The organism is Pseudomonas sp. NBRC 111140 (assembly GCF_001320885.1).
In the GTDB taxonomy this organism is placed as follows: domain Bacteria; phylum Pseudomonadota; class Gammaproteobacteria; order Pseudomonadales; family Pseudomonadaceae; genus Aquipseudomonas; species Aquipseudomonas putida_P.
The window spans coordinates 1-57,671 of sequence record NZ_BCBQ01000024.1; the positions used below are offsets into that span (position 1 = coordinate 1).

The window sequence follows — 57,671 nt, forward strand, 5'->3', positions numbered from 1 at the left end:
TTGTGTCGCGATGGGCCGCAAAGCGGCCCCGACAATCTCAGCCCCGAGCGAGCTGCCGTCGCAGCTCCGCCAACACCGGCGCGGTATCAGGCCGAACCCCACGCCAGATAAAGAAGGCTTCAGCCGCCTGCTCAGCCAGCATCCCTAACCCATCCAGCACCTTTGCAGCGCCCAAGTCAGCGGCCCATTGGCAAAACGGCGTAGGCTCCTTGCCATACATCATGTCGTAGCAAACCGTACGCCCCGCCTCGACCAGGCTGTCGGCAATCGGCGGCATTTCCCCGGCCAGGCTCGCCGAGGTGGCGTTGATGATCACATCCACCGGCTCCTGCAACCAGGCGAACCCGCTCGCCACCACCGGGCCCAGCTCATCGAACTCACGCGCCAGCTGCTCGGCCTTTTCCACCGTCCGGTTTGCAATTACCAACGATTGCGGCTTGTGCGCCAATATGGGCTCCAGCACGCCACGCACGGCGCCACCGGCCCCCAGGATGAGAATGCGCTTACCGGCAAGCTCGACCCCGGCATTCACCGTCAAGTCGCGCACCAGGCCAGCGCCATCGGTGTTGTCGCCCTGCAGGGTGCCATCAGCCAGCTTGCTCAGCGTGTTCACTGCGCCAGCGCGCTGGGCACGCGGGGTCAGGCTGTCGCACAAGCGGTAGGCTTCTTCCTTGAACGGCACGGTGACGTTACCGCCGCTGCCTTGCTTGAAGAAGCCGCGCGCGCAATCACTGAACTCGTCCAGCGGCGCCAGCAGGGTGGCGTATTCCAGGTCCTGCCCGGTCTGCTCGGCAAACAGGCGGTGGATCAGCGGCGACTTGCTGTGGCCGATGGGGTTACCAAAAACGACGTACTGGTCCATGACGGCTCCTTGTTTATCCACAGGCTTACTGGCCGAGCCAGTCGCGGTCCTGCAGGAAGTACTCGGTCAGGCGCGCTTCTTCGCTGCCGGGCGCAGCCTTCCAGTCGTAGCCCCAACGCACCTGAGGCGGCAGCGACATGAGGATGGACTCGGTGCGGCCACCGGACTGCAGGCCGAACAGGGTGCCACGGTCGTACACCAGGTTGAACTCCACGTAACGGCCGCGACGGTATTCCTGGAACTCGCGCTGCTGCGGGGTGTAAGGCGTGTCCTTGCGGCGCTGGACGATCGGCAGGTAGGCGTTGACGTAGGCATCGCCAATGGCGCGGATGAAGGCGAAGCAGGTGTCGAAGTCCCACTCGTTCAGGTCATCGAAGAACAGGCCGCCGATACCGCGTGGCTCGCCACGGTGCTTGAGGTGGAAGTAGCGGTCGCACCAGGCTTTGTAGCGTGGGTACACGTCGGCGCCGAAGGGCGCGCAGGCCTGCTCGGCCACACGGTGCCAGTGGATGCAATCTTCTTCATTGCCGTAGTACGGCGTCAGGTCGAAGCCGCCGCCAAACCACCACACGGCTTCTTCACCTTCCTTCTCGGCGATGAAGAAACGCACGTTGGCGTGGGAAGTGGGCACATGCGGGTTGTGCGGGTGAATCACCAGCGACACACCCAGGGCCTCGAAGCCACGGCCAGCCAGTTCAGGGCGGTGGGCACTGGCCGAGGGCGGCAGGCCGGCACCAAACACATGGGAGAAGTTGACCCCGCCTTTCTCGATCACCTTGCCGTCGCCGATCACCCGCGTGCGGCCCCCGCCACCGGCTTCCCGCACCCAGGCATCCTCGACGAAGCGGGCGCCGCCGTCTTCTGTTTCGAGGGCAGAGCAGATGCGGTCTTGCAGGTCGAGCAGGTAGGCTTTCACGGCCTCGGTGCGGCTAGTCATCGGGTCACCAGAAACGGGCAGGGAAGAATTCGCCGCGTAGCATACCACCGCCAGCCCGCGCGCCGCAGTTGACGGCGATCAAGCAAAGGCGTCCGATAGAAGGCCTTTCCCGATCCCGACGACAGGAGTGCGAGATGGCCAAGCGTATCCAGTTCAGCCAGCATGGCGGCCCGGAAGTGCTGCAGTTTGTGGAATTCGAACCCGCCCCGCCCGGGCCGCAGCAGGTGCGTGTGCGCAACCATGCCATCGGCCTGAACTTCATCGACACGTATTTTCGCAGCGGGCTGTATGCGCCGCCGTCCCTGCCTTCTGGCCTGGGCACAGAAGCGGCCGGTGTGGTCGAGGCCGTAGGCGAGGGCGTGACCCGGCTGAAAGTGGGTGACCGCGTGGCCCATGCCGGCGGGCCGCTGGGTGCGTACAGCGAGGTGCATACGCTGCCGGAGGCCAACCTGGTCAAGCTGCCCGACAACATCAGCTTCGAGCAGGCGGCAGCGGTGATGCTCAAGGGTTTGACCGTGCAATACCTGCTGAAGCAGACCTATGAAGTCAAACCGGGCGACGTGATCCTGTTCCACGCGGCAGCGGGTGGCGTGGGTTCGTTGGCGTGCCAGTGGGCCAAGGCCCTGGGCGCCAAGCTTATCGGTACCGTGAGTTCTGCCGAGAAGGCCGAACGGGCCAAGGCGCTGGGGGCATGGGAAACCATCGACTACAGCCATGAAGATGTGGCCAAGCGAGTACTGGAGCTGACCGACGGCAAGAAATGCCCGGTGGTGTATGACGGCGTGGGCGCCGATACCTGGCTGACCTCGCTGGACTGCCTGCAACCACGTGGGCTGATGGTGAGCTTCGGCAATGCCTCGGGCGCGGTGAGCGGGGTGAACCTGGGGATTCTGGCGCAGAAGGGCTCGCTGTATGTGACCCGGCCGACCTTGGCCACCTATGCCAACAATGCCGAGAACACCCAGGCCATGGCCGATGACCTGTTTGCGATGATTGGCAGTGGCAAGCTGGTTGTGGATATCCAGCAGCGGTATCCGCTGAGCGAGGCGGCCAAGGCACAGGCAGAGCTGTCGGCGCGCAGGACTGTGGGGTCGACTGTACTGATCCCCTGAGCCGGACACGTCACCTGTAGGAGCGGGTTTACCCGCGAAGAAGAAGCCGCGGTGCGTGGCACCGGCATTGCCGGTGTTCGCGGGTGAAAACACTCCTACAGGGTCATCCGCCAGGCTTGCAGATCTGTCTCAACCTGGTCGCACGACTTCGCCGGTTGCCAGGTTGCGAATCACACTCGGGTTCTTCCGCCCGCCCAGCGCACCGCCCAGCACCATGTCCAGCTGGCCATGGAAGTACTGCTCCACCCGCAGCCGGGTCTTGGCTGCCGGGCGCCCGCCAGGGTTGCACGAAGTGGAAATCAGCGGCCCCACCAACGCGCACAGCTCACGCACCACCGGGTGATCGCTGACCCGCAGCGCCACGGTGTCATGCTGCCCGGTCACCCATTCTGGCAACAGGTCCTGGTGCGGCACCAGCCAGGTATTGGGCCCCGGCCAAGTGCTGCCCATGCGGTCGATCCAGTCTTCGGGGAAGTCCTCGAACAGGAAGTCGAACTGGCGGATGTTGTCGGCAATCAGGATCAGTCCTTTATCCACAGGCCGCGACTTGAGCGCCAGCAGGCGATACACCGCGTCCTCATTCCATGGATCGCAGCCAAGGCCCCAGACCGCTTCCGTCGGGTAGGCGATTACTGCGCCCGCCCGGATCTCACGTGCGGCTTGTTGCACACGAAAACTGCTCACCATTACTGTTTCTCCGCCTATATACCTAGCATGTGAGCAGTGTACTTAGCCCGCGCGGGCAAACCAACGCCCGGCTTCATTGCTGACCCGGCCTTCCAACTCCAGCTCGGTCAGCTGCGCCAATACTTCGGCCAACGGCAGCTCGCAGCAGTGCGCAAGGCTTTCGCTGGTTTGCGGCGCTGCATGCAGCAGGGCAAGCAAGGGGTGGTCGAACCTGTCCGCAACCGCAGGCGGCAAGTTCTGCCAACCCTTCAGGCTTTCCAGGATCTGCTCCACACTTTCCACCAGCAGCGCCCCATCACGGATCAGCTGGTGACAACCCTTGGCACCAGGGTGGTGAATGGACCCCGGAATGGCATACACCTCGCGGCCTTGCTCGGCCGCCAGACGCGCCGTAATGAGCGAGCCGCTGGCCAGGCTGGCCTCGACCACCAGCACGCCCAGCGACAAGCCGCTGATGATGCGATTGCGCCGTGGGAAATTGCCGGGCAGTGGCCCGGCATCCAGCGGATACTCGGAAACCAGCGCACTGCCATTGTCGATCATCGCCTGCGCAAGCTCATGATGGCGCTGTGGATAAAGTTTTTGCAGCCCCGTACCGAGCACGGCAATCGTGCACCCACCGGCCTGCAACGCGGCCCGATGAGCGGCACCGTCGACACCTACCGCCAGCCCGCTGGTAATGGTGAAACCGGCTTGTGCGAGATAGCGGGAAAATGCCCGGGCAGTGTCGAGCGCCGGGGGTGTAGCACGTCTGCTGCCCACGATGGCCAGCTGAGGGCGGTCGAGCAAGGCCGGTTCACCCGCAACGAAAAGCAGCGGTGGGGCATCGTCGGTTTCTGCCAGCAAGGCAGGGTAGCCAGGGTCGTCCCACATCAGCAAATGCTGGCCCGGGCGCTCTAACCAGGCCATTGCGGCCAGCGCCCCATCTCGTACCTCGGCACTGCGCCGGGCATCGATGGTGGCTTGCGGGATGCCCAACGCTCGCCAGGCCGCACCGGGCGCACTGAGCGCGCAAGAGGCACTGCCGAAGGCATCGAGCAAGGTGCGAAAACGTCGCAGTCCTGTCTCGGGCAGGCGATGCAGACGTAATCGCGCCTCAAGTTCGGCAGGCGGGCAGAGCGACGAATGGTAACGGGGCATGAGGATCGTCCTTGATCGAAACAGGGCCATTTACGTGGCACAACCTGTGGATAACTCTGTGAGTAACACTTTGAAAAGCTGTCCATTGATTGGGGGCTATCAAGCCCATAGACACCCTAGACGAGCTTGCCAGGTGCCGAAATGCCCGTTTCCCTTTATTATGTGTGCTCAGTTTTCAACCGAACGCACAGTGACTGCCTGACCTTATGGCCATCTTGAACATTCTCGAATTCCCGGACCCGCGCCTGCGCACTATCGCCAAACCGGTGACGGAGTTCGACGACGCCCTGCGTCAGCTGATCGACGACATGTTTGAAACCATGTACGAAGCCCCTGGTATCGGCCTGGCCGCCACCCAGGTCAACGTGCACCTGCAGGTCGTGGTCATGGACCTCAGCGAAGACCGCAGCGAGCCGCGCGTCTTCATCAACCCCACGGTCGAAGAACTCACCCACGACATGGGCCAGTACCAGGAAGGTTGCCTGTCGGTGCCCGGCTTCTACGAGAACGTCGACCGCCCGCTGCGTGTTCGGGTCAAGGCCCAGGACCGCGACGGCAAGCCGTTCGAGCTGGAATGCGAAGGCCTGTTGGCGGTGTGCGTGCAGCACGAATTCGATCACCTCAACGGCAAGCTGTTCGTTGACTACCTGTCGCAGCTCAAACGCGACCGGATCAAGAAGAAACTGGAAAAGCAGCACCGCCAGCAAGCCTGATCCCCACCTTCCAGAAGGCTTGCTCCGGCAAGCCTTTTTCTTTTTTGAAGCGAGAACTCCATGCGCATCGTCTTTGCAGGCACTCCAGAGTTTGCCGCCGAACACCTCAAGGCCCTGCTCGACAGCCCCTACGAGATCGTGGCCGTCTACACCCAGCCCGACCGCCCAGCCGGCCGTGGCCAGAAGCTCATGCCAAGTGCGGTCAAGGCACTGGCCGTGGCCCATGACATCCCGGTGTTCCAGCCGCAGACCCTGCGCAACGCCGATGCCCAGGCCGAACTGGCCGCATTGAAGCCAGACCTGATGGTGGTGGTCGCCTACGGCCTGATCCTGCCGCAGGCGGTGCTGGATATCCCGCGCCTGGGCTGCATCAACAGCCACGCCTCTCTGCTGCCACGCTGGCGCGGTGCGGCACCGATCCAGCGCGCCGTGGAAGCCGGCGACGCCGAGAGCGGCGTAACCGTGATGCGTATGGAAGCTGGCCTGGACACCGGCCCGATGCTGCTCAAGGTCGTCACCCCGATCAGTGCCGACGACACCGGCGGCACCTTGCACGACCGCCTGGCCGAGATGGGCCCGCCTGCCGTCGTACAGGCCATCGCCGGCCTGGCCGACGGCTCGCTGCAAGGTGAAGTACAGGATGATGCCCTGGCGACCTACGCACACAAACTGAACAAGGACGAGGCGCGCATCGACTGGAGCCGCCCGGCCGTCGAGCTGGAGCGCCTGATCCGCGCCTTCAACCCGTGGCCCGTGTGCCACAGCACCCTCGATGGCGAAAGCGTGAAGGTGCTGGCCGCCAACTTGTCCACAGGCAAGGGCGCCCCGGGCGAAATCCTTTCCGCCAGCAAGGACGGTCTCGTCGTTGCTTGCGGTGACCAGGCGCTGAGCCTGACCCGCCTGCAATTGCCTGGCGGCAAGGCGCTGAGCTTCAGCGACCTGTTCAACAGCCGCCGCGAGAAGTTCGCCGCCGGCAAGGTGCTGGGCCAATGAACCCACGCCTCGCTGCCGCCCGTGCCCTTGCCGCTGTGCTTAGCGGCAAGGCCTCGCTGAACAGCTCGCTGCCGGCCCAACTGGACAAGGTCGACGAACGCGACCGTGGCCTGACCCAGGACCTGGCGTTCGGCACCGCGCGCTGGCAACCACGCCTCGACCTGCTGGCCGCCCAACTGCTGCAGAAACCGTTCAAGGCCGCTGACGCCGATGTGCAGGCGTTGCTGCTGGTCGGCCTGTACCAGTTGTTCTACACCCGCATTCCGGCCCACGCCGCCATCGGCGAAACCGTGGGCTGTGCCGACAAGCTGAAGAAGCCATGGGCCAAGGGCCTGCTCAATGCCGTGCTGCGCCGCGCCCAGCGCGAAGGCGAGGAACTGCTCGCCAGCATGGAGCGCGACCCAGTGGTGCGTACCGCCCACCCGCGCTGGCTGCAGAAGGCGCTGAAAGCGTTCTGGCCCGAGCAATGGGAAGCCATCTGCGCCGCCAACAACGCCCACCCGCCGATGATTCTGCGGGTCAACCGCCGTCACCACAGCCGCGATGCCTACCTGGCACTGCTGGCCGAAGCGGGCATTGGCGCCAGCGCCTGCCAGTACAGCCGTGACGGCATCGTGCTGGCCGAGGCCTGTGACGTGCGCGGCTTGCCAGGCTTCGCCGAGGGCTGGGTGAGTGTGCAGGACGAAGCCGCGCAACTGTCCGCCGACCTGCTTGAACTGGCCCCCGGCCAGCGCGTGCTCGACGCTTGCTGCGCACCGGGCGGCAAAACCTGCCACTTGCTGGAGGCCGAAGCCGGCCTGGCCCACGTCGTGGCCATCGACCTCGAAGCCAAACGCCTGATCCGCGTGCGCGAAAACCTCGACCGCCTCAAGCTCGACGCCGAGCTGATCGCCTGCGATGCCCGCGACACCGCCAGCTGGTGGGATGGCAAACCGTTCCAGCGCATCCTGCTCGACGCGCCATGCTCGGCCACCGGCGTGATCCGCCGTCACCCAGACATCAAGCTGACCCGCCAGGCCGACGACATCCTGGCCCTGGCAGCGCTGCAAGGCGAGCTGCTCGACGCCCTGTGGCCAACCCTGGAAGTAGGCGGCATGCTGTTGTACGCCACCTGCTCCAGCCTGCCGACCGAGAACACCGAAGTAATCGACGCTTTCCTCGCCCGCACCCCAGGTGCCCGTGAGCTGGACCTGGCCACCGAGGCCGGCCTGCGCCAGCCCCACGGCCGCCAGTTGCTGGCCCAGGAAGGCGGCCACGACGGCTTCTACTATGCCAAGCTGATCAAGATCGCCGCCTCACGCGGATAAGCACACAGGGTAGGGAGTAGCGGATGAAGATCATCATCCTTGGCGCAGGGCAGGTAGGCGGTACGCTGGCAGAGCACCTGGCCAGCGAAGCGAACGACATTACCGTGGTCGATACAGACGGCGACCGCCTGCGCGACCTCGGCGATCGCCTGGACATCCGTACCGTGCAGGGCCGCGGCTCGCTGCCGACGGTGCTGCGCCAGGCCGGTGCCGACGACGCCGACATGCTGGTGGCGGTCACCAACAGCGACGAAACCAACATGGTCGCCTGCCAGGTGGCCTATTCGTTGTTCCACACCCCGACCAAGATCGCCCGGGTGCGTGAATCGTCCTACCTGACCCGCGAAGAGCTGTTCGACAACGACCACATCCCGGTGGACGTGCTGATCAGCCCCGAGCAGGTGGTGACCAACTACATCAAGCGCCTGATCGAACACCCAGGCTCGCTGCAAGTAATCGACTTCGCCGAAGGAAAGGCCCAGTTGGTGGCGGTAAAGGCCTACTACGGCGGCCCGCTGGTCGGCCAGCAACTGCGCCAGATACGTGCGCACATGCCCAACGTCGACACCCGCGTGGCGGCCATCTTCCGCCGCGACCGGCCGATCACTCCGCGTGGCGACACAGTGATCGAGGCTGACGACGAAGTGTTCTTCATCGCCGCCAAAAAGGACATTCGCGCCGTGATGGGCGAACTGCGGCGCATCGACGAAACCAACAAGCGCATTGTCATCGCCGGCGGCGGGCAGATCGGCGAGCGTCTGGCCGAAGCCATCGAAAGCCGCTACCAGGTGAAGATCATCGAGATGAGCCCGGCCCGTTGCCGGCACCTGTCCGATACCCTGGAAAGCACTGTGGTGCTCCAGGGCAGTGCCTCGGACAAGGACCTGATGCTCGAAGAGAACATCGCCGATGCCGATATTTTCCTGGCCCTGACCAACGACGACGAAGCCAACATCATGTCGTCGCTGCTGGCCAAGCGCCTGGGTGCGGGCAAGGTGATGACCATCATCAACAACCCGGCCTATGTCGACCTGGTGCAGGGCGGCGATATCGACATCGCCATCAGCCCGCAGCTGGCAACCATCGGCACCCTGCTGGCGCACGTGCGCCGGGGCGACATCGTCAGCGTGCATTCGCTGCGCCGCGGCGCGGCCGAGGCCATCGAGGCCGTGGCGCACGGGGATTCGAAGTCGAGCAAGGTGGTCGGCAAGGCCATCGAAGACATCGCCCTGCCACCGGGTACCACGATCGGTGCGATCATCCGTGACGAAGAAGTGATGATCGCCCACGACGACACCATGATCGAATCGGGGGACCATGTGATCCTGTTCGTTGTGGATAAAAAGCATATTCGCGATGTGGAAAAGCTGTTCCACGTCGGCTTGAGTTTCTTCTAGGAGAAGAGGGCATGCGCGAATCGCTGGAGAAGATGCTGGCCAAGGGTGTGGATAACCCGCTGCTCAGGTTTGGGCTGGGCAAGGCTTGGCTGGATGAAGGCAACGGCGTTGAAGCGGCGGTGCACCTGGCGCGCTGTGTTGAGCAGGACCCGAAATATTCCGCAGCGTGGAAGCTGCTGGGCAAGGCGTATCAGTTGCAGGGTGACCTGACGGCAGCACGCAAGGCCTGGGAAGACGGAATCGTGGCGGCGCAGGCCCATGGGGACAAGCAGGCCGAGAAAGAGATGACCGTGTTCCTCAAGAAGCTCAACAAGGTCTGAGATTGTCTGGGCTGCTTTGCAGCCCATCGCGACACAAGGCCGCTCCTACAGGTGACCGCCATCCTTTGTAGGAGCGGCCTTGTGTCGCGAAAGGGGCGCAAAGCGCCCCCAAAAATCTCAATACCAGCGCGGCTCGCCAGCCGGTCGCTTCTTGAAGCGCTTCATGCTCCACATGTACTGGCTCGGGTACTCGCGCACATAGCGTTCGACTACCTTACTCATCGCCGCCGCCGACACGTTGACGTCGGTGCTGTACATCTCCTCGGGCGCCGCCTCCAGAAACACCTTGAAGCCCGAACCATCCGGCAGCCGCAGCGCATGCAGAAACACCCCCACCGCCTTGCCACCCGCCAGCATGTTAGGCACGAACTTGCTGGTCAGCGCCTGGGTGCCCAGGAACGGCACGAACACCCCTGCCGATTCCGCAGGCTCCGGGTCGGCAGGAATGCCCACCTGGCCACCACGGCGCACTTCCTTGATCACGCTGAGGATGCCTTCCTTGGTCGAAGGCGCTACGCGGTTGCCCATCTGCACGCGCTGCTCACGCAGCAGGTCATCCACCGCCTTCAGCTTTGGCGGGCGGTAGAAGATGATTGGTTTGCACTGGTTACAGTAGAAGTGGTTCAGCACTTCCCAGTTGCCCAGGTGGCTGGTAATACCCACCACGCCCTTGCCCGAGGCCAGGGCCTGCTCCAGCACTTCCAGGCCGTGCACTTCCTTGACCAGCTCCAGCGAACGCTGCGGCGGCCAGATCCAGGCACAGGCACTTTCGACAAAGGATTTGCCGATATCCCGCAGCGCCTGGCCAACCAGCTGCTCACGGGCAACCGGGTCCATCTCGGGGAAACACTTGGCCAGGTTGATCCGCACCACGTTGCGCGAACCGTTGGGGACTTTCCACATCAGCCAGCCAATACCCGCGCCGACGCGCTGTACAGCGCCCCAGGGCAGCTTGGCAAACAGGCGCAGCACCCCGACCATCAGGGCGCCCTTGAACTTTTCCACAGGCGAATTCCTTATTTCAGCAAGGCGCGCATTGTAACCCCTCAGCGCAACAAGGCGGCGTAGCGATCGCAATCGGTGGTGTGGTCCATGACCATGCCGGTGGCCTGCATGAAGGCGTAGCAGATGGTCGGGCCGACGAAGGTGAAACCGGCCTTCTGCAGGGCCTTGCTCATGGCCGTGGCTTCGTCGGTGACAGCCGGCACTTCGCCGCGCCCCTTGAAGTGGTTGATCTTCGGCTCGCCGCCGACGAACGACCACAGCCATTGCGCAGGGTTATCCACAGCCAGCCAGGCTTGCGCGTTGCGCCGCGCAGCCTTGAGCTTGAGGCGATTGCGAATGATGCCGGCATCTTGCATCAGTTCCTCGATGCGTTCGTCGCTCATGGCGGCCAGTTTCACCGGGTCGAAGCCGTACATCACCTGGCGATAACGCTCGCGTTTGCGCAAAACGGTGATCCACGAAAGCCCGGCCTGGAACCCTTCGAGCAAAAGCATCTCGAAGAGCAACGCCGGGTCACGCTGGGGCGTTCCCCATTCCTGGTCATGGTAGGCCTGGTACAACGGATCGTCGGTACACCAAAAGCAGCGTGGCATAAGGCTCCAATGAGTAGAGGGCGAGGCGAATCAGGTTATACTCCCGCTCTTTACATCCGCATCCCCAGATACAGGTGAATTTCGTGAGCCAGCCTACGCCAGCCGTGCGTACCTTCCAAGACCTGATCCTCGCCCTGCAGAACTACTGGGCAGCTCAAGGTTGTGTGGTGCTTCAGCCCTACGATATGGAAGTAGGCGCCGGCACTTTCCATACCGCCACGTTCCTGCGCGCCGTCGGCCCAGAGACCTGGAACGCCGCCTACGTGCAGCCTAGCCGTCGCCCTGCCGACGGGCGGTATGGCGAAAACCCAAACCGCCTGCAGCACTACTACCAGTTCCAGGTAGTGCTCAAGCCCAACCCGGCCAACTTCCAGGAGCTGTACCTCGGCTCGCTGAAAGCCATCGGCCTGGACCCGCTGGTGCACGACATCCGCTTCGTCGAAGACAACTGGGAATCGCCGACCCTCGGCGCCTGGGGTCTGGGCTGGGAAATCTGGCTGAACGGCATGGAAGTCACCCAGTTCACCTACTTCCAGCAGGTAGGCGGCATCGAGTGCTACCCGGTTACCGGTGAAATCACCTACGGCCTGGAGCGCCTGGCCATGTACATCCAGGGCGTGGACTCGGTGTACGACCTGGTGTGGGCCGACGGCCCGTTCGGCAAAGTCACCTATGGCGATGTGTTCCACCAGAACGAAGTGGAGCAGTCGACCTACAACTTCGAACACGCCAACGTCGACAAGCTGTTCGAACTGTTCGACTTCTACGAAAGCGAAGCCAACCGCCTGATCAAGCTGGACCTGCCGTTGCCGACCTACGAAATGGTCCTGAAGGCCTCGCACACCTTCAACCTGCTGGACGCCCGCCGCGCCATCTCGGTAACCGAGCGCCAGCGTTACATCCTGCGTGTACGTACCCTGGCCCGGGACGTGGCGCAAAGCTATCTGCAAGCCCGCGCACGCCTGGGCTTCCCGATGGCCACCCCTGAACTGCGTGACGAAGTGTTGGCTAAGCTGGAGGCTGCACAATGAGTGCTCAAGATTTCCTGGTAGAACTGGGCACCGAAGAGCTGCCACCCAAGGCCCTCGCCAGCCTCGGCGACGCCTTCCTGGCCGGCATCGAGAAAGGCCTGCAGGCCGCTGGCCTGAACTACACCGGCAAGCAGGTGTACGCCGCGCCACGTCGCCTGGCCGTGCTGATCCGCCAGCTGGACGTGCAGCAGCCTGACCGCAGCATCAACATCGACGGCCCGCCCATGCAGGCTGCTTTCAAAGACGGCGAGCCGACCCAGGCAGCCTTGGGCTTTGCCAAGAAGTGCGGCGTAGAGCTGGCCGAAATCGACCAGAGCGGCGCCAAGCTACGCTTCTCCCAGCACATTCCGGGCAAGGCCACCGCCAGCCTGCTGCCGACCATCATCGAGGATTCGCTCAACGACCTGCCGATCCCCAAGCGCATGCGCTGGGCGGCCAGCCGTGAAGAGTTCGTGCGCCCAACCCAATGGTTGGTGATGCTGCTGGGCGACCAGGTGGTCGACTGCACTATCCTGTCGCAGAAGGCCGGCCGTGAATCCCGTGGTCACCGCTTCCACCACCCGGAAAACGTGGTGATCACCACCCCGGCCAACTACGTCGAAGACCTGCGCAAAGCCTACGTGCTGGCGGACTTCGCCGAGCGCCGCGAGCTGATCAGCAAGCGTACCGCCGAGCTTGCCATGCAGCAGGAAGGCACGGCCATCGTGCCGCCGGCGCTGCTGGACGAAGTGACCGCCCTGGTCGAGTGGCCAGTGCCGCTGGTGTGCTCGTTCGAGGAGCGTTTCCTCGAGGTGCCGCAGGAAGCCCTGATTACCACCATGCAGGACAACCAGAAGTACTTCTGCCTGCTGGACAGCGAAGGCAAGCTGCTGCCGCGCTTCATCACCGTGGCCAACGTCGAAAGCCGTGACCCGAAGCAGATCGTGCAAGGCAACGAGAAAGTCGTGCGCCCACGCCTGACCGACGCCGAGTTCTTCTTCAAGCAAGACAAGAAACAGCCGCTGGAAACCTTCAACGAGCGCCTGAAAAACGTGGTGTTCCAGGCTCAACTGGGCACCGTGTACGACAAGGCCGAGCGTGTTTCCAAGCTGGCTGCCTTCATCGCCCCGCTGATCGGTGGCGACGCCCAGCGTGCCGGCCGTGCGGGCCTGCTGTCCAAGTGCGACCTGGCCACCGAAATGGTCGGCGAATTCCCTGAAATGCAGGGTGTTGCCGGTTACTACTACGCGCTCAACGACGGTGAGCCGCAAGACGTTGCCCTGGCCCTGAACGAGCAGTACATGCCGCGCGGTGCTGGCGCCGAGCTGCCGCAGACCCTCACCGGTGCTGCCGTGGCCATCGCCGACAAGCTCGACACCCTGGTCGGCATCTTCGGCATCGGTATGCTGCCTACCGGCAGCAAGGACCCGTATGCCCTGCGCCGTGCCGCGCTGGGCGTGCTGCGTATCCTGATCGAGAAGCAGCTGGACCTGAACCTGACCGGTGCGGTCGAGTTCGCGGTCAAGCAGTTCGGTGCCAAGGTCAAGGCCGCTGGCCTGGCGGAGCAGGTGCTGGAGTTCATCTTCGACCGCCTGCGTGCGCGTTACGAAGACGAAGGCATCGACGTCGCCACTTACCTGTCGGTACGTGCCCTGCAGCCAGGCTCGGCCCTGGACTTCGACCAGCGCGTGCAGGCCGTGCAGGCCTTCCGCAAGCTGCCGGAAGCCGAAGCCCTGGCCGCGGTGAACAAGCGTGTATCGAACCTGCTGAGCAAGGCTGAAGGCGCCATCGCCGAACAGGTCGAGCCGAAGTACTTCGACAACGCCAACGAGTTCTCCCTGTACTCGGCCATCCAGCAGGCCGACCAGGCCGTGCAACCGATGGCTGCTGCACGCCAGTACAGCGAATCGCTGGCCCGCCTGGCCGCCCTGCGTGACCCGGTCGATGCCTTCTTCGAGGCGGTGATGGTGAACGCCGAAGACGCCAAGGTACGTGCCAACCGTTATGCCCTGCTCAGCCGCCTGCGCGGCCTGTTCCTGGGCGTGGCCGACATTTCGCTGCTGGGGTAAGCCTTGAAACTGCTGATTCTCGACCGTGACGGGGTGATCAACTACGACTCCGACGCCTACATCAAGACGCTGGAAGAGTGGGTGCCGATCCCAGGCTCGGTCGAAGCGATCGCGCAGTTGAGCAAGGCCGGCTGGACGGTGGCTGTGGCCACCAACCAGTCCGGCATTGCCCGTGGCTATTACCCGCTGGCAACCCTCGAAGCCATGCACGCGCGCCTGCGTGCGCTGGTGGCCGAGCAGGGTGGCGAAGTGGGCCACATCGTGTATTGCCCGCACGGGCCAGACGAAGGCTGCGATTGCCGCAAGCCCAAGCCTGGCATGCTGCGGGCGATCGCCGCGCATTACCAGGCCGGCCTTGAAGGCGTCTGGTTCGTCGGCGACAGCAAAGGTGACCTGGAGGCTGCCCTGGCCGTCGGTGCACAGCCCGTGTTGGTGAAAACCGGCAAGGGCGAGCGGACCCTGGAAAAAGGCGTCCCGGAAACTACACTGATTTTCGACGATCTGGCAGCTATCGCCAGAGAACTAATTTAAACAGTGCGCCTTCGGGCGCATTTTTCTCAGGCGGGCATGCCCCGCAATGGTACAAGCCACTATGTCGATCCTGCAGGCGATCAGAATCTTTCTTTTTTACCTGCTGCTGGGCACCAGTTCGCTGCTGTGGTGCTCGCTGAGCTTCTTCATCGCGCCATTCCTGTCGTTCCCCAAGCGCTACAAGTTCATCAACGTGTACTGGTGCCGCTGCGCGCTGTTTCTGGTGCGTACCATCCTGGGTATCGACTACAAGATCACTGGCGCCGAGAACGTACCGGATGAGCCTTGCGTGATTCTGTCCAATCACCAAAGCACCTGGGAAACCTTCTTCCTGTCCCAGTACTTCTCACCGCTTAGCCAGGTGCTCAAGCGCGAGCTGCTGTACGTGCCGTTTTTCGGCTGGGCCATGGCCATGCTGCGGCCGATCGCCATCAACCGCGACAACCCCAAGGAAGCGCTGCGCCAGGTGGCGAGCAAGGGTGACGAGCTGCTCAAGCAGAAAACCTGGGTGCTGATTTTCCCGGAAGGTACACGCGTGCCGTTCGGTACGATCGGCAAGTTCTCCCGCGGCGGCACCGCACTGGCTGTGAATGCCGGGTTGCCGGTGCTGCCAATTGCCCACAACGCCGGCAAGTTCTGGCCGAAGACCGGTTGGGGCAAGCGTGCCGGTACCATCGAGGTGGTCATTGGCGAGCCGATGTACGCCAATGGTACCGGGCCACGTGCTATCGCCGAGCTCAACGACCGCGCTGCGGCGTGGAACGAGGCAACCCAGCGGGCCATGGGCTCGCTGCCACCAGCTGCGGAAAAGCCCCAGGAGCAGATGGCCTGATCATCTGTGGATAACTTGTGAGCAATTTTTCCATCAAATGCTTAAAGTGATCTCTAAGTGTTTGAATTATATGTTTATTTCTATGCATTACATTTTCTTGAAAATCGTGCATAAGTTTTTTCGAGGCATAAAAAAACCGGCTTTTACAGCCGGTTTTTTTATGGCATGCAGACAGCATCAGACTTTGTCGATATCGACGTCCTTGGTTTCTTTCAGGCAGAAGATCCCCACCACCAGACTGATACCGGTCACCAGCACTGGGTACCAAAGCCCGTAGAAGATATCCCCGGTATAGACCACCAGCGCGAACGATACGGTCGGCAGGAAGCCACCGAACCAGCCATTGCCTATGTGATAGGGCAGTGACATCGAGGTGTAGCGGATACGGGTCGGGAACAGCTCGACCATCACCGCCGCCAACGGGCCATAGGTCATGGTCGCGATCAGGATCATCGCCACGATCAGCACCACCACCATCACCTGGTTGACCTGCTCAGGGTCGGCCTTGGCCGGGTAGCCCGCCTGCTCGATTGCAGAGCGCATGGCGGTTTCGTCGAAGCCGTTGATGGTCTTTTCACCAATGTTCACCACCACATCGCTACCGGCCACGCTTACCGAGCTGTACGGCAGGCCCTGCTTCACCAGGAAGGTCTTGACCTTGTCGCACGGGCTGTCGAAACGTGCCTTGCCCACGGGGTCGAACTGGAAGGTGCAGCTTTGCGGGTCGGCGGTAACCACGATCGGCGCCTGACGGCTGGCGGCGTCAATCTGTGGGTTGGCGTAATGGCTCAGGGCCTTGAACAGCGGGAAGTACAGCACCGTGGCCAACAGCAGGCCGAGCATCAGGATTGGCTTGCGGCCGATGCGGTCCGACAGCCAGCCAAAGAACACGAAGAATGGCGCACCGATCACCACACTGATAATCAACAGGGTGTTGGCTTGGGCGGGGTCCATCTTCAGCATCTGGGTCATGAAGAACAGCACGTAGAACTGTGCCGTGTAAAAGGTCACGGCTTGGCCGGCGTTGATGCTGAACAGTGCGGTGAGCACCACTTTCAGGTTTGGCCAGGATGTAAACGACTCACGGATCGGCGACTTGCTGATCTTGCCCTGGGCCTTCATTTTCACGAACGCAGGCGATTCGTGCATGCTCATGCGGATCCAGGTGGAAATGGCCAGTAGCACGATCGACAGCAGGAACGGCAGGCGCCAGCCCCAGGTTTCGAACTGGTCACCACTGATGTAGCGGCTGCCCAGTACCACCAGCAGCGACAGCAACAGACCCAAGGTTGCAGTGGATTGGATGAAACCGGTGTGGAAGCCACGCTTGCCGGGGGGCGCATGCTCGGCCACGTAAGTGGCCGCACCGCCATATTCGCCGCCCAGCGCCAGCCCCTGCAACATGCGCAGGATTACCAGAATGATCGGTGCGGCAATGCCAATGCTGGCGTAGGTAGGCAACAACCCCACCGCGAAAGTGGACAGGCCCATCAGCACGATGGTGACCAGGAAGGTGTACTTGCGCCCGATCATGTCACCCAGGCGGCCGAACACCAGCGCGCCGAAGGGCCGTACCAGAAAGCCCGCAGCAAAGGCCATCAGGGCAAAGATGAAGGCGGTGGTGTCGTTCACACCAGCGAAGAATTGCTTGCTGATGACCGCTGCCAGCGCACCATAGAGAAAAAAGTCATACCACTCGAAAACCGTCCCGAGGGATGACGCGAAAATGATCTTGCGCTCTTCACGGCGGCTGGAGCTGCTGGCCGCCGCACCCTGCTCTTGGATGTAATCCGACATCGTTGCTGTCCTCGGCCCTTAGGCCACAGTGATTATTCTTGTTGTTCCACTGTCGGCAGCTTTCGACCGCAAGCCGCCGGTACTGCACACACCCGGGTCAGGGCGTCGGTAACGCGTCTTCGTTCAAGTAGGTCTGGGTAGCAGCTCCTTTGAGGATCAGTTGCGCCGCCTTCTCGGCGATCATCAGGGTGGGGGAACAGGTATTGCCGGAGGTGATCTGCGGCATGATCGAGGCATCTGCCACGCGCAGGCCGGGGATGCCGTGTACGCGCAGCTGGTTATCCACAACATCCATGGCACCATTGCCCATGCGGCAGGTACCGACCGGGTGGAAGATGGTGGTGCCGATCTTGCCAGCAGCGTCGAACAGGTCCTCCTCGGATTGCAGGGCCGGGCCCGGCAGGTATTCCTTAGGCTCGAACGCCGCCAGGGCAGGGGCCTGGACGATGCGCCGGGTGAGGCGGATGGCATCGGCGGCGACACGCAGGTCTTGCGGGTCGCTGAGGTAGTTGGGGTTGATCAGCGGCGTACTGTTCATGTCAGTGCTGCAGATATCGATACGCCCACGGCTGGCCGGGCGCAGGTTGCATACCGAAGCAGTAAAGGCCGGGAACTGATGCAACGGTTCGCCGAAACGCTCCAGTGATAGCGGCTGCACGTGGTACTGCAGGTTGGCGGTGGCCTGGTCGGTGCTGGAACGCACGAAGGCGCCCAGCTGGCTTGGCGCCATGGCCAGTGGACCGCTGCGGTCGTAGAGGTAGCGCAGGCCCATGCCCATCTTGCCCCAAAGGCTGTTGGCCATCTGGTTCAAGGTGCGGGTATTGCGGATCTGGTAGATCAGCCGAAGTTGCAGGTGGTCCTGCAGGTTGCCACCAACGCCAGGCATGTCGTGCCGAACGCCAATCCCCAAGGTTTCCAGCAACTGACGCGGGCCAATGCCGGAGCGCTGCAAGATTCCGGGCGAGCCGACCGCACCCGCACAGAGGATGATTTCACGGCGCGCCGCAAACTCATGCCAGGCGCCTTGCCAAAACGCTTTCACGGCCCGCGCGCGGGTGTTGTTGAGCAGTACCTGTTCAACCTGAACGCCGGTCAGCACCGTGAGGTTGGCGCGGTCCTTGATAGGCCGCAGGAAAGCTTTGGAGGCATTCCAGCGCACGCCGCTACGCTGGTTGACCTGAAAGTATCCACAGCCCTCGTTGTCGCCGGTGTTGAAGTCATCGACCTTGCCGATACCGCTTTGCTCGGCGGCATCGCGGAAAGCATCGAGAATTGGCCAGCTGTAGCGCTGGCGCTCGACTCGCCATTCGCCGTCAGCGCCATGGTGCTCGCTGGTGCCGGCAAAGTGGTTCTCGCTGGCCTTGAACAGCGGCAGCACGTCTTTCCAGGCCCAGCCATCGTTGCCTTGCTCAGCCCACTGGTCATAGTCGGCGGCCTGGCCACGCATGTAGATCATGCCGTTGATCGAAGAACAGCCACCTAGCACCTTGCCCCTTGGGTAACCCAGTGCGCGACCGCCCAGGCCAGGCTGTGCCTCGGTCCTGAAGCACCAGTCGGTGCGTGGGTTGCCGATGCAGTAGAGGTAACCGACGGGAATGTGGATCCAGGGATAGTTGTCGCGACCACCTGCCTCCAGCAGCAGCACGCGGCAGGAAGGATCGGCGGACAAACGATTGGCCAGCAGGCAACCGGCAGGACCGGCACCAACGACCACGTAGTCGAAGACAGAATCGGCTGATGGCATGTGCAACCTCGGGCCTGATTATTATTCTTGTCCCGATCCATCTTAGTGAGTAATTTCGTGGAGGGAACACGAGATTTCACGCAGCCGCTGTGCGTTTTAGCACAGCGGTAAGCCTGTACCGGCCGTTTCGCGGGCATGCCCAGGATACGGCCGAGACGAACTGCCAAAAAGGATCAGCATGTTCGACTGGAACGATCTGCGGTTTTTCCTCGAGTTACAGCGCAGCGGCCGCCTGCTTACCGCCGCCAAGCGCCTGAACACCACCCACAGCACCGTGGCCCGGCACATCGAGAGCATCGAGCAGAGCCTGGGCACCGCGCTGTTCGTGCAGCATGCCCAGGGTTACGAGTTAACCCCCTCGGGCCAAGCCTTGCTCAAGCATGCCGAAGCCATGGAGAACGTCGCCCTGCTGGCGCAGGAAGAAATCACTCAGGCCATCACGCCGCTGGGCAAGATTCGCCTGGGGGTGACCGAAGGTATCGGCATCATGTTCTTCACCCCACGCATGAATGCGTTGTTCGAGCGTTACCCTGGCCTTGAAGTGGAACTGGTGGCCGTACCGCGTTTCGTCAGCATCCTCAACCGCGAGGCGGAAATCAGCATCCACCTGGAGCGGCCCAACGCCGATCTGCTGATCACTCGCAAACTCACCGATTATCGCCTGGCGCTGTACGCCAGCCAGGACTATTTGCACCGCGCGCCACCACTGCGCAACCGCGAAGACCTGGCCCGGCACAGCTGGATCGGCTACGTCGACGACTTGCTGTTCAGCCAGGAGTTGCTGTTTCTCAACAGCTTCTGCCGGGCACCCAACGTGGTGTTTCGCAGCACCAGCGTGATCGCCCAGCAAGCCGCCGCCCGCGCCGGGCTGGGCATCGCCGTGCTGCCCAACTACATGGCTCGCCACGACCCGACACTGGTACGCGTGCTGCCTGGCGAAACCATCCAGCGCAGTTACTGGATCTGCACCCGTCGCGAGCTGCATAAATCGGTGCGCCTGCGGGTGGTGTGGGACTATTTGCTGGCGCTGTGCGCGGCGCAGCAGGATGAGCTGCTAGCCCAATAGCGACTTGCCAGCCAGCAGCAAGGCCGCCGTCCAACCTGCCACTGCAAACATCTGCTGTAAGCGCGGCCCTGCCAGCCTGGCAGCCAAAGGCCGCGCCAACAGCAGGCCAAGTACCGCGCCGACGGCAAACGGGGCACCGACCTGCCAGTGCATGACGCCCGCCAGGCTGGCGCTGACCACGCTGCCAGTGGAGACCAGGGCGATCACCGCCAGCGAGGTGGACACGATACTGGCCATGCGCAGGTTGGTGTAGCGGTTCAGGGCCGGGATGATGACAAACCCACCGCCCACCCCCAGCAGGCCGGACAACAACCCGGACAAGGCACCCGTGAATGCCAATGCGCGTGCACAGGGTAGGGTCCAGCGCAAACGGCCCTGCAACGGATTCAGCACACATGGCTCGATGTAACGATGGGCATCATTGGCTTCGCCGCGCAATTCTTTGGCCGCCTTGCGCCAGATACGCAGGCAGGCATAAACCAGCACCCCGGCGAACACCAACTGCAATGGTGTATTGGGCAGACGGTGCGCCAGCATCAGCCCGAAGGGTGCCGCCGCTACACCGACCAGCGCAATGAACAATGCCGCCCGGTAACGCACCAAGCCTTGGCGCAAGCCCAGCACAGCGCCCACTGCCGCCGCCAGGCCCACGGCCAGCAAGCCGACCGGTGCCGCTTCGATCATCGACAAGCCCAGACCGAACACCAGCAAGGGTACTGCGAGAATGCCGCCACCTGCGCCAGTCAACGCCAACACCGCGCCGATGATCGCGCCCAAGCCCGCCCCCAGTAATTGATGCTCGATCACTGCCCACCCTCGGCGACCAGTTGCGGGCGTGCCAACCACTCGCGGCCCTTGAGCATGCCTTGCCAGTACAACGGTGGTAGCGCCTGGGCCTTGAGCAACCAGGCCAGGCGAGTCGGCTTGCGCCCATCCAGCAACCAGCTTGGAAAGCTCGGTGCCAGCTTGCCGCCATAGGTGAATTCGGCCAGAACGATCTTGCCGCGCTCGACGGTAAGTGGACACGAGCCGTAGCCGTCGTACTGGGCCAGGCTCGGCAATCGACCCAATGCTACCAGCACATTGTTGGCCACCACGGGTGCTTGCTTGCGGGCAGCCGCAGCGGTTTTGGCGTTGCTGGTGTTGGCCACGTCTCCAAGGGCGTGCACATTGGTGTACTTGCGATGGCGCAGGGTATGCGGGTCGACATCGACCCAGCCGGTGCTATCGGCCAAAGGGCTTTCGCGAATGAAGTCTGGCGCCACCTGTGGTGGAACCACATGGAGCATGTCGAAGCTTTCGATGCGGGTTTCGCTGCTGCCATCGGCCAGGGTACGCACGAAGGTAGCACGCTTGTTCGGGCCGTCCACGGCGACCAGACGGTGCGAAAAATTAAGGTCGACGGCGTACTTTTCGATGTACTTCATCAGCGCGGGCACATAGTCCGCTACGCCGAACAACATAGCCCCCGCATTGAAGAAGCTGGCTTTCACTGCGCCCAGATAGCCATGGCGTAGCCAGTGGTCGCAAGACAGGTACAGCGCCTTCTGCGGTGCTCCGGCGCACTTGATCGGCATGGGCGGCTGGCTGAACACGGCATGGCCTTGCTTGAGCTTCTGCACCAGCTCCCAGGTATAGGGCGCCAGGTCGTAACGATAGTTGGAGGTGACGCCGTTACGGCCCAGGGTCTCGCTGAGCCCATCGATGGCCGCCCAGTCCAGCTTCAGGCCGGGGCAAACTATCAGCTGTTCGTAACTGATGGAGCGGCCACCTTCGAGCATGACCAACTGGCTCAACGGATCGAAACCCTCTACCCGCGCCTTGACCCAGCGCACACCACGCGGAATGGTCGAGGCCATGGTGCGGGCGGTGCTCGGTGCCTTGAACACACCGGCACCGACCATGGTCCAGCCGGGCTGGTAGTAATGCACCTCGGCAGGGTCGATCAAAGCCACATCCAACGACGGATCGCGGCTGATCAGGCTGGAGGCGGTGGCGATACCGGCGGCACCGGCACCGACGATGACCACCTTGTGGTGGTCGGTATTGGCAGGGGACAACAAGGCAGGCATGTCGGTAAATCCTGAAAATCTGGTTATGGGGGCAGGGCGGTTACAGCTTGTTCAGCGGGATCTTCAAATAGCTCACGCCGTTTGCTTCCGGCGCGGGGAGCTGGCCGCTGCGCATGTTCACCTGCACCGAGGGCAGGATAAGCACCGGCATGTCGAGGGTCTTGTCGCGGGCTTCGCGCATGGCAACGAAGCTGTCCTCATCGATACCCTGGTGGATGTGGATGTTGTGGGCGCGCTGCTCTGCCACGGTGGTGACGTACTGCATGTCGCGGCCACCTGGCAGGTAGTCGTGGCACATGAACAGCCGGGTCTGGTCGGGGAACGCCAGCAGGCGACGAATCGAGCGGTACAAAGTACGGGCGTCGGCGCCTGGGAAATCACAACGGGCTGTGCCGTAGTCGGGCATGAACAAGGTGTCGCCGACGAACACTGCGATCTCGCCGGCGTCCTCGATCATGAAGCTCATGCATGCAGGCGTATGCCCCGGCGTATGCAGCGCACGGGCATGCAGGTTGCCAATGCGGAAACCTTCCTCGTCTTCAAGCAGCACATCGAACTGGCTGCCGTCACGGGCGAAGCCAGGCTCGGCATTGAACAAGGCACCGAACACCTTCTGCACTTGGGTGATGTGCGCGCCGATAGCGGTATGGCCGCCGAGCTTTTCCTTGAGGTAGGCAGCCGCTGAAAGATGATCGGCGTGTACATGGGTTTCCAGCACCCAACGCACGCTGGCGTTCAGCTCGCTCACGCGCTCGATCAGGCGATCCGCCGATGCGCTGCAGGTGCGCCCGGACTTGGGGTCATAATCCAGCACGCTGTCGATCAAGGCGCATTGCCGGGTTTCACGGTCCATGACCAAGTAGCTGATGGTCGAGGTCGCCTCGTCGAAAAAGGCGTCCACGTGAAGGTTGTTACCGATGATCATCACGTTCTCCAATTTATCCGCCCCGCCTTGTACAGGCGTAGGCAGTGACAGGAGGTTTATCAAGATGCATGCCAGGCTTTTTGCTGCGCATGGGCCAATGAAACGGGCAGGTTGCTGACAGCTGTTGGCATGACTGGCAGTGAAGGTGGCAGTCGACTGTCAGCCAATGGCAGTGTTTGGCAGTCCTTGTTACCCTGCATCGGTCATCCAAACGGTGCCGTCATGCCTGAAGCCCATCCCCTCATCCTAGCTCTGGTTTCCTACCTTGAGCACGATGCCCTGCCGACCATCGTGCTGGACACCGACTACAACATCCTCGCCGCCAATGCGGCCTATCGTCGCCAGTTCGGCCGGCATGATCAGGCGCCGTTGGGCGAGAAGTGCCACAAGGTCTCGCATCACTATGCCGTACCGTGCGACCAGGCTGGCGAGCACTGCCCGATGCGCAAGGCGTGGGACAGCAAGGTACCGGAGCGGGTGTTGCACATTCATCACACACCACGCGGCCCCGAGCACGTCGACGTCGAGTTGCGGCCAATCCTGGATGAACAGGGCAGGGTGGTGGCCTTTGTCGAACGCCTGACCACCATCACCCTCGCCTCGGCACAGCCCCAGGAGCAAGGTTTGGTCGGCCGCGCGCCAACCTTCAAGGCCGCCTTGGCCAGCCTGCAACGTGCGGCACCCGCGCAGATTCCGGTATTGCTGCAGGGTGAGTCGGGCACCGGCAAGGAACTGTTCGCGCGCGCGCTACACATGGGCAGCCCACGGGCCAACGGGCCGCTGGTGGTGGTCGACTGCACTGGTTTGACCGAATCCTTGTTCGAAAGTGAGCTGTTCGGTTACGAGAAAGGTGCGTTCACCGGTGCCCACCAACGCAAGATCGGCCTGGCAGAGGCGGCCCATGGCGGCACCTTGTTTCTCGACGAAATCGGTGAAGTACCCCTGGCGATGCAGGTGAAGCTGCTGCGCCTGATCGAGTCTGGCAGCTTCCGCCCGGTTGGCAGCTTGCGCACGGTGCATTCAGATTTCCGCCTGGTATCGGCCACCCACAAGCCGCTCAAGCAAATGGTCGCGGATGGCACCTTCCGTGAAGACCTGTATTACCGTATCAGCGGCTTCCCGATTCGCCTGCCTGCGCTGCGCGAGCGGGTGGAAGATCTACCACTGCTTGCGCAGAGCCTGCTGCAGCGCATGGCTGGCAAGCCAACGCCCAGGCTGAGTGACGATGCCTTGCAGCAACTTGGGCTGCATCCGTTTCCGGGCAATATCCGAGAGCTGCGCAACATACTGGAAAGGGCGCGGCTGTTTGCCGATGACGGGCTGATCAGGCCTGAGCACTTTCCGGCAGATATCGGGCCGGCGGGGGCGATCACAACGGGTAGCCGTCGCAATGATTTGGGGGCGTTGGCGCAGGCGTTGGAGCAGTTCAAGGGTTCGCGTAGCGAACTGGCCAGTCATCTTGGTATGAGTGAACGCACGCTGTATCGCCGACTGAAGGCGCTCGGGCTGAATTAGGAAATGTTGGCTAACGCGGACTGTGTGGGAGCGCAAGTCAGAAGATTGAGTCCATACAGCTGCTTCCACAGTGTTCATCGCCTCCCGCAGCTTTACCCGACCTTTACCTCTGCCCTGACATTAAACGGCTAGAACCATGGTCTGATTGGTTAACCGTACCCGGAACTCAGATAGTCAAACCGGGCGTTCACAGGCAGAGGACCGCACCCAATGAAGAAAACCCTAACCGTGATCTGCGCCGCGCTCATGCTCAGCGCACCACTGGCCAGCTTCGCGCAGCCAGGCCCACCCGACCGGCATGATGGCGGCCCATCGCACCAGGGCAATCCGCCACATGGTCAGCCGCAGCAACAGGGTCGCCATGACAATGGCCGGGGTCCTGCTTACCGTGATCCGAACTTCCGCCCACAACAAGGCATGCCGGTGCCTCATCAGCAATGGCAGCGTGGTCACGCAGTCGATCCACATTACCGGGGTGACCGTTACTGGGTGACCGACTGGAAAGCGCGTCACCTGTATGCGCCGCCACGTGATCATCGTTGGTTGTATGTGAATGGCGACTATGTGCTGGTGGCGATTGCCAGCGGTGTGATCGTGAATATTCTCAGCGGTTACTGATAAATCGCAGGCACTAAAAAGCCCGCATCAGCGGGCTTTTTAGTGTCTGGCGAATTACACCTGATCAGAAGTCCAGGTTCGACACCGACAGCGCGTTACTTTCGATGAAGTCACGACGCGGCTCGACCGCGTCCCCCATCAGGGTGTTGAAGATCTGGTCCGCAGCGATTGCATCTTCGATAGTGACCTTCAGCATACGGCGAACGGTCGGGTCCATGGTGGTTTCCCACAGCTGGTCCGGGTTCATTTCACCCAGCCCTTTGTATCGCTGGATAGTGTGGCGCTTGGTTGTCTCGTTCATCAGCCAATCCAGGCCTTCCTTGAACTCGACAATTGCCTTGCGGCGTTCACCGCGCTGAACGTAAGCACCTTCACCCAACAGGCTGGACAGCTTGGAGCCAATGTTGACCACGGTACGGTAGTCATTGCTGCCGAAGAAGTCGCGGTTGAAGGTGACGTAGCTGGCCAGGCCGTGAGAGGTGACTTCCACTTCTGGCAGCCATACGTTGCGCTCTTTGTCTTCGCGCAGGCTGGCTTTGTAAACCAGGCCAGACTTCTGGCTGCTGTTCAGACGCTCCTGGAACTTAGCCAGCCAGGCTTGCATCACCGCGTGGTCACCCAACTGCTCCAGGGTCACCTCCGGCAGGTAGATGAAGTGCTCGGTCAGCTCTTCCGGATACAAGCGCGACAGGCGCTTGAGCGTCTTCATTACGCTACGGAACTCATTCACCAGTGCTTCCAGCTGCACACCGGAAACCGCAGGTGCCGATTCGTCCAGGTGCAGGCTGGCATCCTCCAGGGCCGACTGGGTCATGTACTCTTCCATGGCCTCGTCGTCCTTGATGTACTGCTCCTGCTTGCCCTTCTTCACCTTGTACAACGGTGGCTGGGCAATGTAGATGTAGCCGCGCTCGACCAGCTCCGGCAACTGACGGAAGAAGAAGGTCAGCAGCAGGGTACGGATGTGCGAACCGTCAACGTCAGCATCGGTCATGATGATGATGTTGTGATAACGCAGTTTGTCGATGTTGTACTCTTCGCGGCCAATACCGCAGCCCAGCGCAGTGATCAGCGTGCCCACTTCCTGGGACGAGATCATCTTGTCGAAACGCGCTTTCTCGACGTTGAGGATTTTACCCTTCAACGGCAGGATCGCCTGGGTACGACGGTTACGACCTTGCTTGGCCGAGCCACCCGCGGAGTCACCCTCCACCAGGTACAGTTCAGAGAGGGCAGGGTCCTTCTCTTGGCAATCCGCCAACTTGCCCGGCAGGCCAGCGATATCCAGCGCCCCTTTGCGGCGAGTCATCTCACGGGCTTTACGCGCGGCTTCACGGGCGCGGGCGGCGTCGATCATCTTGCCAACGACGGCCTTGGCCTCGTTCGGGTTTTCCAGCAGGAAGTCGGCGAAGTACTTGTTCATCTCTTGTTCCACGGCGGTTTTCACCTCCGAGGAGACCAGCTTGTCCTTGGTCTGCGAGCTGAACTTGGGGTCCGGCACCTTCACCGAGATGATCGCGGTCAGGCCTTCACGGGCGTCGTCGCCGGTGGTTGCCACCTTGTTCTTCTTGGCCAAGCCTTCCTGCTCGATGTAGCTGTTCAAGCTACGGGTCAGCGAGGACCGGAAGCCCACCAAGTGGGTACCTCCGTCACGCTGCGGAATGTTGTTGGTGAAGCACAGCAGGTTTTCGTTGAAGCTGTCGTTCCACTGCAGAGCGACCTCAACACCCACGCCATCGTCGCGCTGGACGTTGAAGTGGAATACCTGGGAGTTGACCGGCGTCTTGTTGGTGTTCAGGTACTCGACGAACGCGCGCAGGCCGCCTTCGTACTTGAAGAACTCTTCCTTACCGCTGCGCTCATCCTTCAGCAGAATGCCAACGCCCGAGTTGAGGAAAGACAACTCACGAATACGCTTGGCCAGGATGTCCCAGCTGAAGTGAATATTCTTGAAGGTTTCAGCCGATGGCTTGAAGTGGATGTGGGTACCAGTGGTTTCGCTGTCACCGACAACCGCCATAGGCGCTTGTGGAACACCGTGAACGTAGGTCTGTTCCCAGATCTTGCCGCTACGGCGAACGGTCAGAACCAGCTTCTCGGACAGGGCGTTAACAACCGATACACCTACACCGTGCAGACCGCCGGATACTTTGTAGGAGTTGTCGTCGAACTTACCGCCGGCGTGCAGTACGGTCATGATGACCTCTGCCGCAGAAACGCCTTCTTCTTTATGCACGTCGACCGGAATGCCACGACCGTTGTCGCGCACGCTGATGGATTCGTCCGTGTGGATGATGACGGTGATGTCATCGCAGTGCCCGGCGAGGGCTTCGTCGATCGAGTTGTCGACCACCTCGAAGACCATGTGGTGCAGGCCGCTACCATCATCGGTGTCGCCAATGTACATGCCGGGACGCTTGCGTACGGCATCCAAACCTTTCAGCACTTTGATGCTGGAGGAGTCGTACGTTTGATTTTCGCTCATGCCTTCACTCCCGATGGTCGTGGGTCTGGGTGATACGGCCTTGTTCCACGTGGAACAAAGCAACTGGCGTTTCCGTCTGCCAGCCTTCCCTCAGTAATTCGTGATCTACACAGGTGATGAACACCTGGCAGCGTAATTCTTCAAGCAAGCGACACAGCGCGCGGCGATGCTGGTCGTCCAGTTCGGACGGCAAGTCATCCACGAGATAAATACAATGACCGCGGCGAGCCTGACTAACGAGGTGGCCTTGAGCAATGCGCAGTGCGCATACCACAAGCTTCTGCTGACCACGCGACAGGATGTCAGCTGCGTTGTTGCCAGCCAGGCGAAGACGCAGATCAGCACGCTGCGGACCGGCCTGGGTATGGCCCATCTGCTGATCGCGAAGGAGAGAGGATGCGAGTACTTCTTGCAGTTCCCGGTCCTTGTCCCAGCCTCGGTAGTAGCTTAGGGTCAACCCGTCCAGCTCGACCAGTTCGCTCAGGGTTCGCTCGAAGACAGGCTTCAAGGCCTTGATGTAGTTGCGACGGTATTCATCTATTTCCGCGCTGGCCAGGCACAATTCCCGGTCCCAGGCGGCTTGCGAAGCTGGGTCAAGTGTACCATGACGCAACCATGAGTTCCGCTGCCGCAGCGCCTTCTGCAGCCGTTGCCAGGCTGGCAGAAAACGAGGTTCCACGTGGAACACCCCCCAATCAAGGAACTGGCGGCGTATTTTCGGGGCACCTTCCAACAACCGGAAACTGTCTGGGTTGATAAGCTGAAGCGGCAGCAGCTCTGCCAGTTGCGCGGCACTGCGCGCATTCTGACCATCGATGCGGATAGTGAACTCCCCCTGGCGCTCTCGGGATACACCCAGTTTGCAGGTGCCGCCTTCGGTCAACTCGACTTCACCAAATACGGTACAGGCAGGCTGTTCGTACTGGATGACCGGGTTCAGGCGACTACTGCGAAATGAACGTGCCAGCCCGAGCAAGTGCACAGCTTCAAGCACGCTGGTCTTGCCGCTACCGTTGGCGCCGTAAAGGATGTTGATTCGGGGGGAGGGTAAGAGTGTCACCGGGTGCAAGTTGCGCACCGCGGTGACCATGATACGTCGAAGGGACATTTCGCCTGCTACAGGTTACAGGCGCATCGGCATGACAACGTAGGAAGAATCGTCATTGCCAGCTTCCTGCAGCAGTGCACTGCTGTTGGAATCGGACAGGATCAGACGAACTTGCTCGGTAGTCATCACGCCCAGCACGTCCAGCAGGTAGCTGACGTTGAAGCCAATTTCCAGCGAACTGCCTTCGTAGCCCACGCTGATTTCTTCTTCAGCTTCTTCCTGCTCGGGGTTGTTCGCCTGGATCTTCAGTTGGCCAGCCGCCAGTTGCAGGCGAATACCGCGGTACTTTTCATTGGAAAGAATCGCCGTACGGCTGAAGGCTTCACGCAGTGCCTGACGATCGCCGACCACCAGCTTGTCGCCGCCTTTTGGCAGGACGCGCTCGTAGTCCGGGAACTTGCCGTCCACCAGCTTGGAGGTAAAGGTGAACTCGCCAGTTGTGGCGCGTATGTGGTGCTGGCCCAGGACGATGCTGACCATGCCTTCCGGGTCAGTCAGCAGGCGCGCCAACTCCAGGATACCTTTACGTGGCACGATGACCTGATGGCGATCATCCTGCTCGATCGGCGCAGTCATGGAGCAGAGCGCCAGACGGTGACCATCGGTGGATACCGCACGCAGGGTGTTGCGGGAAACCTCAAGCAGCATGCCGTTGAGGTAATAACGAACATCCTGCTGGGCCATGGCGAAGCTGGTGCGCTCGATCAGGCGGCGCAGCTTGCTCTGCTCAAGGTTGCAGGTCAGCGAGCCCGGGCCTTCTTCCACGGTCGGGAAGTCATTGGCTGGCAGGGTCGACAGCGTAAAGCGGCTGCGGCCGGCCTTGACCAACAATTTCTGCTCATCGACCTTGATATCGATCAGGGCGTCGTTCGGCAGGCTTTTGCAGATGTCCATCAGCTTACGCGCCGGGACAGTGATTTCGCCAGGCTCGGCCGGCTCTTCCAGTTGCACCCGGCCTACCAGCTCGACTTCCAGGTCGGTACCGGTCAACGACAGTTGCTGGCCTTGCACGACCAGCAATACGTTGGACAGGACCGGCAAGGTCTGACGGCGCTCGACGACACCGGCGACCAGTTGCAGGGGTTTCAACAGGGCTTCGCGTTGAATGGTGAAATGCATGGTCTAGTCCCTTGCCTTCAATTAGCTGCGCAGACGGCCATCAGGTCGTCAGCGTCCGCAGCAGGTTCTTGTAGTCCTCGCGGATGTCCGCGTCGGATTCCTTCAGTTCGTTGATCTTGCGGCAGGCGTGCAGCACGGTCGTATGGTCGCGGCCACCAAACATGTCGCCGATTTCCGGCAGGCTGTGGTTGGTCAACTCCTTGGAGAGGGCCATGGCCACCTGACGTGGCCGTGCGACAGAACGCGAACGCCGCTTGGACAGCAGATCGGAGATTTTGATCTTGTAGTACTCGGCGACGGTTCGCTGAATATTATCCACACTGACCAATTTATCCTGCAGCGCCAGCAGGTCCTTCAGCGATTCACGGATCAGCTCGATGGTGATATCGCGGCCCATGAAGTGCGAATGGGCAATCACCCGCTTCAGTGCGCCTTCCAGCTCCCGTACGTTGGAGCGAATGCGCTGGGCAATGAAGAACGCGGCATCATGCGGCAGCTCGACCTTGGCCTGGTCGGCCTTTTTCATCAGGATTGCCACGCGGGTTTCCAGCTCCGGTGGCTCGACAGCCACCGTCAGGCCCCAACCAAAGCGCGACTTCAGCCGCTCTTCCAGGCCTTCGATCTCTTTGGGGTAGCGGTCAGAGGTAAGGATCACCTGCTGGCCACCCTCAAGCAGAGCGTTGAAGGTGTGGAAAAACTCTTCCTGCGAGCGCTCTTTGCGGGCGAAGAACTGGATATCGTCGATCAGCAACGCATCCACCGAACGGTAGAAACGCTTGAATTCGTTGATGGCATTGAGCTGCAGCGCTTTGACCATGTCCGCAACGAAGCGCTCCGAATGCAGGTAGACCACCTTGGCATTCGGGTTTTTCTTGAGCAGGTGGTTACCCACAGCATGCATAAGGTGGGTTTTACCCAGGCCCACGCCGCCATAAAGGAACAGCGGGTTGTAGCCATGCTTGGGGTTGTCCGCCACCTGCCAGGCAGCCGCGCGCGCCAGCTGGTTCGACTTACCTTCAACGAAAGTGTCGAAGGTAAAGGTACGGTTCAGGTAACTGGTGTGCTTGAGCGCGCCTTCAACCTGCACGGTGCGCTGTTCGGCGCGGCCACTACTGGCAGGTGCCGAAGCGGGCTCGGCCATGGCATCGAAGCTGTCACGTGAAGACGGCTCGGCCAGTTCGTCGACCAGCACCGGCTCGGCTGCGGCCACAGCAATTGGCTCGACCGCTGCTGGTGTCGGGGCAGCTTTGTGTGCCTGGGTCTGCGCCAGCGAGGCCGCCACGGCGGCGCTGACCGGCGCGTTAGGCGCAGCCCGGGGAGCCGAACTGCGGCGGCTACCTATTAATAAGGAAAGGGCAGGTGCAATGCCGCTGCCGTTTTCGCCCAACAGCTCGAGCAAGCGCCCTAGGTATTTTTCATTGACCCAATCGAGAACGAAACGGTTAGGCGCATAGACGCGCAACTCGTCGCCTTCGGCTTCGACCTGTAGCGGACGGATCCAGGTGTTGAATTGCTGGGCAGGCAGTTCATCGCGCAGAAGCTCCACGCACTGCTGCCAAAGTTCCACTGACACGGATATCCCCTGAGTTTGAAAGCCGGATGAGGCAAAAACAAACCGCCATTGTACCGGTCGAGCGTCCAGTTATCCACATGTGGACACGTTAGGATCCAAGACAAAACAGCCATTTATCGACCAAAACGTCATTCTGGCACTGTGCATAAGCCCTGTGGATAAGCAGCCATGAGGGCTATGCACAACCCTGGGTGCCTGCCTGTTGATAAATCACCTGTGGATAATCACCATTTTAATCCACAGCTTTCGATCACGATGAAAACAAGCGCAGCACCGGTTGAGAACAAGGTTTCAAAACTCTGTACATCCCGGTTTTCAAGGCCTGTAGAAGGTTATCCACAGAAGGTTATCCACTTAAGATTTATAAGTTCTTCAGAAAAGCTTTTTATATGTCTCTTCTTTTTTTTCATGTTGTCCCCGATTCGTGTGTCCGATCAAGGACCCCTTGGGGATGATCGAACAGGCACCGTCCATCACACGCTCTATATGGAATGACTGGTTGGAAATTGACCTATGGGCTTGCTTTCTCTAGAATCGCCGGTCTCTTAAAAAGGGGGCCATCCCGGCCCGTCGTCGACAAACCAGGTAACACGCCATGAAACGTACTTTCCAACCAAGCACCATCAAGCGCGCCCGCACCCACGGTTTCCGTGCCCGTATGGCTACCAAGAACGGCCGTGCTGTTCTGTCGCGTCGTCGTGCCAAAGGCCGTAAGCGTCTGGCCATTTGATTTTTCGGCACAGGTGGTGAGTCAGGACTTCAGTCGGGAAAAGCGACTGCTTACACCCCGGCATTTCAAAGCGGTCTTCGACTCCCCAACCGGCAAGGTTCCAGGGAAAAACCTGCTGATCCTTGCTCGCGAGAACGGCCTCGATCATCCACGCCTAGGCCTGGTAATCGGCAAGAAGAGCGTCAAGCTCGCCGTTCAACGCAACCGCCTCAAGCGCTTGATGCGCGATTCCTTTCGTCTGAACCAGCAATCGCTTGCCGGCCTGGACATCGTGATCGTCGCGCGCAAGGGATTGGGTGAGATTGAAAACCCGGAATTGCACCAACACTTTGGCAAGCTCTGGAAACGCCTGGCGCGCAGCCGGCCAACACCAGCAGCCACCGCCAATTCCGCAGGGGTAGACAGCCAAGATGCGTAAACTGGCACTCGTTCCGATCCAGTTTTACCGTTACGCCATTAGTCCACTGATGGCCAATCACTGTCGTTTTTTCCCCAGTTGCTCCTGTTACGCATATGAAGCCATTGAAAACCATGGCCTCTGGCGTGGTGGGTGGCTGGCCGTTCGTCGCCTGGGGCGTTGTCATCCGTGGAATGACGGCGGTTTCGACCCCGTTCCACCCGCTCCTTCCTCCCGAACTTCTTCGATAGCCGAGTAATCATGGATATTAAACGCACGATCCTGATCGCCGCGCTGGCAGTCGTGTCCTACGTCATGGTCCTGAAGTGGAACGATGACTACGGCCAGGCTGCCCTGCCGACTCAGAATACTGCTGCCAGCACTGTTGCTCCGGGCTTGCCCGATGGCGTGCCGGCCGGTAACAACGGTGCCAGCGCCGATGTACCGAGCGCCAACGCCGAATCGAGCCCTGCCGAACTGGCACCGGTCGCACTCAGCAAGGACCTGATCCGAGTCAAGACCGACGTTCTGGAACTGGCTATCGATCCGGTCGGTGGTGACATCGTCCAGTTGAACCTGCCGAAGTACCCACGCCGTCAAGACCACCCGGACATTCCGTTCCAGTTGTTCGACAATGGTGGTGAGCGTGTTTACCTGGCACAAAGCGGCCTGACCGGCGCCAACGGCCCGGATGCCCGCGCCAGCGGTCGCCCGCTGTATGCCGCCGAGCAGAAGAGCTACCAGCTGGCCGACGGCCAGGAACAACTGGTGGTCGACCTGAAGTTCAGCGACAACGGTGTCAACTACATCAAGCGCTTCAGCTTCAAGCGCGGTGAGTACGACCTGAATGTCAGCTACCTGATCGACAACCAGAGCGGCCAGGCCTGGAGCGGCAACATGTTTGCCCAGCTCAAGCGTGACGCCAGCGGCGATCCTTCTTCCAGCACCGCCACCGGTACTGCGACCTACCTGGGTGCAGCCCTGTGGACAGCTTCCGAGCCTTACAAAAAGGTCTCGATGAAGGACATCGACAAAGGTGGTTTGAAAGAAAATGTGTCCGGTGGCTGGGTTGCCTGGCTGCAGCACTACTTCGTCACCGCCTGGATTCCGGCCAAGTCGGACAACAACGTTGTTCAGACCCGCAAGGACAGCCAGGGTAACTACATCATTGGCTACACTGGCCCCGTAATCAGCGTGCCTGCTGGCGGCAAGGTCGAAACCAGCGCCATGCTGTACGCCGGCCCGAAGATTCAGTCCAAGCTGAAAGAGTTGTCCCCAGGCCTGGAACTGACCGTCGACTACGGCTTCCTGTGGTTCATCGCCCAACCGATCTTCTGGCTGCTACAACATATCCACAGCCTCCTGGGTAACTGGGGCTGGTCGATCATCGTGCTGACCATGCTGATCAAAGGCCTGTTCTTCCCTCTGTCGGCTGCCAGCTACCGCTCCATGGCCCGTATGCGTGCCGTTGCACCTAAGCTCGCCGCCCTGAAGGAACGCTTCGGTGACGATCGCCAGAAGATGTCCCAGGCGATGATGGAGCTGTACAAGAAAGAGAAGATCAACCCGCTGGGCGGCTGCCTGCCGATCCTGGTACAGATGCCGGTCTTCCTGGCCTTGTACTGGGTACTGCTGGAAAGCGTGGAAATGCGCCAGGCTCCGTGGATGCTGTGGATTACCGACCTGTCGATCAAGGATCCGTTCTTCATCCTGCCGATCATCATGGGCGCCACCATGTTCATCCAGCAGCGCCTGAACCCGACGCCGCCGGATCCGATGCAGGCCAAGGTGATGAAAATGATGCCGATCATCTTCACCTTCTTCTTCCTGTGGTTCCCGGCCGGTCTGGTGCTGTACTGGGTTGTGAACAACTGCCTGTCGATTTCGCAGCAGTGGTACATCACTCGCCGTATCGAAGCAGCTACCAAAAAAGCTGCTGCTTGACGGGCTAGTACGCTAGCCTGTGAATAAAAAACGCCCCCTAGTGGGGCGTTTTTGCTATCTGTCGTATTTGTCGTAGAGGCTTTCGAGCATGAACACTGTGCGTGAAACCATCGCCGCCATCGCCACCGCCCAAGGCCGCGGTGGTGTAGGTATTGTCAGGCTGTCCGGCCCCTTGGCTGGCAAGGCAGGCCAGTTGATCACCGGTCGCACGCTGACCCCGCGGCATGCCCATTACGGCCCGTTCCGCGACGATGACGGGCTTGTGCTGGACGAAGGGATAGCGCTGTTCTTCCCTGGGCCGAATTCGTTCACGGGTGAGGACGTGCTCGAACTGCAGGGCCATGGCGGCCCAGTGGTCCTCGACATGCTGCTGCAGCGCTGTGTACAAGTGGGGTGCCGGCTCGCCCGGCCGGGTGAATTCAGCGAGCGCGCGTTCCTCAACGACAAGCTCGACCTGGCTCAGGCAGAAGCCATCGCCGACCTGATCGAGGCCAGTTCCAGCCAGGCGGCGCGCAATGCCCTGCGCTCGCTGCAGGGGGAATTCTCCAAGCGTGTGCACAGCCTGACCGAGGCCTTGATTGCCCTGCGCATCTACGTCGAGGCGGCGATCGACTTCCCTGAGGAGGAAATCGACTTTCTCGCCGATGGCCACGTACTGTCGATGCTCGATGCTGTGCGCGGCGAGTTATCCACCGTGCAGCGTGAGGCCGGGCAGGGGGCATTGCTGCGTGACGGTATGACTGTGGTTATCGCCGGCCGGCCCAATGCTGGAAAATCAAGCTTGCTGAACCAGCTGGCCGGTCGGGAAGCAGCCATCGTCACCGATATCGCCGGCACCACCCGGGACATCCTGCGTGAACATATCCACATCGACGGTATGCCGCTGCATGTGGTCGATACCGCCGGTTTGCGTGATACCGATGACCATGTGGAGAAAATCGGTGTGGAACGCGCCCTGAAGGCCATTGGCGAGGCTGATCGTGTGCTGCTGGTGGTCGACTCCACCGCGCCCGAAGCAAGCGACCCATTCGCGCTGTGGCCCGAGTTTCTCGACCAGCGGCCAGACCCGGCCAAGGTCACGCTGATTCGTAACAAGGCTGATCTGAGTGGTGAGCACGTAGGGCTGGAGCAGTGCGATGACGGCCATGTGACCATTACCCTCAGCGCCAAGGGCGACGACACGGGGTTGCAACTGCTGCGCGACCATCTCAAGGCCTGTATGGGTTACGAACAGACAGCAGAGAGTGGCTTCAGTGCCCGCCGGCGCCACCTGGATGCCTTGCGCCAGGCTAGCGAGCATCTGGAGCACGGCCGTGCCCAATTGACCTTGGCGGGCGCAGGAGAGCTCCTGGCTGAAGACTTGCGCCAGGCACAGCATGCCCTGGGGGAAATTACCGGGGCATTCAGCTCGGATGACCTGCTGGGGCGGATTTTCTCCAGCTTCTGCATCGGCAAGTAATCCACAGCCAGGCAAGGCCAAGCGCCGCTTCTTCGGGAGCGGCTTTTTTTTGCCTGAAATTCGTTGCAGGAGATGACTGTAGTCCGGTGTCCCGAGTACCTGTGCAAGCGGACCTGTCTGAAAACCGTACTCAGGAGCCCTGTGGAAAACCCGCTTTCAGCTCAGTTGATAAGCAGGCTTTTTTTCTGAGGGCAAAACCGCCTGTGGGTAAAACGTCATTTAATCCACAGGCTAAATGACGTTATCCAAAGCCCTCATGGCACTCCAGACACAGGGTTTAATTTTCCTCTACACAGCGTCATTCCTAGCCTACGAGGATTTATCCACAGATATCCTTGTGCATAAGAATAAAAATAAAAACAAAGCTTTTATAAATTTCTTCTTGTTGATTTCTGTTGTGCACCACTCATCCACAGACTGGTCAAAATTTGCTCAGACGGTTTCTTTAAAGGGTGTGAAGTCCCTATACTTGTCGGCTTACCTTTTCTATTCGCAAAAACAGGCACGAGGTGCGTGGTGGATTTCCCTTCCCGTTTTGAAGTGATCGTCATCGGCGGCGGCCATGCCGGTACCGAGGCTGCGCTTGCGTCTGCACGCATGGGTGTGAAAACCCTGCTGTTGACCCATAACGTGGAAACCCTCGGTCACATGAGCTGCAACCCCGCCATCGGCGGTATTGGCAAAAGCCATCTGGTCAAAGAGATCGATGCCCTAGGCGGCGCCATGGCGCTGGCCACCGACAAGAGCGGCATCCAGTTCCGCGTTTTGAACAACCGCAAGGGCCCGGCCGTACGCGCCACCCGTGCACAGGCCGACCGCGCCATCTACAAGGCGGTGGTGCGTGAAATCCTTGAAAACCAGCCGAACCTGTGGATATTCCAGCAGTCCTGCGACGACCTGATCGTCGAGCAGGACCAGGTCAAAGGTGTGGTGACCCAGATGGGTCTGCGTTTCTTCGCCGAATCGGTGGTATTGACGACCGGTACCTTCCTCGGCGGCCTTATCCACATTGGTCTGCAAAACCATTCCGGCGGCCGTGCCGGCGATCCACCCTCGATCGCCTTGGCCCACCGCATGCGTGAACTGCCGCTGCGTGTAGGCCGCCTGAAAACCGGGACCCCGCCACGCATCGACGGCCGCTCGGTGGACTTCTCGGTGATGACCGAGCAGCCAGGCGATACACCGATCCCGGTGATGTCGTTCATGGGCAATGCCGAAATGCATCCCCGTCAGGTGAGCTGCTGGATTACCCACACCAATGCACGCACCCACGAGATCATCGCGTCGAACCTCGACCGTTCGCCGATGTACTCGGGTGTGATCGAAGGTGTCGGCCCGCGTTATTGCCCATCGATCGAAGACAAGATTCACCGCTTCGCCGACAAGGACAGCCACCAGGTGTTCATCGAGCCGGAAGGCCTGACCACCCATGAGCTGTACCCCAACGGTATTTCCACGTCGCTGCCGTTCGACGTGCAACTGGAGCTGGTGCGTTCGATCCGCGGTATGGAAAACGCCCACATCGTGCGCCCTGGCTATGCCATCGAGTACGACTACTTCGACCCGCGTGACCTGAAGTACAGCCTTGAGACCAAAGTCATCGGCGGCCTGTTCTTCGCCGGGCAGATCAACGGCACCACCGGTTACGAAGAAGCCGGTGCCCAGGGCCTGCTGGCCGGGACCAACGCCGCACTGCGTGCGCAGGGCCGCGACAGCTGGTGCCCGCGCCGCGACGAGGCGTACATCGGTGTACTGGTCGACGACCTGATTACCCTAGGTACCCAGGAGCCGTACCGCATGTTCACCTCGCGTGCCGAGTACCGCTTGATCCTGCGCGAAGACAACGCCGACTTGCGCTTGACCGAAAAAGGTCGCGAGCTGGGCCTGATCGATGACCAGCGTTGGGCTGCTTTCTGCGCCAAGCGCGACGGTATCGAGCGTGAGGAACAGCGCCTGAAGTCGACCTGGGTACGCCCGAACACCGAGCAAGGCCAGGCCATTGTGGATAAGTTCGGTACCCCGCTCAGCCACGAATACAGCCTGCTCAACCTGCTCGCTCGCCCAGAAATCGACTACGCAGGCCTGATCGAGGCGACTGGCGGTGAAGCAATCGATCCACAGGTCGCCGAGCAGGTCGAAATCCGTACCAAGTACGCCGGCTACATCGACCGCCAGCAAGATGAGATCGCCCGCCTGCGCGCCAGCGAAGACACGCGCCTGCCTGTGGATATCGACTACTCGACCATTTCCGGCCTGTCCAAGGAGATCCAGGGCAAACTGGGACAAACCCGCCCAGAAACCCTGGGCCAGGCTTCGCGCATCCCGGGCGTGACCCCGGCGGCGATTTCCCTGTTGCTGATTCACTTGAAAAAACGCGGCGCTGGCCGCGAATTGGAGCAAAGCGCTTGAGTTCCCTGGTCACCCCGCAACACGCTGAAGAGTTGTCCACAGGTGCACGGCAGCTCGGAGTCGAGCTGAGCGCAGAGCATCACGAAAAGCTGCTCGGCTACCTGGCCCTGCTGATCAAATGGAACAAAGCCTACAACCTCACCGCCGTGCGCGACCCGGATGAGATGGTGTCGCGTCACCTGCTGGACAGCCTCAGCGTCATGTCGTTTATCCACAACGAGCGTGACAATTGGCTGGACGTCGGCAGTGGCGGTGGCATGCCTGGCATCCCGTTGGCTATCCTGCATCCGCACAAGCGGGTGACCGTGCTGGACGCCAATGGCAAGAAGACGCGCTTCCTGACCCAGGTGAAAATGGAGTTGAAGCTGGACAACCTCACGGTTATCCACAGTCGAGTGGAAGCCTTCCAGCCGGCACAACCGTTCGACGGAATCATCTCCCGCGCCTTCAGCAGCATGGAGAACTTCACCAACTGGACCCGCCACTTGGGCGACACCGGGACGCAATGGCTTGCAATGAAGGGGCTGCATCCTGCCGATGAACTGGTAGCATTGCCCGCAGACTTCACAGTGGAAAGCGAACAGGCCCTGACCGTTCCGGGTTGCCAGGGCCAGCGCCATCTGCTGATACTGCGCCGCAAGGCATGACTGGGAACACGCGCATCAATGGCTAAGGTATTCGCAATCGCGAACCAGAAAGGTGGTGTAGGCAAGACCACCACCTGTATCAATCTCGCCGCCTCGCTGGCCGCGACCAAGCGTCGTGTGCTGCTGATCGACCTCGATCCGCAAGGCAACGCCACCATGGGCAGCGGCGTGGACAAGCACGAGCTCGAGCACTCGGTCTACGACCTGCTCATCGGGGAATGCGACCTGGCCCAGGCCATGCATTACTCCGAACACGGAGGCTTCCAGCTGCTGCCGGCCAACCGCGACCTGACCGCCGCCGAAGTGGTGCTGCTGGAAATGCAGGTCAAGGAGAGCCGCCTGCGCAACGCTCTGGCACCCATCCGTGAGAACTATGACTACATCCTCATCGACTGCCCGCCGTCGCTGTCGATGCTCACGCTCAACGCCCTGGTCGCGTCCGATGGCGTGATTATCCCCATGCAGTGCGAGTACTACGCACTGGAAGGTCTCAGCGACCTTGTGGATAACATCAAGCGCATCGCCGCCCGGTTGAACCCGGAGCTGAAGATCGAGGGCCTGCTGCGGACCATGTACGATCCGCGCCTTAGCCTAAACAACGATGTTTCGGCGCAGCTGAAAGAGCATTTTGGCCCGCAGCTGTACGACACGGTCATTCCGCGCAACATTCGCCTGGCCGAGGCCCCCAGCTTCGGCATGCCGGCCCTGGCTTACGACAAGCAATCGCGCGGCGCGCTGGCATATCTGGCCCTTGCTGGGGAACTGGTTCGCCGTCAACGCCGTCAATCACGCACTGCACAAACAACTTAAGGAATCCGTATGGCCGTCAAGAAACGGGGTCTCGGACGTGGGTTGGATGCACTGCTCAGTGGTCCTTCCGTCAGCGCGCTCGAAGAGCAGGCTGTGAAGATCGACCAGAAAGAACTGCAACACCTGCCGGTCGAGTTGATCCAGCGTGGCAAGTACCAGCCACGCCGGGACATGGACCCGGAGGCGCTGGAAGAGCTTGCGCACTCGATTCGCACTCATGGCGTGATGCAGCCGATCGTGGTCCGCCCGATCGGCGACAACCGTTACGAGATCATCGCCGGCGAGCGCCGTTGGCGCGCCACCCAGCAGGCCGGCCTGGACACGATCCCGGCCATGGTCCGCGAAGTGCCGGACGAAGCCGCCATCGCCATGGCGCTGATCGAGAACATCCAGCGCGAAGACCTCAACCCGCTGGAAGAGGCCATGGCCCTGCAGCGGCTGCAGCAGGAATTCGAGCTCACCCAGCAACAGGTGGCTGACGCCGTTGGCAAATCGCGGGTAACCGTGGCCAACTTGCTGCGCCTGATTACCTTGCCCGAAGCGATCAAGACCATGCTCGCCCATGGCGATCTGGAGATGGGCCATGCCCGTGCATTGCTCGGTCTGGACGAAAGCCGTCAGGAGGAGGGGGCGCGTCATGTTGTCGCACGTGGCCTCACCGTGCGCCAAACCGAGGCATTGGTTCGCCAATGGCTCAGCGACAAACCTGATCCGGTCGAACAGAGCAAACCTGATCCGGATATCGCACGCCTTGAACAGCGGCTCGCAGAGCGCCTGGGCTCCGCCGTGCAGATCCGTCATGGCAACAAGGGAAAAGGCCAATTGGTTATTCGCTACAACTCGCTTGACGAGTTGCAAGGCGTGCTTGCTCACATCCGCTGAAACAATTGCTGTTGTAGCGCGCAGTCGGAAATCACTACCGAAGAGTTGAATAGGGGTTAATCCACCCCTATACTCTGCGCGCATTTTGTCGGCACAAATTATGCCAAGTCATAACTGACTTGTTGGTCGACTTCCGAGGAGCAGTTGTGATGGAAATCCGCACGCCAAACCGCCTGCCTTTCCATCGCTGGGCGGTTTTTCCGGTACTGCTGGCTCAATTCGTCGTACTGCTGCTGGCAACCTTGGTGTTGTGGCAGTGGAAAGGGGCGGTCAGTGGATATTCAGGCCTTTGCGGAGGTTTGATTGCCTGGCTGCCCAATGTGTATTTCGCCTGGAAGGCTTTTCGCTTCAGCGGGGCTCGGGCGGCACAAGCCATCGTCAAGTCGTTTTACGCTGGCGAGGCAGGCAAGATGATTTTGACGGCAGTGCTTTTTGCACTGACCTTCGCAGGAGTGAAGCCACTGGCGCCGTTAGCAGTATTCGGCGTCTTCGTGTTGACCCTTTTGGTCAGCTGGTTCGCGCCCCTGCTGATGAATAAAAGACTTTCGAGACCTTAGGGCGTTTGAGGCAACCATGGCAGCAGAAACCGCTTCGGGCTATATCCAGCACCACTTGCAGAACCTGACCTACGGTCAACTACCAGACGGCAGCTGGGGCTTCGCCCATTCGGCTGCAGAAGCCAAGGCAATGGGCTTCTGGGCGTTCCACCTGGACACCCTGGGTTGGTCCGTCGCGCTGGGTCTGATCTTCCTGTTCATCTTCCGCATGGCGGCCAAGAAGGCGACTTCCGGCCAGCCTGGCGGCCTGCAGAACTTCGTTGAAGTGATGGTGGACTTCGTCAACGGCAGCGTGAAGGACTCCTTCCACGGCCGTAGCCCGGTGATTGCACCGCTGGCGCTGACCATTTTCGTCTGGGTATTCCTGATGAACGCCGTCGACCTGGTACCGGTCGACTGGATTCCTCAGCTGGCCATCCTGATCTCCGGTGACCCGCACATTCCGTTCCGCGCCGTGTCGACCACCGACCCGAACGCGACCCTGGCCATGGCCTTCTGCGTGTTCGCCCTGATCATCTTCTACAGCATCAAGGTCAAGGGCCTGGGCGGCTTCATCGGTGAGCTGACCCTGCACCCGTTCGGCAGCAAGAACATCTTCGTGCAGATCCTGCTGATTCCGGTCAACTTCCTGCTGGAATTCGTCACCCTGATCGCCAAGCCGATCTCGCTGGCACTGCGTCTGTTCGGCAACATGTATGCCGGCGAGCTGGTGTTCATCCTGATCGCTGTAATGTTCGGCTCCGGCCTGCTGTGGCTCAGCGGCCTGGGTGTGGTGCTGCAATGGGCGTGGGCTGTGTTCCACATCCTGATCATCACCCTGCAAGCTTTCATCTTCATGATGCTGACCATCGTCTACCTGTCGATGGCCCACGAAGATAACCATTAAGACCGCCTGGCGTGTCTGATAGCCTTCCCCGCCTGTTTGGGGGGAGGGCTTAAAAAGTCCGCAAGGGCATGCTGTACCAAACGATTTGTTTTACCGCTTCAAACTAAAAACCTAACCAATACGACGTAAAAGTCGGGAGGAAAGATGGAAACTGTAGTTGGTCTGACCGCTATCGCTGTTGCTCTGCTGATCGGCCTGGGTGCTCTGGGTACCGCCATTGGTTTCGGCCTGCTGGGCGGCAAATTCCTGGAAGGCGCTGCTCGTCAGCCAGAAATGGTTCCGATGCTGCAGGTCAAAATGTTCATCGTTGCCGGTCTGCTCGACGCCGTAACCATGATCGGTGTTGGTATCGCTCTGTTCTTCACCTTCGCGAATCCGTTCGTTGGTCAGATCGCCGGCTAATCACTCGTCACCACGAGTTGATGGCTGTATGAATAAAGACCGAGCGAGGTGTTGGCGTGAACATTAATGCAACCCTGATTGGCCAATCCGTTGCTTTTCTGATTTTTGTACTCTTCTGCATGAAGTATGTATGGCCTCCGGTCATCACTGCCCTGCAAGAGCGCCAAAAGAAGATTGCCGACGGCTTGGACGCTGCCAACCGCGCAGCTCGCGACCTGGAGCTGGCCCAAGAGAAAGCGGGTCAGCAACTGCGTGAAGCTAAAGCACAGGCAGCCGAAATCATTGAGCAAAGCAAGAAGCGCGCTGCTCAGCTTGTCGAGGAAGCCCGTGACCAGGCCCGCGTCGAAGCTGACCGTGTGAAGGCTCAGGCTCTGGCCGAGATCGAACAGGAACTGAACAGCGCTAAAGACGCCCTGCGTGCCCAAGTGGGTGCTCTGGCTGTTGGTGGTGCTGAAAAGATCCTTGGCGCCACAATCGATCAAAACGCGCATGCGGAGCTGGTTAACAAACTGGCCGCTGAAATTTAAGCGAGGGCGATCATGGCAGAACTGACCACGTTGGCCCGACCTTACGCTAAGGCTGCCTTTGAGCATGCCCAGGCCCATCAGCAACTGGCCAATTGGTCAGCCATGCTCGGCCTGGCTGCTGCGGTGTCGCAAGACGACACCATGCAGCGCCTGCTCAAGGCCCCGCGACTGACGAGCGCAGAAAAGGCCGCCACGTTCATTGACGTGTGCGGTGACAAGTTCAATGCACAGGCACAGAATTTCATTCATGTTGCCGCGGAAAACGACCGTCTCCTGCTTCTGCCGGAGATTGCCGCTCTGTTCGACCTGTACAAGGCCGAGCAAGAGAAATCCGTGGACGTGGAAGTCACCAGTGCCTTCGCGTTGAACCAAGAACAGCAAGACAAACTCGCCAAGGTTCTCAGTGCACGGTTAGGCCAGGAAGTGCGCCTGCACGCGTCGGAGGATGCCAGCCTGATTGGCGGCGTCGTCATCCGCGCTGGTGACCTGGTAATCGATGGCTCTGTTCGCGGCAAGATCGCGAAACTGGCCGAAGCATTGAAATCTTGAGTTTGAAGGGGCAGCAGAGCAATGCAGCAACTCAATCCTTCCGAAATTAGTGAAATCATCAAGGGCCGCATCGACAACCTCGATGTGAGCTCCCAAGCCCGTAACGAAGGTACCGTCGTTTCGGTTTCCGACGGTATCGTGCGGATCCACGGTCTGGCCGACGTCATGTACGGCGAAATGATCGAGTTCCCGGGCGGCGTCTACGGCATGGCCCTGAACCTGGAGCAAGACTCCGTAGGTGCAGTGATCCTGGGTGCATACGACACCCTCGCCGAAGGCATGAGCGCCAAGTGCACCGGCCGCATCCTGGAAGTTCCGGTTGGTAAGGAACTGCTGGGGCGCGTCGTCGACGCACTGGGCAACCCGATCGACGGCAAAGGTCCTCTGGGCAACACCCAGACCGACGCGGTCGAAAAAGTTGCTCCAGGCGTGATCTGGCGTAAGTCGGTAGACCAGCCTGTACAGACTGGCTACAAATCCGTCGACGCCATGATCCCAGTCGGCCGTGGCCAGCGTGAGCTGATCATTGGCGACCGTCAGATCGGCAAGACCGCCATGGCCATCGACGCCATCATCAACCAGAAAGACTCCGGTATTTTCTGTGTTTATGTTGCTGTCGGCCAGAAGCGTTCCACCGTTGCCAACATCGTTCGCAAGCTGGAAGAAAACGGCGCCCTGGCCAACACCATCGTGGTAGTTGCCAGTGCTTCGGAATCCGCCGCACTGCAATTCCTGGCGCCATACGCCGGTTGCACCATGGGCGAGTTCTTCCGTGACCGCGGTGAAGACGCCCTGATCGTTTACGATGACCTGTCCAAGCAGGCCGTTGCCTACCGTCAGATCTCCCTGCTGCTGCGCCGTCCACCAGGACGTGAAGCGTACCCAGGCGACGTGTTCTATCTCCACTCCCGTCTGCTGGAGCGTGCATCGCGCGTTTCGGAAGAATACGTCGAGAAGTTCACCAACGGCGCTGTGACTGGCAAAACCGGTTCCCTGACCGCTCTGCCGATCATCGAAACCCAGGCTGGCGACGTTTCCGCGTTCGTTCCGACCAACGTGATTTCCATCACCGACGGTCAGATCTTCCTGGAATCGGCCATGTTCAACTCGGGCATCCGCCCTGCAGTGAACGCCGGTGTTTCGGTATCCCGTGTAGGTGGTGCCGCTCAGACCAAGATCATCAAGAAGCTGTCCGGTGGTATTCGTACCGCACTGGCTCAGTACCGTGAACTGGCTGCATTCGCCCAGTTCGCTTCCGATCTGGACGAAGCGACCCGCAAGCAGCTGGAGCATGGTCAGCGCGTAACCGAGCTGATGAAGCAGAAGCAGTACGCGCCGATGTCCATCGCGGACATGGCTCTGTCGCTGTACGCCGCTGAGCGTGGCTTCCTGACCGACGTAGAAGTCTCCAAGATCGGCAGCTTCGAGCAAGCACTGATCGCCTTCTTCAACCGTGATCACGCTGAACTGATGGCGAAGATCAACGTGAAGGGTGACTTCAACGACGAAATCGACGCAGGCCTGAAAGCCGGTATCGAGAAGTTCAAGGCCACCCAGACCTGGTAAGCCGCAGCGGGGGCTCTGGCCCCCGCTTGCTAACCTGATAGGTGATACATGGCAGGCGCAAAAGAGATTCGCAGTAAGATTGCGAGCATCAAAAGCACGCAAAAAATTACCAGCGCCATGGAGAAAGTGGCGGTCAGCAAGATGCGCAGGGCACAACTGCGCATGGCTGCTAGCCGTCCTTACGCGGAGCGTATCCGCCAGGTGATCGGTCATCTGGCCAACGCCAACCCGGAATACCGTCACCCGTTCATGATCGAGCGCCCTGTAAAGCGCGCCGGTTATATCGTGGTGAGCAGTGACCGTGGTCTGTGCGGTGGCTTGAATACCAACCTGTTCAAGGCCCTGGTCAAGGACATGAACGAAAACCGCGAACAGGGCGTGGAAATCGACCTGTGCGTGATCGGCAGCAAGGGTGCGACTTTCTTCCGCATCTTTGGCGGCAACGTTGTAGCCGCGATCAGCCACCTGGGCGAAGAGCCATCGATCAACGATTTGATCGGCTCCGTCAAAGTGATGCTGGACGCCTACCTGGACGGCCGTATCGATCGCCTCTCGGTGGTTTCGAACAAGTTCATCAACACCATGACCCAGAAGCCAACGGTCGAGCAATTGGTACCGTTGGTGGCAACCCCGGATCAGGATCTCAAGCATCACTGGGATTACCTGTATGAACCCGACGCAAAAGAGCTGCTGGACGGCTTGATGGTGCGTTACGTGGAGTCGCAGGTGTACCAGGCGGTGGTCGAGAACAACGCTGCTGAACAAGCGGCCCGGATGATCGCCATGAAGAACGCCACAGACAACGCCGGTGATTTGATCAAAGAGCTTCAGTTGATCTACAACAAGGCGCGTCAGGCTGCGATCACCCAGGAGATCTCGGAAATCGTCGGCGGCGCTGCCGCGGTTTAACGGTTCACATATTCAGAGGATCCAGCTATGAGTAGCGGACGTATCGTTCAAATCATCGGCGCCGTCATCGACGTGGAATTCCCACGTGACGTCGTGCCGAGTGTATACAACGCGCTGAAAGTACAAGGCGCGGAAACCACCCTGGAAGTTCAGCAGCAGCTGGGCGACGGCGTGGTTCGTACCATTGCGATGGGCTCGACCGAAGGCCTGAAGCGTGGTCTGGATGTCGTCGACACCGGCGCTGCCATTTCCGTTCCAGTTGGTAAGGCCACTCTGGGCCGTATCATGGACGTACTGGGCAACCCGATCGACGAAGCCGGCCCGATCGGCGAAGAAGAGCGTCGCGGTATCCACCAGCCAGCGCCTTCGTTCGCTGACCAGGCAGGTGGCAACGACCTGCTGGAAACCGGCATCAAGGTTATCGACCTGGTTTGCCCGTTCGCCAAGGGTGGTAAAGTTGGTCTGTTCGGTGGTGCCGGTGTCGGCAAGACCGTAAACATGATGGAACTGATCCGTAACATCGCCATGGAACACAGCGGTTACTCCGTGTTCGCTGGTGTGGGTGAGCGTACTCGTGAGGGTAACGACTTCTACCACGAGATGAAGGACTCCAACGTTCTCGACAAAGTAGCGCTGGTCTACGGTCAGATGAACGAGCCACCAGGAAACCGTCTGCGCGTAGCGCTGACCGGCCTGACCATGGCTGAGAAGTTCCGTGACGAAGGTAACGACGTTCTGCTGTTCGTCGACAACATCTATCGTTACACCCTGGCCGGTACTGAAGTATCCGCACTGCTGGGCCGTATGCCTTCGGCAGTAGGTTACCAGCCGACCCTGGCTGAAGAGATGGGCGTTCTGCAAGAGCGCATCACCTCCACCAAGGAAGGTTCGATCACCTCCGTACAGGCCGTATACGTACCTGCGGACGACTTGACCGACCCGTCGCCAGCGACCACCTTCGCCCACTTGGACGCCACCGTCGTTCTGTCCCGTGACATCGCCTCCCTGGGTATCTACCCAGCAGTCGACCCACTGGACTCGACTTCGCGCCAGCTGGACCCGAACGTGATCGGCAACGAGCACTACGACACCGCTCGTGGCGTTCAGTATGTTCTGCAGCGTTACAAAGAGCTGAAGGACATCATCGCGATCCTGGGTATGGACGAACTGTCCGAAGACGACAAGCAACTGGTAGCCCGCGCTCGTAAGATCCAGCGCTTCCTGTCGCAGCCGTTCTTCGTGGCCGAAGTCTTCACCGGTTCGCCAGGCAAGTACGTTTCCCTGAAAGACACCATCGCTGGCTTCAGCGGCATCCTCAAAGGTGACTACGACCACCTGCCAGAACAAGCGTTCTACATGGTCGGCAGCATCGACGAAGCGATCGAGAAAGCCAAGAAACTGTAATTCCTGCGCCCCGCAAGGGGCGCTATCAGGTTGAGGCAAGCAGATGGCTATGACAGTCCATTGCGATATCGTCAGCGCGGAAGGAGAGATTTTCTCCGGCCTGGTCGAGATGGTAGTAGCGCACGGTAACCTGGGTGATCTTGGTATCGCTCCGGGCCACGCGCCGCTGATCACCAATCTCAAGCCTGGTCCGATCACGCTGACCAAGCAGGGTGGCACCCAAGAGGTGTTCTACATCTCTGGTGGCTTCCTCGAGGTTCAGCCGAACATGGTCAAGGTGCTTGCCGATACCGTGCAACGTGCTGCAGACCTGGATGAAGCGCAAGCTCAGGAAGCCCTCAAGGCTGCCGAGAACGCCCTGAATCTGAAAGGCGCGGACTTCGACTACGGTGCCGCCGCCGCACGTCTGGCCGAGGCCGCAGCCCAGCTGCGTACCGTTCAGCAAATGCGCAAAGGCAAGTAATTGGCCTTTGGCTGATCACTTCTATTGCGATTGAGTAAAAGGGTAGCCTCGGCTACCCTTTTTCTTTTTCTGTTTTCTCCCCCCGGTCTTTCACTGACCGCCCAGGATTGGTAGCCAGTAATGTCACTCGATATCGTTATTCTCGCCGCCGGCCAAGGTACCCGCATGCGCTCGGCGCTGCCCAAGGTGCTGCACCCGGTAGCCGGCAACTCCATGCTCGGCCATGTTATCCACAGCGCACGTCAACTGCAGCCACAAGGTATTCACGTGGTCATTGGCCATGGCGCCGAGCTGGTTCGCGAGCGCCTGGCCGCTGACGACCTGAATTTCGTCATGCAGGATAAACAGCTGGGTACCGGCCATGCTGTTGCCCAGGCTTTGCCAGCGCTGACCGCCGATACCGTGCTGGTGCTGTACGGCGATGTGCCGTTGATCGAAGTGGAGACCCTGCAGCGTTTGTTGGCCAAAGCCAATGATCAGCAACTGGGCCTGCTTACGGTCACGCTCGAAGACCCGACCGGCTATGGTCGTATCGTGCGTGACGAGCAAGGCCAGGTGACTGCCATCGTTGAGCACAAGGACGCCAACGATGCACAGAAAGCCATCAAGGAAGGCAACACCGGTATTCTGGCGTTGCCAGCCGCGCGCCTGGCCGACTGGATGGGCCGCCTGTCGAACAACAACGCCCAGGGCGAGTACTACCTGACCGACGTCATCGCCATGGCGGTGGCTGACGGCCTGGTGGTGGCCACCGAGCAGCCACACGACCCGATGGAAGTGCAGGGCGCCAACGACCGTCGCCAGCTGTCCGAGCTGGAGCGTCACTACCAACTGCGTGAAGGCCGCCGCCTGATGGCCCAGGGCGTGACCCTGCGCGACCCGGCGCGCTTCGATGTACGGGGTGAAGTGACCGTTGGTCGTGACGTGCTCATCGACATCAACGTGATTCTCGAAGGCAAGGTGGTCATCGAGGACGATGTTCAGATCGGCCCTAACTGCGTCATCAAGAACACCACGCTGCGCAAAGGCGCGGTGGTCAAGGCCAACAGCCACCTCGAAGGCGCCGTGATGGGCGAGGGCAGCGATGCCGGCCCGTTCGCCCGCCTGCGCCCGGGCAGCGTACTGGACGCAAAGGCCCATGTGGGTAACTTCGTCGAACTGAAAAACGCACACCTGGGTGAAGGCGCCAAAGCCGGTCACCTGACTTACCTGGGCGATGCTGAAATCGGTGCGCGCACCAACATCGGCGCCGGCACCATCACCTGCAACTACGATGGCGCCAACAAGTTCAAGACGGTGATGGGCGAGGACGTGTTCATCGGTTCGAACAACTCGCTGGTGGCGCCTGTGGAAATCAAGGCCGGCGCGACCACCGCAGCCGGTTCGACCATTACCCAGACGGTTGAAGCTGGCGACCTGGCGGTGGCCCGTGCACGCCAGCGCAACATCTCGGGTTGGAAGCGCCCGGAGAAAACCAAGAAGAGCTGAGTTATTCACAGCTGTTTCGATCCAAAGCCGACCTATGTGAATAAGTCGGCTTTTTTATTGGGCTATTGGTAATCCCTTGTAGGAGCGGCCTTGTGTCGCGATGGGCCGCAACGCGGCCCCTTGGATTTCGAGGTGAACCTGAAATTGCCGGGGCTGCTTTGCAGCCCATCGCGACACAAGGCCGCTCCTACAGGGACCCTGCCAAAAGCAGAAGAAATTATCCACAGGGCAGCTACTGCTTGACGAGACGAGCGTCTTAGGTTTTGATTGCAACCATTATCTTTCGAAACGAAACTTAAGAGCTCATGTCGAAACGAAACACACCGCAGCGGCGGCACAACATCCTGGCTTTGCTCAGCGAGCAGGGCGAGGTGAGCGTGGACGCCTTGGCCAAGCGTTTCGAAACTTCGGAAGTGACCATTCGCAAAGACCTCGCCGCCCTCGAAACCAACGGCCTGTTGCTGCGCCGCTACGGCGGCGCGGTACCGGTGCCGCAAGAACTGCTCGGTGAGCCGGCCCAGCCTGTGTCTTCCTATAAGAAGGCCATTGCGCGTGCCGCCGTCGGGCGAATCCGCGAACATGCGCGCATCATCATCGACAGCGGCAGCACCACGGCAGCCATGATCCCCGAACTGGGGCGCCAGCCGGGCTTGGTAGTAATGACCAATTCGCTGAATGTAGCCCGTGCCATTTGCGACCTCGAACACGAGCCGGTACTGCTGATGACCGGTGGCACCTGGGACCCGCATTCCGAATCATTCCAGGGCCAAGTCGCCGAGCAGGTACTGCGCTCTTACGATTTCGACCAGCTGTTCATCGGTGCCGACGGCATCGACCTCGGCCGGGGTACTACTACCTTCAACGAGCTGCTTGGGCTCAGTCGGGTCATGGCCGAAGTTGCCCGTGAAGTGATCGTGATGGTCGAGTCGGACAAGGTGGGGCGCAAGATCCCTAACCTCGAGCTGCCCTGGGGCAGCGTACATACCCTTATTACAGATGAACGCCTGCCTGCAGCGGCACGCGAACAAATTCAAGCCCGCGGCATCAACCTGATCTGCGCCGCGATCAGCCAGGAGCAATAAAACATGTGTGGAATCGTTGGTGCCGTCGCCGAGCGCAATATCACAGCCATCCTGATCGAAGGCCTCAAGCGTCTTGAGTACCGCGGGTACGACAGCGCCGGCCTGGCGGTTCTCACCCAGAACGGTGAATTGCAGCGCCGCCGCCGCATTGGCAAGGTCAGCGAGCTGGAAGCTGCGGTTGCTGCTGAGCCACTGGCAGGCCAGCTGGGTATCGCCCACACCCGTTGGGCTACCCATGGTGCGCCGACCGAAGGCAACGCCCACCCGCACTTCTCGGGCGATGAAGTGGCTGTGGTGCACAATGGCATCATCGAAAACCACGAAGAGCTGCGTGAAGAGCTGAAAGGCCTGGGCTACATCTTCACGTCCCAGACCGACACCGAAGTCATCGTTCACCTGATCCACCACACCCTTAAGAGCATTCCGGACCTGGCCGACGCGCTGAAAGCAGCGGTGAAGCGCCTGCATGGTGCCTATGGCCTGGCGCTGATCAGCGCCAAGCAGCCTGACCGCCTGGTAGCTGCACGCAGCGGCAGCCCGCTGGTTATCGGTCTGGGCCTGGGTGAAAACTTCCTGGCGTCCGACCAGTTGGCGCTGCGTCAGGTCACCGACCGCTTCATGTACCTGGAAGAAGGCGACATCGCTGAAATCCGCCGTGATCAGGTCACCATCTGGGACCAGCAAGGCAACAAGGTCCAGCGCGAAACCGTGCAGTACCATGAAGGCGCCGAAGCTGCCGACAAGGGCAACTATCGCCACTTCATGCTCAAGGAAATCCACGAGCAGCCAAGCGTTGTTCAGCGCACCCTGGAAGGCCGTCTGGGCAAGGACAACGTGCTAGTCCAGGCTTTCGGCCCGAAGGCTGCCGAACTGTTCGCCAAAGTGCGCAACGTGCAGATCGTCGCCTGTGGCACCAGCTACCACGCGGGTATGGTCGCCCGTTACTGGCTGGAAAGCCTGGCTGGCATCCCGTGCCAGGTGGAAGTGGCCAGCGAATTCCGTTACCGCAAGGTGGTGGTGCAGCCGGATACTTTGTTCGTCTCCATCTCGCAATCCGGTGAAACCGCCGACACCCTGGCCGCGCTGCGCAACGCCAAGGAGCTGGGTTTCCTCGGCAGCCTGGCGATCTGCAACGTGGGCATCAGCTCGTTGGTACGTGAGTCGGACCTGACCCTGCTGACCTTGGCCGGCCCTGAAATCGGCGTGGCCTCTACCAAAGCCTTCACTACCCAGCTGGTGTCGCTAATGCTGTTGACCCTGGCCCTTGGCCAGGTGCGCGGTACCCTGGAAGAGGGTGTCGAAGCCGAGCTGGTTGAAGAATTGCGTCGCCTGCCGACCCGCCTGGGCGAAGCCCTGGCCATGGATGCCACCGTCGAGAAAATCGCCGAGCTGTTCGCCGACAAGCACCACACCCTGTTCCTCGGCCGTGGTGCGCAGTACCCGGTGGCAATGGAAGGTGCGCTAAAACTCAAGGAAATCTCCTATATCCACGCCGAAGCCTACCCGGCGGGTGAGTTGAAGCACGGCCCATTGGCACTGGTGGACAATGACATGCCGGTGGTTACCGTCGCGCCGAACAACGAACTGCTGGAGAAGCTGAAGTCCAACCTGCAGGAAGTGCGTGCTCGCGGTGGTGAGTTGGTTGTGTTCGCCGACGAGCAGGCGGGCATGACCAATGGCGAAGGCACCCACGTGATCAAGGTGCCGCACATCGCTGACGCGCTGGCGCCGATCCTGTACACCATTCCACTGCAGTTGCTGTCGTACTACGTAGCCGTGCTCAAGGGTACTGACGTTGATCAGCCGCGTAACCTGGCCAAGTCGGTTACTGTCGAGTAAATAACGCTAAGTAATCGTTTCAAATGTTTTTAAAGAATAAAGGTTGTCACAAAAAAATAAAGGTTGTCACAAGTTAAGAAAGGTTGTCACAAGGCTCTGTCACGGCCCGTTTGTCGGGGCAGAGCCTTGTCCATGGATATAGGATCACAATCCCTTCTGCACCACAGTGACTGCTGTCCTGGCTGAGCCCGCTCTTGAATTTCTCCGCGCCACGACCTGTGTCGTTCCGATCCGATCGAGCGGGTCACTCAACGATGAGCGACTCGTGAAATGACATCTGTACCCACTGAACCGGTGAATCCAGCTAGCTCGAAGCTAATGACTCAGCGGAAAATTGATAGAAGAATACAATCGGGTCGCGGATCTGGCGTTAGAGAGTCCTATGAGCCTTGGATCAAGATTTGGGATATCCAGTCGAGCGGGGTGTCGCATCTTGTACCGGGTGTGAAATTTCATCGCAGTCATCATTTGCTATCCAACGCTGAGCGCGACTATCACCTGATCCTTGAGCATGATCCTTCCATCATCGACATTCGTGAGCAGTTCCCGCTCCTAACGCAAGCTGAGACTCAAGCGATCGCGTCAAGCCTGAATTACCGTCATCCTGTGTATCCAGGTACTCAAGTCCCAGTGGTTATGACCACTGACTTCCTCATAACTTTCATAGATTCGAAGGGCGAAGCAACCTTGGCCGCGCGCTCTGTGAAATACCGTAAGGAGTTCGAGGATGCCAGCCTCAAGGAGCAGAATCGGATGGCGGAAAAGCTTGAGATCGAAGCTAAATATTGGGCTATGAGAAAGGTAGAATGGAAACTGGTTCTCCATGAAAATCTCTCGCAAGTTAAAATAGCAAATCTTGTCATACTTAGAACTTACGCGGTCATCCATCCTTCGTTGCCGACGGAGAATAATATAAATAATCTGCTCGAATTTATAGCGGGATGTAAGACTAGTGAATTGCCACTAAAGGCACTGCTGCAAAAAGCCTCGAGGGTAATTTTTATAGAATATATTGGTGTTAAACGCCTCTTCCACCATCTTCTTTGGACGGGCAGACTGGGGGCGAGTCTAAGCGCTAAGGTAATAAGCTTATCTGAACCTTTGCATGTTTGGATTGCTGAGCCATCCTTTTCCAGCACATCAGAAATCGAGGTGCCTCGTCATGCTTAGTCTGGGAGTTAACTGCATCGTTTCTCCGGGTGAGGGATCTGAGCTGCTGAAGAAACCGGTCAGAGTTTTAGCTATAAAGGATGAGTTTGTCTTAGTCATTGAACTCGGTACAAGTCCGACGAAGCCATGGCGGGTTGGAAGCTCACTATTGATCGAAGAGATCAATAACGGAGCGGCGGTGATCAACCCTGAAATGGTACCTATGCACTTGCTTCGAAGTGACGACGAGATCAGTGAGAATGAAAAAGACAGCCGAGATAGGAACTGGGAGCTGGTACGTGGTTTGGTGGAGAATCATGGCCCCCTCGATATCTTGACGTCTAACTTTGGTTCCCTTGTTGCTAATCACGCAATGGTAGTGGGAGTTGACCGGAAGCAAATTTATCGACTTCTCTATCGGTATTGGAGCATGGGGCAGACACGAAACGCATTTTTGTGGAATACCAGCACGTGTGGAGGCCGTGGAAAGAAAAAAAGTCGGGCCTCAGGCATTGTTCCTGGCCGACCGCTTAAATATCGTGGCGTAGTTGTGGATGACGGTGGCGCAATTCTGCTCGAGTCACGGCACATCTCGCATATTCGCTTGGCCTATGGGCGCTTTGCCAGTGGCAGGTGTGGCAAGCTAAAGAAAGCCTATGATTGGATGCTCAATAAGTTTTATCGGTCGATCAAGTCCGACGGTTCAAAAGGTAACCTGGTTCGAGGTAGCTACCCGTCCATCAATCAACTGGAGTACCATGGAAAACTTTTCTTTGATGAACTCTATAGGTTGAAGAAGAGCGGCGGCGCAATCCGCTATAATAAAGACCATCGTGCGCTAGTTGGATCTGCCTCTCAAGGGTTAGTCGGTGCAAGTCATCGGTACGAAATCGATTCGACGATTGCTGATGTTTATTTGGTACATCGAGTCAATCGGTTATGGTTGATCGGCAGGCCAGTGCTGTATGTGTTGGTTGATACGTTCACCAGAATGATCGTAGGTATTCATGTCGGGCTTGAAGGGCCCAGTTGGAATGGTGCTCGACATGCCATTTATAATGCTTGCACGCCGAAGAAGGAGTTTTGCAAGCGTTATAATATTGAGATCGATGAGGTTGACTGGCCATGTTCTCATCTACCGGTTGAAATCGTCGCAGATCGCGCTGAACTTCTCAGTGAAGCTGGGGAGACGATGACAAAGACTCTTGGTACAGCCTTGAAGATTTTGCCACCGTTTCGGCCTGACTGGAAAAGTATCATTGAAAGCCGTTTCCGACTGCTCAACGAAAAGCTGGATTTGAAATTTGTCCCTGGCGGCGTAGATGCTCGGAAAATGGAGCGTGGTGATCGTGACTACCAGCTCGACGCAATTTTCGATATCGATGAGTTTACTGAGATGGTAATCCTCGGTGTTTTGGCTCACAACAAGAGCCTTCGAGTTCCTCATCTTCTGAACCGTGAGATGATCGCGGCAGAAGTGGAGCCCACGCCTATGGCCATGTGGAAGTGGTCTATGGCAAACAATCTCCTGAATTCGAAATTCGTATCACCAGCGGAGCTGAAGATTGCATTGTTACCCTCGCAGGTGTGTCGAATTGGTCGAGGAGGTATAAATTTCCAAGGTGTGCAGTACACCTGTGAAACCGCCATTCGTTCGGAATGGTTGGAGCGCTCTCACAACTTTAAAACGAGGTACGTTAGGGTTTTCTACGATCCAAACTCTATTGAGAACTGCTGGATGAAATCTGAGGCGGGTTTCGAGCCGTTGACCATTGTACCGCAGCAGCGGGTTAAGTACGGTGGGCTTCGTATGGAGGAGGTCCTCGATATTATCAAGATTTTGAATCAGGTCGCCCCAGATGCCCGGTACGAGGATGCCAATACTGGAGCGCTTCTTCAAGGCCGCCAGGAGGAGATTCTTCATCGAGCGCAAGCCAAACGCCAGGGGCAGGGAGATCCGAAATCTGACGCTGAGTTCAAGCGGGACAAGCGTTCGAAACGTGCCGTTGAAACCCAGACTGAGCGCGACTTGCATACCGCTGACCTAAATCAGCTTCGCCTTGTGGATAACTCGCCAGCCGCGGAGGAGACTTATACACCTGTAACCGTGAAACCTGTCTCGGGTCGGAGCGCCGCCTTCCTGAAATTGGTGATCAACGCGGGTAACGAGGCTAGTCATGAGTGATTCCAGTTTTGCGCCAGCAGATTACAACCCGACTGGCATGCCTCAATACGACGGTAACCCACTGATTGAGTGTCTCCCGAAGATTCTTTCGGATGTTGATGTAGTCAGGCGCATTGGGAGCGCCCCGCCCCGGCCTGACAACGTGGAGCGGGCCTTGGACCCGAAATTACGTGGTCATGGCATCAACAGGCTGAAGGATGTCGTTGTACCTTTTGAAATCCACCTCAGGCTTGAGGACCTGTTCAGTCAATTGATTCGGTACGGATACACCGGGCGCAATCCATTGCATGCGTCATCCGTTAGGCATCGCTTGCCCTCTTCTGCGGAGATCAAGGGGCACGGGTTTATGTCCACCGCTGAAACGTTGACACTGATCGGGTTGAGCGGCATGGGTAAAACGACTGCGCTGAACTCCATTGCCAAGCTTTATCCACAGGTGATCAGTCACAGTAAGTATAAAGAGCAGATCTTCATTGAGACGCAGGTGGTCTGGCTCAAGATCGATTGTCCGCACGATGGCTCGTTGCGAGGTTTTTGTACCGCATTCTTCTCTTCATTGGATGAAGCATTAGGCATAAAAAAGTACTCAGGCAGAGCTGCTACTGGCCGCAGCATCAGCGTGATGCTTCAAAATATCAGTCAGTTGTGCAAAACCTATTTCATCGGAGCTCTCATAATTGATGAGATGCAGCACCTCTGCTCATCCCGAGGCGGGCAAGACCGCGAAAAGCTTCTCAACTTTTTTGTGCAGCTGTCGAATGACGCCGGCATCCCGCTGATCTACGTTGGCACAAATGCCATGCTTCCGCTGTTTTCTGGTGTTTTGCGAAATGCTCGGCGTGCGGCAGGAATGGGGCCTATCACTTTTGACAGGTTTACCGAAGATGATCCGTTTTGGGCGCATCTGGTTTCACTGCTCTGGGCATACGACTGGACCAAAACCCCCACTCCGTTGACGGGTGAGATCCTTTCCAAAATATATGACCTCACTCAAGGAAACACGGATTTCCTGGCCAAACTTCTAATGCTGGCTCAGCGGCACGCAATCTGGGAGGGCATCGACTCGATTACACCGGCGGTTCTGCAGCAGGTGTACGACAGTCAGATGAGGCTCCTTCATAAGGCCATCGAGGCTCTACGAAGCGGGGATCCGCTGCAAATTGCTGACTTCGAAGACATGATGCCCACGAAGGACCAGGTCGCCAAGATGATGAATTACGATTTGGCGCGGCGTGCAGACAGGGCGAATCTCTCTTTAATTACCCAGGCCGCGATAGTGACACCTGTCGAGCACAGTGAAAGGGCAGCCGCAAAGCCTATTAGTAAACCGGTGGTTCCGGTTGCCAACGAGTCAGCACCAACTGCCCATTTCTCCGAAGGCGATGATGTGCAGACCCAGCTCGAGCAGAGAGGCTGGGTAGATAAGGACTCTGCTTGGTGACATGAACCGCGGGAGATCAGGTCAATGGATCGCTTGCATTGGTTTCCTCAGCCGTTCCCTGATGAGTCTCTCTACAGCCTGGCGGTCCGTTATCATAGGCTGTCGTCGAACGACAGCTATCGCCGGACAAGCCAGGAGTTGTTCGGCGCGTATTCCAGAACCTGTGGCTCTATCCTGCCGTGCTGCTTGGGTGCTCTGTCGCAACGGTTAGCATCAGCTTATTCGGTAGAGCATTTGATCGATCGCTTTACCCTTTTGCCTCTGTACGAACCTTTTTTGAATGACACGAAGAGCAAAGCCGCGCGTATCGCCATGACTGGTACCGACGGCACGGGCCTGAAAATGAGCCTGGGTCTCACAGCCTCAGGCTTCCTCAAGCACGCGTCGTTCAGGTACTGCGAGAGGTGTGTTGAAGA

At 59.7% G+C, this 57,671-nt stretch carries 53 protein-coding genes (1 of these 53 running past the window's edge); 38 read left to right on the forward strand and 15 right to left on the reverse strand.

All coding sequences use genetic code 11. The features are described from left to right. Positions 1-37: 37 nt before the first annotated feature. Together aroE and hemF are read right to left on the reverse strand one after the other, a co-directional pair. Positions 38-862: a shikimate dehydrogenase gene (gene aroE / locus APH42_RS10255; RefSeq protein WP_060493241.1), complete on the reverse strand. Its 825-nt coding sequence runs from the start codon at positions 860-862 to the stop codon at positions 38-40. 25 nt (positions 863-887) lie between these two features. Next, the gene (gene hemF, locus APH42_RS10260; RefSeq protein ID WP_012269881.1) at positions 888-1,799 is read right to left on the reverse strand and encodes an oxygen-dependent coproporphyrinogen oxidase; all 912 of its coding nucleotides are present in this window, start codon (positions 1,797-1,799) and stop codon (positions 888-890) included. Positions 1,800-1,933: 134 nt separating this feature from the next. Here hemF and APH42_RS10265 point away from each other — a divergent pair, with 134 nt between their 5' ends. Further along, positions 1,934-2,911, forward strand: a complete 978-nt coding sequence (locus tag APH42_RS10265; RefSeq protein ID WP_060493242.1) for an NADPH:quinone reductase — start codon at positions 1,934-1,936, stop codon at positions 2,909-2,911. Positions 2,912-3,040: 129 nt separating this feature from the next. On the opposite strand, the gene APH42_RS10270 is transcribed toward APH42_RS10265, so the two are convergent. After that, a complete protein-coding gene (locus tag APH42_RS10270; RefSeq protein WP_060493243.1) occupies positions 3,041-3,598 on the reverse strand; it encodes an L-threonylcarbamoyladenylate synthase in 558 nt (185 codons plus the stop codon). A 42-nt stretch (positions 3,599-3,640) separates the two neighbouring features. Continuing rightward, the gene (gene dprA / locus APH42_RS10275; RefSeq protein WP_060493244.1) at positions 3,641-4,738 is read right to left on the reverse strand and encodes a DNA-processing protein DprA; all 1,098 of its coding nucleotides are present in this window, start codon (positions 4,736-4,738) and stop codon (positions 3,641-3,643) included. 206 nt (positions 4,739-4,944) lie between these two features. Between dprA and def the strand changes: the two genes are divergently transcribed. The 5 genes from def to APH42_RS10300 are packed head-to-tail and all read left to right on the forward strand — an operon-like array spanning position 4,945 to position 9,468. Further along, positions 4,945-5,451 carry a peptide deformylase gene (gene def, locus APH42_RS10280; protein WP_012269876.1) on the forward strand — a complete coding sequence of 169 codons (507 nt, stop codon included), beginning with the start codon at positions 4,945-4,947 and terminating at the stop codon, positions 5,449-5,451. Positions 5,452-5,511: 60 nt separating this feature from the next. Next, a complete protein-coding gene (gene fmt / locus APH42_RS10285) occupies positions 5,512-6,444 on the forward strand; it encodes a methionyl-tRNA formyltransferase (RefSeq protein ID WP_012269875.1) in 933 nt (310 codons plus the stop codon). After that, on the forward strand, positions 6,441-7,751 hold the full coding sequence (rsmB, locus tag APH42_RS10290; protein ID WP_060493245.1) for a 16S rRNA (cytosine(967)-C(5))-methyltransferase RsmB: 1,311 nt from the start codon (positions 6,441-6,443) through the stop codon (positions 7,749-7,751). The genes fmt and rsmB overlap by 4 nt, the downstream gene beginning before the upstream one ends. Before the next feature lie 23 nt (positions 7,752-7,774). Further along, complete coding sequence (gene trkA / locus APH42_RS10295; RefSeq protein WP_012269873.1) at positions 7,775-9,148, forward strand: Trk system potassium transporter TrkA; 1,374 nt, start codon at positions 7,775-7,777, stop codon at positions 9,146-9,148. Between the two features lie 11 nt (positions 9,149-9,159). Further along, positions 9,160-9,468 carry a tetratricopeptide repeat protein gene (locus tag APH42_RS10300; protein WP_012269872.1) on the forward strand — a complete coding sequence of 103 codons (309 nt, stop codon included), beginning with the start codon at positions 9,160-9,162 and terminating at the stop codon, positions 9,466-9,468. 117 nt (positions 9,469-9,585) lie between these two features. Here APH42_RS10300 and APH42_RS10305 read toward each other — a convergent pair whose 3' ends face one another. Both APH42_RS10305 and APH42_RS10310 read right to left on the reverse strand, forming a co-directional pair. Further along, positions 9,586-10,473 carry a lysophospholipid acyltransferase gene (locus APH42_RS10305; protein WP_012269871.1) on the reverse strand — a complete coding sequence of 296 codons (888 nt, stop codon included), beginning with the start codon at positions 10,471-10,473 and terminating at the stop codon, positions 9,586-9,588. Between the two features lie 41 nt (positions 10,474-10,514). Next, complete coding sequence (locus APH42_RS10310) at positions 10,515-11,066, reverse strand: DNA-3-methyladenine glycosylase I (RefSeq protein WP_012269870.1); 552 nt, start codon at positions 11,064-11,066, stop codon at positions 10,515-10,517. An 83-nt stretch (positions 11,067-11,149) separates the two neighbouring features. On the opposite strand from APH42_RS10310, the gene glyQ reads away from it, so the two are divergent. The 4 genes from glyQ to APH42_RS10330 are packed head-to-tail and all read left to right on the forward strand — an operon-like array spanning position 11,150 to position 15,508. Beyond that, complete coding sequence (gene glyQ, locus APH42_RS10315; protein ID WP_012269869.1) at positions 11,150-12,097, forward strand: glycine--tRNA ligase subunit alpha; 948 nt, start codon at positions 11,150-11,152, stop codon at positions 12,095-12,097. Continuing rightward, on the forward strand, positions 12,094-14,145 hold the full coding sequence (gene glyS / locus APH42_RS10320; protein WP_012269868.1) for a glycine--tRNA ligase subunit beta: 2,052 nt from the start codon (positions 12,094-12,096) through the stop codon (positions 14,143-14,145). Before glyQ ends, glyS begins: the two co-directional genes overlap by 4 nt. A gap of 3 nt (positions 14,146-14,148) precedes the next feature. After that, positions 14,149-14,676, forward strand: coding sequence for a D-glycero-beta-D-manno-heptose 1,7-bisphosphate 7-phosphatase (gene gmhB / locus APH42_RS10325; protein ID WP_012269867.1), 528 nt, complete (start codon positions 14,149-14,151; stop codon positions 14,674-14,676). A gap of 46 nt (positions 14,677-14,722) precedes the next feature. Beyond that, the gene (locus tag APH42_RS10330; RefSeq protein WP_012269866.1) at positions 14,723-15,508 is read left to right on the forward strand and encodes a 1-acyl-sn-glycerol-3-phosphate acyltransferase; all 786 of its coding nucleotides are present in this window, start codon (positions 14,723-14,725) and stop codon (positions 15,506-15,508) included. 177 nt (positions 15,509-15,685) lie between these two features. Here APH42_RS10330 and APH42_RS10335 read toward each other — a convergent pair whose 3' ends face one another. Further along, positions 15,686-17,305, reverse strand: coding sequence for an MFS transporter (locus APH42_RS10335; protein WP_060493246.1), 1,620 nt, complete (start codon positions 17,303-17,305; stop codon positions 15,686-15,688). Positions 17,306-17,402: 97 nt separating this feature from the next. Continuing rightward, positions 17,403-19,049 (reverse strand): GMC family oxidoreductase, encoded by a 1,647-nt coding sequence (locus APH42_RS10340; protein ID WP_060493247.1) that lies wholly within the window; start codon positions 19,047-19,049, stop codon positions 17,403-17,405. A gap of 178 nt (positions 19,050-19,227) precedes the next feature. Between APH42_RS10340 and APH42_RS10345 the strand changes: the two genes are divergently transcribed. Further along, positions 19,228-20,115, forward strand: coding sequence for a LysR family transcriptional regulator (locus APH42_RS10345; RefSeq protein ID WP_012269863.1), 888 nt, complete (start codon positions 19,228-19,230; stop codon positions 20,113-20,115). On the opposite strand, the gene APH42_RS10350 is transcribed toward APH42_RS10345, so the two are convergent. Genes APH42_RS10350 through APH42_RS10360 form a run of 3 tightly spaced genes read right to left on the reverse strand, consistent with a single transcriptional unit; the run spans position 20,104 to position 23,112 of the window. Next, a complete protein-coding gene (locus APH42_RS10350; protein WP_060493248.1) occupies positions 20,104-20,922 on the reverse strand; it encodes a sulfite exporter TauE/SafE family protein in 819 nt (272 codons plus the stop codon). The genes APH42_RS10345 and APH42_RS10350 overlap by 12 nt on opposite strands. After that, positions 20,919-22,187, reverse strand: a complete 1,269-nt coding sequence (locus APH42_RS10355; protein WP_060493249.1) for an FAD/NAD(P)-binding oxidoreductase — start codon at positions 22,185-22,187, stop codon at positions 20,919-20,921. Before APH42_RS10355 ends, APH42_RS10350 begins: the two co-directional genes overlap by 4 nt. Positions 22,188-22,227: 40 nt before the next feature. Next, positions 22,228-23,112, reverse strand: a complete 885-nt coding sequence (locus APH42_RS10360) for an MBL fold metallo-hydrolase (RefSeq protein ID WP_012269860.1) — start codon at positions 23,110-23,112, stop codon at positions 22,228-22,230. Positions 23,113-23,334: 222 nt separating this feature from the next. Between APH42_RS10360 and APH42_RS10365 the strand changes: the two genes are divergently transcribed. Both APH42_RS10365 and APH42_RS10370 read left to right on the forward strand, forming a co-directional pair. Further along, positions 23,335-24,627 carry a sigma-54-dependent Fis family transcriptional regulator gene (locus tag APH42_RS10365; protein WP_012269859.1) on the forward strand — a complete coding sequence of 431 codons (1,293 nt, stop codon included), beginning with the start codon at positions 23,335-23,337 and terminating at the stop codon, positions 24,625-24,627. A 210-nt stretch (positions 24,628-24,837) separates the two neighbouring features. After that, positions 24,838-25,245: an RcnB family protein gene (locus tag APH42_RS10370; RefSeq protein WP_060493250.1), complete on the forward strand. Its 408-nt coding sequence runs from the start codon at positions 24,838-24,840 to the stop codon at positions 25,243-25,245. 64 nt (positions 25,246-25,309) lie between these two features. On the opposite strand, the gene gyrB is transcribed toward APH42_RS10370, so the two are convergent. From gyrB to dnaA, 4 genes are read right to left on the reverse strand one after another with little or no spacing between them, the layout of a single operon-like run. Further along, on the reverse strand, positions 25,310-27,730 hold the full coding sequence (gene gyrB, locus APH42_RS10375; RefSeq protein ID WP_012269844.1) for a DNA topoisomerase (ATP-hydrolyzing) subunit B: 2,421 nt from the start codon (positions 27,728-27,730) through the stop codon (positions 25,310-25,312). 4 nt (positions 27,731-27,734) lie between these two features. Beyond that, positions 27,735-28,838, reverse strand: a complete 1,104-nt coding sequence (recF, locus tag APH42_RS10380) for a DNA replication/repair protein RecF (RefSeq protein ID WP_012269843.1) — start codon at positions 28,836-28,838, stop codon at positions 27,735-27,737. A 15-nt stretch (positions 28,839-28,853) separates the two neighbouring features. Then, a complete protein-coding gene (gene dnaN, locus APH42_RS10385) occupies positions 28,854-29,957 on the reverse strand; it encodes a DNA polymerase III subunit beta (protein ID WP_060493251.1) in 1,104 nt (367 codons plus the stop codon). Between the two features lie 40 nt (positions 29,958-29,997). After that, positions 29,998-31,530 carry a chromosomal replication initiator protein DnaA gene (gene dnaA / locus APH42_RS10390; RefSeq protein WP_012269841.1) on the reverse strand — a complete coding sequence of 511 codons (1,533 nt, stop codon included), beginning with the start codon at positions 31,528-31,530 and terminating at the stop codon, positions 29,998-30,000. Between the two features lie 595 nt (positions 31,531-32,125). Between dnaA and rpmH the strand changes: the two genes are divergently transcribed. The 25 genes from rpmH to APH42_RS10505 form a co-directional block, all read left to right on the forward strand. Continuing rightward, on the forward strand, positions 32,126-32,260 hold the full coding sequence (gene rpmH / locus APH42_RS29130) for a 50S ribosomal protein L34 (RefSeq protein WP_003253163.1): 135 nt from the start codon (positions 32,126-32,128) through the stop codon (positions 32,258-32,260). Between the two features lie 13 nt (positions 32,261-32,273). Beyond that, on the forward strand, positions 32,274-32,678 hold the full coding sequence (gene rnpA / locus APH42_RS10395; protein ID WP_012269840.1) for a ribonuclease P protein component: 405 nt from the start codon (positions 32,274-32,276) through the stop codon (positions 32,676-32,678). Next, complete coding sequence (yidD, locus tag APH42_RS29135) at positions 32,671-32,916, forward strand: membrane protein insertion efficiency factor YidD (protein WP_015268406.1); 246 nt, start codon at positions 32,671-32,673, stop codon at positions 32,914-32,916. The genes rnpA and yidD overlap by 8 nt, the downstream gene beginning before the upstream one ends. 2 nt (positions 32,917-32,918) lie before the next feature. After that, positions 32,919-34,601: a membrane protein insertase YidC gene (yidC, locus tag APH42_RS10400; RefSeq protein ID WP_012274917.1), complete on the forward strand. Its 1,683-nt coding sequence runs from the start codon at positions 32,919-32,921 to the stop codon at positions 34,599-34,601. Between the two features lie 88 nt (positions 34,602-34,689). After that, on the forward strand, positions 34,690-36,060 hold the full coding sequence (mnmE, locus tag APH42_RS10405) for a tRNA uridine-5-carboxymethylaminomethyl(34) synthesis GTPase MnmE (RefSeq protein WP_012274916.1): 1,371 nt from the start codon (positions 34,690-34,692) through the stop codon (positions 36,058-36,060). 516 nt (positions 36,061-36,576) lie between these two features. Next, on the forward strand, positions 36,577-38,469 hold the full coding sequence (gene mnmG, locus APH42_RS10410) for a tRNA uridine-5-carboxymethylaminomethyl(34) synthesis enzyme MnmG (protein WP_012274915.1): 1,893 nt from the start codon (positions 36,577-36,579) through the stop codon (positions 38,467-38,469). Beyond that, on the forward strand, positions 38,466-39,116 hold the full coding sequence (rsmG, locus tag APH42_RS10415; RefSeq protein ID WP_012274914.1) for a 16S rRNA (guanine(527)-N(7))-methyltransferase RsmG: 651 nt from the start codon (positions 38,466-38,468) through the stop codon (positions 39,114-39,116). The genes mnmG and rsmG overlap by 4 nt, the downstream gene beginning before the upstream one ends. 18 nt (positions 39,117-39,134) lie before the next feature. Next, positions 39,135-39,926 (forward strand): ParA family protein, encoded by a 792-nt coding sequence (locus APH42_RS10420; RefSeq protein WP_012274913.1) that lies wholly within the window; start codon positions 39,135-39,137, stop codon positions 39,924-39,926. 9 nt (positions 39,927-39,935) lie between these two features. Continuing rightward, positions 39,936-40,808 (forward strand): ParB/RepB/Spo0J family partition protein, encoded by an 873-nt coding sequence (locus APH42_RS10425; RefSeq protein ID WP_060493252.1) that lies wholly within the window; start codon positions 39,936-39,938, stop codon positions 40,806-40,808. A gap of 149 nt (positions 40,809-40,957) precedes the next feature. Then, positions 40,958-41,365, forward strand: a complete 408-nt coding sequence (locus APH42_RS10430; RefSeq protein ID WP_008092225.1) for a F0F1 ATP synthase subunit I — start codon at positions 40,958-40,960, stop codon at positions 41,363-41,365. Positions 41,366-41,381: 16 nt separating this feature from the next. After that, the gene (gene atpB, locus APH42_RS10435; RefSeq protein WP_003260030.1) at positions 41,382-42,251 is read left to right on the forward strand and encodes a F0F1 ATP synthase subunit A; all 870 of its coding nucleotides are present in this window, start codon (positions 41,382-41,384) and stop codon (positions 42,249-42,251) included. Between the two features lie 144 nt (positions 42,252-42,395). After that, a complete protein-coding gene (atpE, locus tag APH42_RS10440; protein ID WP_003097235.1) occupies positions 42,396-42,653 on the forward strand; it encodes a F0F1 ATP synthase subunit C in 258 nt (85 codons plus the stop codon). Between the two features lie 56 nt (positions 42,654-42,709). After that, positions 42,710-43,180, forward strand: coding sequence for a F0F1 ATP synthase subunit B (locus APH42_RS10445; protein ID WP_003260032.1), 471 nt, complete (start codon positions 42,710-42,712; stop codon positions 43,178-43,180). A gap of 12 nt (positions 43,181-43,192) precedes the next feature. Continuing rightward, positions 43,193-43,729, forward strand: a complete 537-nt coding sequence (locus tag APH42_RS10450; RefSeq protein WP_003253191.1) for a F0F1 ATP synthase subunit delta — start codon at positions 43,193-43,195, stop codon at positions 43,727-43,729. Between the two features lie 21 nt (positions 43,730-43,750). Beyond that, a complete protein-coding gene (gene atpA, locus APH42_RS10455; RefSeq protein ID WP_012274911.1) occupies positions 43,751-45,295 on the forward strand; it encodes a F0F1 ATP synthase subunit alpha in 1,545 nt (514 codons plus the stop codon). A gap of 48 nt (positions 45,296-45,343) precedes the next feature. Next, positions 45,344-46,204: a F0F1 ATP synthase subunit gamma gene (gene atpG, locus APH42_RS10460; protein WP_012274910.1), complete on the forward strand. Its 861-nt coding sequence runs from the start codon at positions 45,344-45,346 to the stop codon at positions 46,202-46,204. A 27-nt stretch (positions 46,205-46,231) separates the two neighbouring features. Then, positions 46,232-47,608, forward strand: coding sequence for a F0F1 ATP synthase subunit beta (gene atpD / locus APH42_RS10465; protein ID WP_012274909.1), 1,377 nt, complete (start codon positions 46,232-46,234; stop codon positions 47,606-47,608). Between the two features lie 43 nt (positions 47,609-47,651). Beyond that, a complete protein-coding gene (locus APH42_RS10470; RefSeq protein WP_012274908.1) occupies positions 47,652-48,071 on the forward strand; it encodes a F0F1 ATP synthase subunit epsilon in 420 nt (139 codons plus the stop codon). A gap of 120 nt (positions 48,072-48,191) precedes the next feature. Continuing rightward, a complete protein-coding gene (gene glmU, locus APH42_RS10475; RefSeq protein WP_060493253.1) occupies positions 48,192-49,559 on the forward strand; it encodes a bifunctional UDP-N-acetylglucosamine diphosphorylase/glucosamine-1-phosphate N-acetyltransferase GlmU in 1,368 nt (455 codons plus the stop codon). Positions 49,560-49,864: 305 nt separating this feature from the next. Beyond that, entirely contained in the window at positions 49,865-50,641 is a 777-nt protein-coding gene (locus tag APH42_RS10480) for a DeoR/GlpR family DNA-binding transcription regulator (RefSeq protein WP_012274906.1), read from the forward strand. Positions 50,642-50,644: 3 nt separating this feature from the next. Beyond that, on the forward strand, positions 50,645-52,480 hold the full coding sequence (gene glmS / locus APH42_RS10485) for a glutamine--fructose-6-phosphate transaminase (isomerizing) (protein WP_012274905.1): 1,836 nt from the start codon (positions 50,645-50,647) through the stop codon (positions 52,478-52,480). A gap of 270 nt (positions 52,481-52,750) precedes the next feature. Continuing rightward, positions 52,751-53,650 (forward strand): TnsA endonuclease N-terminal domain-containing protein, encoded by a 900-nt coding sequence (locus tag APH42_RS10490; protein ID WP_012316941.1) that lies wholly within the window; start codon positions 52,751-52,753, stop codon positions 53,648-53,650. After that, the gene (locus APH42_RS10495; protein WP_012316940.1) at positions 53,643-55,814 is read left to right on the forward strand and encodes a Mu transposase C-terminal domain-containing protein; all 2,172 of its coding nucleotides are present in this window, start codon (positions 53,643-53,645) and stop codon (positions 55,812-55,814) included. The genes APH42_RS10490 and APH42_RS10495 overlap by 8 nt, the downstream gene beginning before the upstream one ends. Beyond that, a complete protein-coding gene (locus tag APH42_RS10500; RefSeq protein ID WP_016489904.1) occupies positions 55,807-57,255 on the forward strand; it encodes an ATP-binding protein in 1,449 nt (482 codons plus the stop codon). The genes APH42_RS10495 and APH42_RS10500 overlap by 8 nt, the downstream gene beginning before the upstream one ends. Positions 57,256-57,279: 24 nt before the next feature. Further along, on the forward strand, positions 57,280-57,671 hold the 5' portion of the coding sequence (locus APH42_RS10505) for a TniQ family protein (RefSeq protein ID WP_012316938.1). Its footprint extends 1,078 nt past the window's final position; 392 of the gene's 1,470 nt are visible here — the first part of the coding sequence; it begins with the start codon at positions 57,280-57,282; the stop codon falls past the right edge of the window.

Coding starts and splice junctions, on each gene's coding strand:
- aroE (WP_060493241.1), bottom strand. CDS start 862: ATGGACCAGTACGTCGTTTTTGGTAACCCCATCGGCCACAGCAAGTCG.
- hemF (WP_012269881.1), bottom strand. CDS start 1,799: ATGACTAGCCGCACCGAGGCCGTGAAAGCCTACCTGCTCGACCTGCAA.
- APH42_RS10265 (WP_060493242.1), top strand. CDS start 1,934: ATGGCCAAGCGTATCCAGTTCAGCCAGCATGGCGGCCCGGAAGTGCTG.
- APH42_RS10270 (WP_060493243.1), bottom strand. CDS start 3,598: ATGGTGAGCAGTTTTCGTGTGCAACAAGCCGCACGTGAGATCCGGGCG.
- dprA (WP_060493244.1), bottom strand. CDS start 4,738: ATGCCCCGTTACCATTCGTCGCTCTGCCCGCCTGCCGAACTTGAGGCG.
- def (WP_012269876.1), top strand. CDS start 4,945: ATGGCCATCTTGAACATTCTCGAATTCCCGGACCCGCGCCTGCGCACT.
- fmt (WP_012269875.1), top strand. CDS start 5,512: ATGCGCATCGTCTTTGCAGGCACTCCAGAGTTTGCCGCCGAACACCTC.
- rsmB (WP_060493245.1), top strand. CDS start 6,441: ATGAACCCACGCCTCGCTGCCGCCCGTGCCCTTGCCGCTGTGCTTAGC.
- trkA (WP_012269873.1), top strand. CDS start 7,775: ATGAAGATCATCATCCTTGGCGCAGGGCAGGTAGGCGGTACGCTGGCA.
- APH42_RS10300 (WP_012269872.1), top strand. CDS start 9,160: ATGCGCGAATCGCTGGAGAAGATGCTGGCCAAGGGTGTGGATAACCCG.
- APH42_RS10310 (WP_012269870.1), bottom strand. CDS start 11,066: ATGCCACGCTGCTTTTGGTGTACCGACGATCCGTTGTACCAGGCCTAC.
- glyS (WP_012269868.1), top strand. CDS start 12,094: ATGAGTGCTCAAGATTTCCTGGTAGAACTGGGCACCGAAGAGCTGCCA.
- APH42_RS10330 (WP_012269866.1), top strand. CDS start 14,723: ATGGTACAAGCCACTATGTCGATCCTGCAGGCGATCAGAATCTTTCTT.
- APH42_RS10335 (WP_060493246.1), bottom strand. CDS start 17,305: ATGTCGGATTACATCCAAGAGCAGGGTGCGGCGGCCAGCAGCTCCAGC.
- APH42_RS10340 (WP_060493247.1), bottom strand. CDS start 19,049: ATGCCATCAGCCGATTCTGTCTTCGACTACGTGGTCGTTGGTGCCGGT.
- APH42_RS10345 (WP_012269863.1), top strand. CDS start 19,228: ATGTTCGACTGGAACGATCTGCGGTTTTTCCTCGAGTTACAGCGCAGC.
- APH42_RS10355 (WP_060493249.1), bottom strand. CDS start 22,187: ATGCCTGCCTTGTTGTCCCCTGCCAATACCGACCACCACAAGGTGGTC.
- APH42_RS10360 (WP_012269860.1), bottom strand. CDS start 23,112: ATGATCATCGGTAACAACCTTCACGTGGACGCCTTTTTCGACGAGGCG.
- APH42_RS10365 (WP_012269859.1), top strand. CDS start 23,335: ATGCCTGAAGCCCATCCCCTCATCCTAGCTCTGGTTTCCTACCTTGAG.
- APH42_RS10370 (WP_060493250.1), top strand. CDS start 24,838: ATGAAGAAAACCCTAACCGTGATCTGCGCCGCGCTCATGCTCAGCGCA.
- gyrB (WP_012269844.1), bottom strand. CDS start 27,730: ATGAGCGAAAATCAAACGTACGACTCCTCCAGCATCAAAGTGCTGAAA.
- recF (WP_012269843.1), bottom strand. CDS start 28,838: ATGTCCCTTCGACGTATCATGGTCACCGCGGTGCGCAACTTGCACCCG.
- dnaN (WP_060493251.1), bottom strand. CDS start 29,957: ATGCATTTCACCATTCAACGCGAAGCCCTGTTGAAACCCCTGCAACTG.
- rpmH (WP_003253163.1), top strand. CDS start 32,126: ATGAAACGTACTTTCCAACCAAGCACCATCAAGCGCGCCCGCACCCAC.
- yidD (WP_015268406.1), top strand. CDS start 32,671: ATGCGTAAACTGGCACTCGTTCCGATCCAGTTTTACCGTTACGCCATT.
- yidC (WP_012274917.1), top strand. CDS start 32,919: ATGGATATTAAACGCACGATCCTGATCGCCGCGCTGGCAGTCGTGTCC.
- mnmE (WP_012274916.1), top strand. CDS start 34,690: ATGAACACTGTGCGTGAAACCATCGCCGCCATCGCCACCGCCCAAGGC.
- APH42_RS10420 (WP_012274913.1), top strand. CDS start 39,135: ATGGCTAAGGTATTCGCAATCGCGAACCAGAAAGGTGGTGTAGGCAAG.
- APH42_RS10425 (WP_060493252.1), top strand. CDS start 39,936: ATGGCCGTCAAGAAACGGGGTCTCGGACGTGGGTTGGATGCACTGCTC.
- APH42_RS10430 (WP_008092225.1), top strand. CDS start 40,958: ATGGAAATCCGCACGCCAAACCGCCTGCCTTTCCATCGCTGGGCGGTT.
- atpB (WP_003260030.1), top strand. CDS start 41,382: ATGGCAGCAGAAACCGCTTCGGGCTATATCCAGCACCACTTGCAGAAC.
- atpE (WP_003097235.1), top strand. CDS start 42,396: ATGGAAACTGTAGTTGGTCTGACCGCTATCGCTGTTGCTCTGCTGATC.
- APH42_RS10450 (WP_003253191.1), top strand. CDS start 43,193: ATGGCAGAACTGACCACGTTGGCCCGACCTTACGCTAAGGCTGCCTTT.
- atpA (WP_012274911.1), top strand. CDS start 43,751: ATGCAGCAACTCAATCCTTCCGAAATTAGTGAAATCATCAAGGGCCGC.
- atpG (WP_012274910.1), top strand. CDS start 45,344: ATGGCAGGCGCAAAAGAGATTCGCAGTAAGATTGCGAGCATCAAAAGC.
- atpD (WP_012274909.1), top strand. CDS start 46,232: ATGAGTAGCGGACGTATCGTTCAAATCATCGGCGCCGTCATCGACGTG.
- APH42_RS10470 (WP_012274908.1), top strand. CDS start 47,652: ATGGCTATGACAGTCCATTGCGATATCGTCAGCGCGGAAGGAGAGATT.
- glmU (WP_060493253.1), top strand. CDS start 48,192: ATGTCACTCGATATCGTTATTCTCGCCGCCGGCCAAGGTACCCGCATG.
- APH42_RS10480 (WP_012274906.1), top strand. CDS start 49,865: ATGTCGAAACGAAACACACCGCAGCGGCGGCACAACATCCTGGCTTTG.
- glmS (WP_012274905.1), top strand. CDS start 50,645: ATGTGTGGAATCGTTGGTGCCGTCGCCGAGCGCAATATCACAGCCATC.
- APH42_RS10490 (WP_012316941.1), top strand. CDS start 52,751: ATGACATCTGTACCCACTGAACCGGTGAATCCAGCTAGCTCGAAGCTA.
- APH42_RS10495 (WP_012316940.1), top strand. CDS start 53,643: ATGCTTAGTCTGGGAGTTAACTGCATCGTTTCTCCGGGTGAGGGATCT.
- APH42_RS10500 (WP_016489904.1), top strand. CDS start 55,807: ATGAGTGATTCCAGTTTTGCGCCAGCAGATTACAACCCGACTGGCATG.